The sequence below is a fragment of the Chitinophaga deserti genome, assembly GCF_003149455.1.
Classification (GTDB): domain Bacteria; phylum Bacteroidota; class Bacteroidia; order Chitinophagales; family Chitinophagaceae; genus Chitinophaga; species Chitinophaga deserti.
This window is the reverse complement of the sequence record NZ_QFFK01000001.1, coordinates 230,687-288,357: the sequence shown is the minus strand read 5'-3', so window position 1 is coordinate 288,357 and position 57,671 is coordinate 230,687. Positions and strand designations below refer to the sequence as shown.

The window sequence follows — 57,671 nt, the reverse complement described above, 5'->3', positions numbered from 1 at the left end:
GGTTGGCATTTTCCAGGATGATAAGGAAGTGCCTGAGCCGCAGTTTAAAACCGGCGTACGCGCAGGTGATGTGCATTACGACGATATCAATGGCGATGGAGTGATCGATATTAACGACCGCCAGGTGGTAGGCAGTTCCAATCCCGACTTCTTCGGCGGCTGGAACAATACTTTCCGCTACCGCAATTTCGACCTCACCATTTTCCTCAATTACAGCTACGGTGCCGATGTATATGCCACCTCGCGGATTATGGTGGAGAGACTGGGGCAGAACGGTACCAACAACTTCAAACGGATCGCAGAGCAGCGCTGGACCGGTCCTGGTACGAGCAACACCGTTCCCCGTGCAATCTATAATCAGGCACATAACCTGGCTAATTCTTCCCGCTGGCTGGAAGACGGGTCTTTCCTCCGGGTAAGAACTTTGTCTCTCGGCTACGAGTTGCCAAACTCCTGGCTGCAGCGCGCACATGTGAAGCGTTTACGGGTATATGCGCAGGCCGATAACCTGGCTTTATGGACCCGATATTCCGGGCTTGATCCGGAAGTGTCTTCCGATCTGGACCCGCGTTTCCTTGGCGAAGATAATCTCGTACTGCCGCAGCCGCGTTCATTCAATTTCGGGATCAACCTGCATTTTTAAACCGAAGCAAACATTGTCATGAAAAGAATATTGATACCAGCACTGATTTCGGGTAGCCTGTTGGCCGCATCCTGCAGCAAAATGCTGGACGTGAAATCGCATTCGGCCGTAGCCACCAATACCCTGTCTGAATCTGATGTGGAAGCATTCCTGGTAGGAACTTATAACAGGATGCAAAACTCACCCGGCTCAGAGGCATATATTTCGTTCGACATAGTAGGGGGGAACCTCATTAACGCCGGCGCTACCAGCGATGGCGGGCTAAATACATTCATCAGCGGAGTGCTCCGGCCGGAAAACGGTCTTATGGCAAACGCATGGAATGGTTACTACTCCGCATTGTATCAGGTAAATAACCTGCTCGAAACCCTTGGCCGTTTACCGGAAACTGCCCGTAACAGGGAAATCGCGGGTATCGCGCATTTCTTCCGTGGCCTCATTTATTACAACCTTGTTACACGCTGGGGTGGTGTGCCGGTATTGGAGAAAAATACCAATGCCAAAGTACCGCGCGATTCTGAAGCGGCAACATGGGCTTTTGTGGAAAAAGAACTGGAATTAGCCATGGATCAGGCGCCGGCTTATGCATCCGGGCAATACTACCAGGTATCTTCTATTGCTGCCAAAGCCCTCATGGCCCGTACCAAGCTTGCACAGGGGAAGAAGGCAGAAGCAGCTGCGCTGGCTGAAGAAGTGATCGGAAGCGGCTCGTTCCAGCTGGATGATTTTGAAAAGATCTTCCGCGCACAACAGAACACCGAAGAGATTTTCTCATTCAAAAACCTGACGATAGAATCCTCCATCCGCGTAAGCACCCTGTTTTATACTTACGCCCACGCAGTGAAGGGGAGCTATGTATACCGTCCTACCCAGGAAACCATGGATATGTTCACGGCCGACGACAAGCGTACCGCCATGTCTGTAGAAACCTTCCAGGGCCTGCGTGTCATCAACAAATATCCCAGTGGCCAATCCGGTACCGATCCCATTGTAGTAGTGCGATTGGGTGAGATGTACCTCATAGCGGCGGAAGGCCGTGGTCTTGCAGGGCTTACCCGCCTCAATGAGCTGCGTGCCCGCAGAGGATTGGGCCCCGTGAATCCATCCGGAGAAGCAGCCTACCTCGATGCTGTGCTGCTGGAAAGAAGGAAGGAACTTTTGGGTGAAGGCTTCCGCTGGCATGATCTGGTGCGCACCGGTAAAGCCGTAAGCACCCTGGGCCTGCTGGACCGCGAAGTGAAATACCCGCTGCCCATGAACGAACTGGCACTGAACAGAAACCTGGAACAAAACGACGATTACTAATCCACTTGAAACAATAATTTTATGCTTCATAAATACAAACTGGTGTGGGGTTTAACGCTGGCATATGCGCTGCTGATTGGATGCAGTAAAGATGATGCCGCAGCTCAGGCACCTGTAGTTATTAAAAGTCCGCTTACCCAACGCATCCTCGACAGTGCCGGCGTAATGGCGCAGGTATTCAGTGATACGCTGTTTGAAGTGAGTCCGGGTATTAAAGAAACCGATATTCATTATCTCAGCCGCGAAGGTTATTCCATGCGTGCCTTCATCCTGGAGGTAGATGCAAACCACCCCGGTATTCTCCTGCAGGCAGGTACGCCATACAATGCTGCTGCTTACGCCATGCAAACAGTACCTGAAATGGCTAAGTACATGGAGAAGCCCGATTACAAAGTAATGGCCGCAGTGAATGCAGACTTCTTCAATACCACCACCGGTGAGCCCCGTGGAATATATGTGAAAGACGGAACGGTACTCAAAACCACCTGGGCCAATGCACGCAGCGCCACCTTTATGGGCGTGCTGAAGAATGGCAAGCCTTATATCGGGGACAGGGCCGATTTCCTGGCCGTCCAGAATGATCTGGAAGATGCGCTTGGCGGAGGACCCATGCTGGTGCGCAATAACCAGATACTCACGCAAACCGATCTGTCGGTAGAGCCGCGCACCGGCATCGGCATGAACGAAAACGGGAAGATGTACTTCATTGTAGTGGATGGCCGCAGTTTCTATTATTCGAATGGTGTTACCATCACGCAGCTGGGGCATATGCTCAAAGCCTGCGGTTCTACTATCGCTATTAATGTAGACGGTGGCGGCAGCAGCACTTTCATGATCAAACATCCGCTGGCCAATGTGTGGCAGGTACGTAACCGTCCCAGCGATGGTACCAACCGCCCCGTAGGCAACGCCTGGATGATCATTTCACGCTAACCGTTTCAAATTCTGCCAGACATGAAAAAAATCCTTTTATACTTATTGATGCCCGCATTGGTTTTTGTGGCGGGTTGTGATAAAGATGATGAAGAACGCCCGGTAACGCCTGCAATTTCTGCCGTATATCCGTCCTCCGGTCATCCCAATATGATCATCCGGATCAAGGGTAAAAACTTCAGCAGCACGCGTGAAGAGAATAAAGTTCAGTTTAATGGAAAGGCCGGTATCGTGATTGAAGCATCGGAAACGGAGCTGCAGGTGGTATCTCCCGAAGCGGGCACTACAGGCCCTGTTACCCTTTCTACTCCTAAAGGAGCCGCAACAGGCGGGGTGTTTACCTATCTGCCTCCTGTGGAAGAATACCAGGTTACCACACTGGCCGGTACTGGAACGGCAGGATCTATAGACGGCCCCGTTGCCACTGCGCTCTTCCGCACCGTACAGGGTGTAGCTATAGGGGCAGATGGCTCGGTGATTGTTACCGACCGTGGCAATAACCGCATCCGCCGTATTACCCCTGCCGGCGAAGTAATACCCGTTGCCGGTGCCAATAGTGCCGGGTATACAGAAGGTACCGGTGCCGCAGCCAGGTTCCGCCTGCCATGGCGCGCGGTGGAAGATGCTCAGGGAAACATCTTTGTAGCAGACCGGGATAACCATGCCATCCGGAAGATAACCCCGGCCGGAGTTGTGACCACCATTGCAGGAACAGGAACTGCAGGATATGCAGACGGGCCTGCTGCTGCCGCACAGTTTAACCAGCCGCTTGATATAGTGGCAGACGCTGCCGGGAACCTTTTTGTGGCAGATAACCTGAACCACCGCATTCGTAGAATATCTGTAGACGGACAGGTTACTACCATTGCCGGTAACGGTACTGCCGGTTTTGCCAACGGTACGGGTACTGCTGCGCAGTTCCGCAACCCCAGCGGCCTGGAGATCGATAAAGACGGGAACCTGCTCATTGCAGACAGGCTCAACCACCGTGTCCGCAAAGTAACGCAGGCAGGTGTTACCACATCACTCGCAGGCGATGGTACCTCCGGATACCTCGACGGCGATGCAGCCGCAGCCCGGTTCGCTGACCCATACGGTATTACGGCAGATGCCAGCGGGAATATCTTTATTGCAGACCTGAATAACCATAAGGTCCGTAAGATTTCCACGGAGGGCAAAGTGACTTCCATTGCCGGAGGGGCTAAAGGCTTTACCGATGGCCTTGGCGCCGGGGCACAGCTGAATACGCCTACAGATGTGTGTATAGACCGTAATGGTAACTTATACGTGGCCGACCAGGCCAACCATGCCATCCGTAAGCTTTCCCGGAAATAATATTCCCCATATCCTATGTGCCAGCCGCGCAGGTCATATGATCTGCGCGGTTTTATTTTCAAACATCTTTGCTTCTTTGTCATTGTAGTGTAAGGCTGTAAATGCGTCTTTCCCAGCATTGAATGATGCGCACGGCAGTAGTGGGGCAGTGGGGTATGAGTGTTTGCACATATATCCTACAGGATTGACATACTTTTGTCAACTTTGATTTACCATACAATTTATCCCGCATCTTATTATCTATTTTTCTTCCACCACGATAGATGCTACGCAATGAAAAACCAGAATCCGTGTCATTAGCCCAAAACCGTAGTTGACCCGAGGTAAGCAAATCAGTCATTCCTTTATTTAACCAAAATCGAACGAAGATGAAGAAACATGTACTCTTCATGACCATCCTGTGCGCATGGATGAATGGAGGGGCGTGGGCCCAGTCGGCACCTTCCCGGCAGGATTACGGTATCCTGCATGTGAATGGCAGAAAGGCCCCACCCGACATTGCCAAAGCGGCATCGGCAAGAACAGCCCCATGGTCTGGCCAGAACTATTACCTCCTTCAGTTTTATGACATCCCCTCGCCGGCAGAGCAGCAACTGCTGAAGGCAAAGGGTATTGAGCTGCAGGGGTATTTACCTAACTATGCGTATTACGCCTGGTTCGGGAAAGATGTAACACCATCATCCCTGCAGTCTCTCAAAGTAAGGGCGGTGATGGTGATTGATGCGCAGTTTAAACTGTCGCCCGAGTTATTCAGTAACCAGATCCCTGCCACTGCATGGGAAAACAGTTTGCTCAGGCTGGATGTTACAGCCTACGAACGTACCAACATTTCTGCCCTGCGCGACCGGCTGATAGCATCCGGTGCCCAGGTACAGCCCTTAATCCCCGGCAGCAGGCTGCTGCATGTGAAAGCACCGTTACTGCTCCTGCAGGCTCTTGTGGCGGAGAAGGAAATCCAGTTCATCAGTACCAATGCGGGAGATCCGCAACCGGAGTTTGATCAGAATAACTTCGGCCGGTCTAACGTCATCAACAGTGGCGTAGGAGGTGTGCTCTACAATGGTAAGGGCATTACTACCATGGTGAAGGAGGGCGATGCGGTGAACGATAATATCGATTTCGCAGGCAGGCTCGATATCAGGAACCTTGGTCCGGAAGGGCCTGGCAGCCATGCCACGGGTTGCGCCAACCGCCTGGGGCATGCGGGTAATACCGATCCTTCCCTGCGTTCCAATGCATGGGGCGCCAGGATCATTTCTACCGGCGGGCTGGATTACTACACCGCCTACGCAGATTCTGCCACCAAACTGCGCATAGTGAACATGTCGTACGGTTGGGGGACAGACGCAGGCTATAATGGTGAAGCGGCAAACCACGACCGAACCATCCGCCAGCTGCAGGAATTCATGCTCGTTTATTCTTCAGGCAACTCAGGTGGCAATGTTACCAATGGCGGAAAATACAACGGCATAGCAGGATGGGGCAACCTCACCGGGCATGCGAAGCACGCCAAGAACCTCCTGGTGGTAAGCGGCACCAACTACGAAGATGTGTTCTACGACTGGACCTGTAAAGGCCCGGCTTTCGACGGGAGGGTGAAGCCCGAACTGTCTATCGAAGGCTCGGAAGGAACTTCCTTTGCTGCTCCTAAAGTAGCGGGTATGATGGCGATTTTGTATGACGCGTTTAAAGGCGAGACGGGTGAAACATCTCTCAAATCGGCACTCATTAAAGCGATCATGCTTAATACGGCAGACGATATCCACAATCCCGGTATCGACTTTAAAACCGGATATGGAAGGCCCAATATGAGAAGGGCTTATGAAGTGATAAAACAACGCGGTTTCATTACCGACAGCATGCAGCAGGGCGGGCAAAAGAGCTTTGCCATCCAGGTACCTGCAGGTACGAAGCAGGTGCGGGTAATGCTGCACTGGGCGGATTATGAAGCCACGGCAGGCACGGCTAAGGCATTGGTGAACGATCTCGATCTTACCCTTGCATCTCCCGGTGGCGGCATCACACTGCCCTGGGTGCTGGATACCACGGCCAACCCGGTTAACCTCAACCTGCCGCCCACACGCAATACGGACCACCTGAACAACACGGAACAAATAACCATCGACGATCCTGCAGCAGGTGAATACACCGTGCAGATCTCCGGTTACCAGGTACCGCAGGGTGTGCAGGAATACCATATTACTTATGAATTCGTGCGCGATGAAGTGAACATGTCGTTCCCCATCGGCGGCGAATCCCTCATCCCCGGTAACGAGATTTATGTTCGCTGGGATGCTCATGCATCTGCCACCCCATTTGATCTGCATTACTCTGCAGATAATGGCGCCAGCTGGTCATCTGTCGCCACGGGCATTACCGGCAGCGCAAGAGCCTATAAATGGAAGATACCTTCCGCAGCAGGGAAATACATGGTGCGTGTAACACGCGGAAGCCTGGTTGACACTTCGGCTGCTTTCAGCATATTCCCCGTTCCGGCCAACTTTAAAATAGACTGGGTATGCGATACCTCCATGCAGCTCCGCTGGAACAGCACGCCCGGTACTTCGGGATACGAAGTGTTCCGGCTTGGCCAGCAATACATGGAACCCATCCTGCAAACTGCAGATACCGTGATTACCCTGCATGCAGACAGTGCGCGGGCAGAATGGTTTGCCGTTAGAGCTATTGGCGCCAATGGTGAACAGGGCCTGCGCAGTATGGCCATAGAAAAAAAGGCAGGTACGTTCCGCTGTGAATACCTCCATACTTCTGCGGCTTTACGTGTGCGGAAAGACAGTGTGGTGCTGGCAGGCACCGTTAACCCTCACCGACTCACGATCACGGACATGGTATTTGAATACGGTCCTACCACGGCCTATGGCCAGCAGGTGGCAGTGCCGGGTACCTTTACCGGGGCAGATGATATTCCGGTGCGGGAGCTGGCATCCGTAGCACTTACCGGCGGAGAGGCGTGGCACTTCAGGTTGCGGGCTACCGTGAACGGACAAACCGTTTACAGCAGCGATGCACAGTTCCTGCCTTCGCCCGGTTTGGCCGGAGATTTCAATGGTGAGCAATCCATCACCTTCGGAACCAACAGTGCTATCGACGGTGCCAAGCCCCGCACGGTAGCCATGTGGGCCAAAGCGGATGTGTTTGATGAAGGCGGACTGTTCATGTCCGGCTCCACAGGCGCCACGTACTCCGAATTCTCTTTCAAAACCCTCACGGCAGATAATACCTGGAGAGCGCAGTTCTGGAACAATAACCGCGACTTTACCCTGCCAGACAGTAAAGGCGAATGGCACCATTACGCACTTACCTATAACGGTACGCAGCTGGCCTTCTACTACGATGGTACGCTGATGGCTACCTGGAACGCAGCACTGGTAACTACCACCAATACCTTCCAGCTGGGTGTATGGAACGGGAAACGACTCAAGGGCTCGCTCGATGAGGTGAGTGTATGGAGTACCGCTCTTACGGCAGACCAGGTGCGTAAAATGATGCACCATCCGCTGAATGGAAACGAAGCGGGGCTGTTATATTACGCCAACTTCGACAATCCGGAAAGCGAAAGTTATGAACTGGTGAAGCAGCAGCCTTTGGCGGTGAGCGTTCCCAAATCACCGGCAGTGTATCCTTTCGGGGAAGGCATTACGGCTACGGGTACAGAACTGGCAGGTACCCTCGACTTTGCAGGAGCCGGTGCAAAAGCAGTGTATACGCAACAGAACGCTGCGCCTGCTTCCTTCAGTAAAATTGTACTGGCGAATTATGACACCAAAGGCCTGCCGGCAGACTTTACGGCATATACTTCCGGTTACTGGATAGGGCACCGTTATGGTACAGGTAACCTCAGCTTCCAACCTGTGCTGCAGGCCGATAAAGCCATGACTCCGGTAGATACTGTTCCGGGTCATATCCTGCTCATGGGCCGCAACCAGCTGTCTACGGGTAAATGGAATTTTGCAGGTACCACTACCAGCGCAGACCTCACGGGAGAACTGCGGTTTAGCAACGTTACCGCCTACGAACAGTTCCTCCCCATTCATACCACCAGCTCATTCGTATCAGTTAACTACGATACGCTGCGGTTGTATGATGTACGCCCCGGAGCAAATACCATTGGCATTCCCATGACCGTTTCCGGTGTTAACCTCAGCGATACCGTGAAGGTGCTGGCGCCGGAAGGTTATGAAGTATCGCGGTTTGCAGATAGTGCTTACTCCTCCGGACTGGGGCTGGTGCCACAGAACGGTTTCCTTTCCAAGGTTACGGTGTATGCCCGCTTTAAGCCGCAGGCAGCCGGTATCTTCTCAGGCACATTCCGTTTCCTGAAAGGAGACAGTATTGCCGCGCAGGTTTGGGCCATGCAGGAAGGCGTAGCGGTTGAAACCGCTGCGGGCAAAGCCATGAACTTCGATGGTACAGGCGATAACCTCAACATCGAAAACCTTAACTGGCAACCCACTGAGTTTACCATCGAATGGTGGGCGAAATACCGTTCCACTAAAAACTATAATCAATCCATCGGCAATGGATGGGGATCATTCCTCGTGCATGCCGACGGTGATAAGAATCTCAATATCGGCGTAGCCAACAATACCGCCAGCCGTATGAAGATCACGGCGGGACTGGCAGAGCTGAACATCTGGCACCACTATGCTTACACCTTCAGGAACGGAGAAGCGAAACTTTACCGTGATGGTGTGCTGGAAGACAGTAAAACAGCATCCTCCTATCCCCCCAAATGGGCCTCCTTCCGTATCGGTTCCGGTGATGGTAATACGATAGACGGAGAGATGGATGAATTCCGCATGTGGAGCGTAGCCCGTACACAAACACAGATCCGTGAGCATATGCACCATACATTGACTGGCGCGGAAGCCGGATTGAAAGTGTACCTCCAGTTCCAGGATAACCAGAACGGCGTGGCAGACCTTTCTGCCAATGCATATCCCGTGAAGCTGGCAGGTAATCCTGTACGCAGCAGATCTGGTGTTCCCGCCGCACAGGGTGTGAGTGAAACGAAGCAGATTACCGCAAGCGGTAACCATGCATTTGTTCAACCCGGAGTGGAGCTCCAATTCGGAACAGGTACGGTACCCAATGGCGAAGTAGTGATCTCCCGCCTGAAGGCAGTGCCCGATACCAGTGTGCGGCCTGCTACCGTGGGCGGTTATTACTATGTACTGAACAATTACGGTACGGAGAAAAACTACACAGGCCTTACCGCAGTGGTGATCGATAGTGTTGCAGCAGGCGATTATCACAAAGCCTATGGCCGTAAGTTCAATGACTTTGGCAGTACATGGGCGTTGAAGACTACAAACATTTCCGTTCAGAACGGCAGGATGCATATCCTACCAGATTCTGCTACACCATGGAACGCTTCCGGACAGTTCGCTGTATCCATACAGAAAGGCCTGCAGGCCGATACCCTGGCCGGTAAAGCATTCCGCTTCAATGGCAGCAATGGTTTCCTCGAAGTGGAAGATCTGAACTGGAAACCTACGGAGTTTACTGTGGAGTGGTGGATCAAAGCCAACTCTGCCCGTAACTACAACCAGTATGTAGGTAATGGCTGGGGCCGCTTCCTTGCGCATGCGAACAGCGACAGCTCTATGTATGTAGGCATCAGTGCCTCCAGTGCATCGCGCATCCTTGTACCGGGCGCATTTACCAACCCGGGCCAATGGCATCACTATGCATATACTTTCAAAAACGGTGCTTCCAGGATATACAGGGATGGTATTTTGATGGGTACTAACACAGCATCCGCATTACCGCAAACCTGGAGTACTTTCCGCATCGGTTCGCCGGATGGCAATACCATCGATGGGGATTTGGATGAGTTCCGTATCTGGACTGTTGCCCGTACCGATCAGGAAGTGCGCGAAAACATGCACCATACCCTCACCGGTCAGGAAGCCGGACTGAAAGTATACATCCAGGGCCATGGTGCAGAAAATGGTTCCCTCACCGATCTTAGCCCCAATCACTACAACGTGAGCATTGTGGGCGGGGTAGATGCGGTAGCCTCTTCGGCTCCTGTTGCCAAAGGTATCAGCCAAACGCTGCCCGCCGCCGCAGTAACCGACTTCGGCAGCATTACACTGGGCCTCGACAGTGCGGCAGGTACCATTACAGCCAGCAGGCTCAATACTATTCCTGACAGTGTGCCTGGTACTGTAACTGGTAGCGCTTACTGGATCCTTCACCAATACGGTGCTGCACAGCAGCTGGAAGGCCTCCGCACTATCATGCTTCCCGGAGCAGATAGTACCCGGAGCTTCACCGGCCAAACCCGCGCCTTTAATGGAAGTGGCAGCTGGAGCAGTGGCATCGGAGCCACACAGCAAAACGGCGGTATTATTTTCTCCGGCATCAACGGAGCCGGCAGCCGTCAGTGGCTGGTTACAGAAGCACCCAACAGTGCGCCTCTGGCCAGCATTACAAGTCCTGTAGCCTACGCTTACCTCGATAGCGGAGCTATCACAGTAACGGTAGCCGCGCAGGATGCAGATGGCCTTGTCCGTAATGTATCGCTCTATGCAGGCAGCGTGAAAGTAGGGGAAACGGCCACGTATCCTTATCAGTTTACATGGAGCCCTGCGGCTATTGGTACGCACACGCTTACTGCCGTAGCAACGGATAACAACGGCCTCACCGGTACTTCTCTGCCGGTAACCGTTACCATACGCAGGAAAGGCCTGGCTACGGATGTACATAACGGTGTCGAAGCTGCTCGCAATGGTATTATCGTGTACCCGAACCCCACGGCCGGTGTACTCTTTACGACCTTGCCGAAGCTAACCGCCAACGCTACCCTCCGTGTTATTACGCCAACTGGCGCAGTGATCTGGCAGGAGATTGTTGCCGCAAACCCGGCACCGTCAGTTAAACGCATCGATATCACCGGGCGCCCGTCCGGCATATACTATGTGCAGGTAATCATCGGCGTTAAAGTCTACACCATTACCGTGGTGAAGATATAGCCTCTTTTATCTGGTAAAATAAACAGCCCCCGGTGCTTCCTTGCGCCGGGGGCTGTTTTGTATTGAAGGATCAGAAGTGATCGGGAAGATGATCGTCGTTCAGGATCTTACGTTCTACCAGCGATTTATGGTACACCGAATACTTGACGTATTTCCGGGTGATGAAGTAAGAGATGGCTGTTACAATCATGAGCGGTACAAACAATTTATACCCGCCGGAGATTTCCGCCAGCAGGAATATAGCAGTAAGCGGTGCATGCATCACCCCGGCCAGTACACCCGCCATGGCGGTAATGATGAAGTTGGGGGTGTTGAGATGGTATATACCGGTTTCGTTGACGATAAAGGAAAACAGAAAGCCTGTAAGGCCACCGGTGATCATGGATGGGGCGAATACCCCGCCGTTGCCTCCTGCACAAATGGTGAGCACGGCGCACACTACTTTAAAAAGTATCATCAGCAGGGTTATGAAAACTACGGCCCATAATTCATCACTGTACGATGCCAGCAGGGAGTGGGAAGTGATCGCGGTATAATTACCGGCCAGTAGCTGGGTAATGGTGGAATATCCTTCGCCATACAACCCAGGCAGGAGGAAGATGATGCCGCATAAGGGAATGCCGGCCAGCAACCAGGTTTTCCAGGTGGTGGCCCGCTTATGAAAGTATCCTTCGATCCACTCCACCATATTTGTCACATATACGGATACCATGCCGCAGGCAATACCAAGTGCTATATAGAATGGAATGGCCTGCACGTTCCAGCTTTCACTGGCAGTAAAGATGAATTTGCCCGGATATATGAGCTGCGATACCACAGTAGCCGTGGCGGTGGAAATAAGGAGCGGGATGAAAAAAGGGATGCTGAAATCGAGGAGGAAGATTTCGAGAACGAAAATGATGCCTGCAAACGGACTGTTAAACACCGCTGCAATCCCACTGGCTGTACCACATGCCAGCAGCAGCACGGTGTCTTTAGACGATAGCCTCAGGTCGCGCCCGGTATTGGAACCTATTGCCGCCCCGGTTGCCACAATGGGAGCTTCCAGTCCCACGCTGCCGCCAAAGCCGGTAGTGAGGGCCGCTGTGAGGATGTGGCCGTAGGTATGACGCTTCTCGATCCTGCCTTTATTGACTACAATGTTCTGAATAATAAACCCTATTCCCCGGCTTAAGCGCCCCTTGAAGAAGCGGGTAAGTACTAAAAGTGACAGGCCTGTACCTATGAGGGGGAAGATGGCCGACAGCCAGTTGCTCCCCATCCAGTTATTCATAGCCTCGGCCCTGTGCTCGAAAAATGAAACGGACACTTTCAGGGCAACTGCTGCCAGGGCAGCCATCACGCCTACAATGAAACTGATAAGTATGAGAAAGTTACGGTGGGATGTATATCTGATACGGAGCTTCCCCAGGTTTACGAGAAACCTGTAAAACTTGTTTCCTATGCCTTCCATGCGGCTAAATTACGGAAACAGGATTTAATGGGTCAGGGCTGGGTCCGGAACTCGATCTTTTCCACCACTACACCCAGCTTCTTAACGGATGCAGCGTCTGACCGGAACGACTTATCGCCGGTGAACTGGTCATATAACTTCGGATCGCCGGTATTCTGTGCCCTGAAGAGGATGTGTACGCCTTTTTTGTCAAGCGCTCCGCCATCCCAGCTCGCTACGGTACCGCCGTTGGTCCATTCGAACCCGTTGATACGGAAGCCGCGGGTATTTACTTTCTGCACTTTCTCCAGCGGATCGCCGGGTTTTATGCCGAAGGGGGATTTCCATTTGGTATTTTCCTGTCCGAAGGTGATGGACTTGGTAGAGTCTGCATAGAAGATGACAGACATTTCATTTTCCGTATCCGGATACACCACCCAGGCTTTGCCTACATCGTTCCCGTCGAAGTCAGTAGCATCGCGCAGCTCCACGTTCTCTTTGCCATACAGGGCCTGTAGCTGGTCGGGCTTCACCATGCCGAAAACAAGGCGTACATCCCAATTGCGGGTGTCTGCCGGTTCTGTTACACCAGCGGCAGATACATTGGCAGGGCCGGCAGGCTTAGCAGGAGTGCCGGCTGCAGTTTGTGTATTGGCAGGGGCGGCAGAAGCCGGGAGGTTGGTAGTGGTAACAGCATCGAGGTTAGCCGGCGGGGCTACCATCAGCGTAATGGCTTTAGGAATGGCACCGATGCGGTACAGCTCCTTCTTCTCGTCGGTTAATGCCTTGGCTTCGTCTTTATACTTATTCACCGTGTAGGTAGCTACGGGAAACACGTTGCCGGAACTGAGGTTCATGGCGCGGAGGTTGGCAATGAAGGTTTGCCGGTTACAGTCGCTGTACTGAAAAAGATATTTCAGGGCGGCATCCATGGCGGCGGGCTCCTTTTTAAGGTCCTGCATGGTTTTATCCACTTCCAGTCCGCCGGCGCCCGACCTGCTCATTTGTTCCGTCACAAATACCAGCGCGGGATCGTTCAGTTTCAGGAATTGGGCGGCCATTTTGGTAGAAATATCTTCTATGGCTGATTCCGTCAGCTTCTGGGCGGAGGCGGCAAAGGGGAGGGCAAATACGAGCAGTAAGAAAATCCGTTTCATGCGGGTGTTTTTAGGAGCTATGTGCGTATAACGCATATCATTGTCACTAAATTATGGAAATATCCCTTATTACGGCGCAAATTACATGCCCGCGATTTTTCCCGGATGTATAATTCAAATTCCCGATCCGATCATCTCCCCAAATTTGCCAGCCATACTTTTACACCTTCAAAACAAGAAGCTTATGTTATCACGTTTTACATCTATGCTGGCCCTCGCGATCTTCGCCGCCATCAACTCCTTCGGCCATGCACTCTGGATCGAGACCAGCCCCGTTGGCAAAAAAGGTCAGGCCCAGGAAGTACGCGTTTTCTGGGGAGAATTCGCCGATAAAGACATTTCTCCGCTGGATAAATGGTTTTCAGATACCAAATCATACACCCTGTCCGTAATTACCCCCGATGGTAAAGTGGTGCCCCTGCAGAGCGCACCCGGTAAGGACCACTACAAAGCGTTCTTCACTCCTGATCAGGACGGTGCCTATACCGTAGTGATGAAACATGTGGTGAAAGACGTCTACCATGGTTCCCGCCTGGATTACCATTCCAGCGCCGTGGTGCGTGTAGGTGCTGCCAGCCAGCTGGACGCTACCGCCAATAAAAATACCCTGAGCGTGTACACTGCTCCCAATACCACCCTTAAAGTGGGACAAAAGATTGATTTCTATTCACTTGTGAATCAGAAGCCCGCAGATGGACAGGAGATCGAGGTATTTGCTCCCAATGGCTGGGGTAAGAAAATGTGGGCCGACAGCACCGGTAAAGCATCCTTTACCCCCCTCTGGCCCGGCCGCTACATGGTAGAAATAGCCGGAAACGCTGAAGAAAAAGGCGACCATAATGGTAAGGCTTACGAAAAGATCTGGCGCTGTGCAACCTATTGCATTGAAGTGAAATAATTAAAATCCGTCGTACAGATTCCTTGTTTGTGCCCCAACCTCCCGGACTAACCCTCCGGGAGGTTTTTTTATGTCCTGCAGACTTATTTGTGCTATTTCTAACTAACGAAGGTTTCTCTCGGATTGCAGCCGGTTCAGACAGGTAGCTAAGTATAGGTTCAGCCTCTCAGGATTGTCGGTTGATTGTCATGTGAGCCACCTTTGAGTTACCTTTGAGATACCTTTGAGCCACCTTTGAGATACCCTATATAAGGGTGGCTTATAGGTAGCTTATAGTATGCTTCAAGGTGACTCAAAGGTGCCTTACATTAAATTTTACCGGAATGTAAATCTGGGTTACTATGGGGTTTAATGTGAGTTAAGGTCTTAACAGGGCCGTTGCACACCAGAGGAGGGGGGCCTGGCCGTGGAGGTCGCCGGTGAGGCGCTTACGGTCCAGGTAATACTGGTGGTCGTTTTTCATGTTGGTTCCTTCACAAACGTTCCGGATATCCGCATTTTCATCGAGGTAGGTGATGAGGGTAAGCCATGCTTTACGGGCGGCGGGCCCATAAGTTTTGGCATCCAGCCAGCCGTTTTTAACCCCGGAAATCATGGCAAAGGCAAACATGCCTGTGCAGGAAGTCTCTTTCCAGGAATTGGGATCGTCGATCAGCTGGTGCCACATCCCGTCGGCCGACTGGTGTTTGAGCAAAGAGGCCATCATGGTGCGGTAGGCAGCCAGTATACGGGGGCGGTTGGGATTGTCTTTGGGAACGGAGCGCAGCAGCTCGGCCATGCCTGCTGCCATCCATCCATTGCCACGGCCCCAGAAGAAGGGAGCGTTGGGCGCATGGTAAAAGAGCCCGTTGGGTTGCTGGAGGGAATCGAGGTAGAGGATCATCTCATTGGCCGCTTTGTCGATATAGGTGCGGTCGCCGGTGGCGCGGGTAGCCTGCGACTGTACGGTGGTGATCATAAACATATCATCGATCCAGAGGCGGGTTTGCCAGGTATACCCCTGGCTGTAGAACCGGTGGCTGGCGGGAACCACGCGCTTCCCTTCGGGAGGGCCCCATTGCTTGTCTGCAATATGTTTCCCGAGTTTGAGGTAGCGTTCATCTTTTGTCTGGAGGTACAGCTCGAGGGGAACGGAGCCGAAAACGGTATAATCCACATGGTCGGGCACGGGGATGAGGGTATCGCGGGCACCGAGCAGCGGCTCGAAGCGGGCAGCCAGCTGATCGCGGAGGGCGTTGTTACCCGTTACTTTAGCGAAGGTAAGGGCGCCGTACCAGGTACATGTTTCCGGGTAAGTGATAACGCGGGGAGGTACCGGCCTGCCGAAATTGGTATGCGGAGTAGCCACAAAACGTGCGGCTACTTTCTGTCCGATTTCTTCAGGAGTGGAGCCGGCAGGGAAGTTGCGCAGGGCATTTTTACCCGACTGGGCGGAGAGAGCGGAAGGCAGCAGGAGGAGAAGCCCTGCAAAGCCTTTCAGGATTATCGTTTTCATAACATGCGGAATTTGAGCAATTCCCAAGTTATGCAAACGTTTGCAAATTTGCAATATCCCGGTGCGTAGAACTACGCTTTTTCCCGAATCAGCAGTTTCACTCGTGTTTTTACAGTTGGCGGAGACTACTTTTGTAATCGCTAGTCTGATAACTACTGTTTGTTTTTCCCCAAACCCCTCTGCGAAAGCGCATCTCCCCCGGATGTGCTTTCTTTTTAAAAATATATTTGACCATATGGTACAAAATAGTATCTTTGGGTCATCAAAGCATAGATACAATGGCAGGACGGCATAAGGAATTTGATGAAGAAACCGCGCTCAGCGCGGCCACGGAAGTGTTCTGGACACAGGGGTACGATGCTGCTTCCATGGAAGATCTGCTCACCGCCATGAATATCAACAAGGGCAGCATGTACAACACCTTCGGCAGCAAGCGCGACCTCTTCGTGCGTGTGCTGGACCGGTTCTTCAAATACGCACAGCACGATATGACGGCGAAGTTCGAAGCATTTGATAACCCGTTAGACGGTGTCCGTGAAATCTTCCGGCAGGTAACCCGCCCGGCCGATCCGAAAGATCATGCGAAAGGATGCTTTCTCGTCAATACCCTCGGCGAAATGTGCGGCATGGACGAAGAGCTGGCTACAATGGCCCGCAACAAATTGCTCGACGTGGAAGGGATATATCTTAAATACCTTCGCAAAGGAGTGAAAAACGGACAGATCCGTAAAGAAGCCTCGCCTGAACTCATGGCTAAATTCCTGCTCAATATGTGGAACGGTATGAGCATTTCCCGGAGGATGTACAGCCGCAAAGCGCTGGAAGAACTGGTGGAAATGCAGCTACAGCTCCTGAAACCGTAACTTCTTTTTTGTACGGCAGCTCATCTGCCGTCTTTTTAACACCAATATTTGACCAAATAGTACAAAATTAAAAAACCAATTTTATGACACATCATCGCACCGTTTCAGTGAACGGACTGGATATCTTTTACCGCGAAGCCGGCAATCCGCAAAACCCTTCCATCCTGCTTCTGCATGGTTTTCCCACTTCATCGTTCATGTTCCGCAATCTTATTCCCGCACTGGCGGAGAAATATCATCTCGTTGCGCCTGACTTTCCCGGGTTCGGGCAGAGCAGCATGCCGGGTGTGGAAGATTATACCTATACATTCGACCAGTTGTCCGAAACTATTGACGGTTTCATTGATGCCATCGGGCTGGAAAAATACACGTTGTATGTAATGGATTACGGCGCGCCGGTGGGCTACCGTATTGCAACGCGGCGGCCTGAGAAAGTGGAAGGGCTGATCGTGCAGAACGGGAATGCGTATAAACAGGGGATGGAAGATAACTTCTGGGCGCCCATCAAAACCTTCTGGGCCAACCGGAACGATGCTGCAGCCATTGAAGGGGCCGCAGTAATGGTGCGCCCCGAAAGCACCCGGTGGCAATACCAGGATGGCGTAAAAGATCTCACGCTGGTGAGCCCGGATACCTGGACGCATGACCAGGCGCTGCTGGACAGGCCCGGTAACCGCGATATTCAGCTGGCGCTTTTCTATGATTACCAGAACAATCCTCCCCTGTATCCGCAATGGCAGGAGTACTTCCGTACCTATCAGCCTCCAGCACTGGTAGTATGGGGCAAGAACGATCAGATTTTTGTGGAAGCAGGCGCGCATCCCTACAAGCGCGACCTTAAAAATGTGGATTTCCACCTGCTGGACACCGGGCACTTTGCGCTGGAAACACACGGGGCGGAGATCGCTTCCCTGATCGACGGGTTCCTTACCCGGGAAGTAGCCCCGAAATATAATAGGGCCTGAATTTGAGGATCGTGTTGCGTATATTTATCGGCACAACCCTTTTTTACGACCATGCGCACACGATTCCTTCTTCTTTTCCTGCTGGTATTCCAGGCAGCATCCGCACAGTATTTCAAATCGGGAGACCGGGTGGTGTTTTCCGGTAACAGTATCACCCACAACGGCGATTACTGGCACAACGTGGCCTTGTATTACGCCACCCGGTATCCTTCGCTGAACGTTCAGTTCTTTAACGGCGGCATCAGCGGAGATGTGGCTTCTGGCATGATACGCCGCCTGAACAGCGATATTCTTGCCCACCGCCCCACTCACGTGGTGGTAATGATCGGGATGAACGATGTGGGCCGCCCCCTGTACGATGCCCGCCGCGCAAACGAGCCTGGTATCCGTGATAAACAACAGAACGCTATCCGTGATTATAAAAGGAACGTAGACAGTCTCGTTACTTTACTGCTGGCTGCGAAAGTGAAGGTAATTCTGCAGACCCCTTCCATTTATGACCAGACATCGAAAATGACCAGTAATAACCAGGTAGGGGCGAACGATGCATTGAAAGAGTGCGGTGAATTCGTGAAGTCGCTCACCCGCAAGTATAAGCTTCCGCTGGTGGATTACTGGCAAATGATGGTGGAAAAGAATAAGCTGGCACAATCAACGGACTCAACGGCTACCATCGTGAGTAAAGACAGGGTTCATCCTGCAGGTCCGGGGCACTTGCTCATGGGCTGGGAGTGGCTGAAAACGATGAAGGCTGAGCCTTTTGTATCGTACATGGTAATAGGAAAAAATACCGCCACCAGCCAGGGGAAAAGCAAGTTTTGTAAGATCAGCGACCTGAAAAGGAGTGATAAAGAAATTACGTTCACCATGCTGGAAAGTGCCCTGCCGTTCCCGTTGCGTAATGATCAGTTGCCTGCATTGCAACTGGCTCCTGTAGTGAACGACATCAGCCGCGAAATGCTTTTCGTGCAATACATCCAGCCGGGTAATTACACGCTCTACATCGATGATGAAAAGATAGGATCTTACTTCTCCGGTGTATTGGAAAGAGGATTGAATCTCTCTGAACTTACACAAACACCGCAATACCGCCAGGCAATGGAGGTGCAGAAACATATGGCCGAAGCCTGGAAGCTGGAAAAACTCCTGCGCGATATAAAGCTGGTTGAACACCGCTTCGCGAAAGAGCTGGATGCATTTACTGCCAACCCTGGCCAGTCGGGACTGGATTCCACCAATATCAAACGCGTAATTGCATATAAACAAAACAAGCCCCGCGAGCAGGAAATTATCCGGGAATTTGAGGCAGCATCGGTGATACCGGCAGCACTACGTACTCCGGTTACACACCGTTTTAAGATCGTGAAAGAGTAGGGGGCTTCCCTTACTCTTTTGCATCATTTACTTCTACCCAGTATCCATCGGGATCCTGCAGGTAAATCTGCTTAACACCGTCTACCCTTTGGGTAACCTTCCGGGCTTCTCCGGCCCAGTTAATGAAAGAGATTCCGGCTTTATCCAGCCGTTCGATGAATTGCTCCACCGAGGGCACACTAAAGCATATATGAGAGTTACGGTCGCCCGTGTGCGGCCCTTTCGCACCTGCGATGAGGTGGAGGTGGCTTTTAGGACCTACGGAAAACCAGGTGTGCTTACCATCGTGAAAAGGTTCGGGAATGGTGTCCAGTCCCACGAGATCGCGGTAAAAGACCGTCGACTTTTCGAGGTTTTGCACATAAAGGGCCAGGTGGTTGAGGGTGGCCCGGGTTTTTTGCTGGGCAGAAACTGCTGTAGCAGCAGCGGCCAGCAGGCATGTCAGGAGCGCTTTTTTCATAACGGGAAACAAGATAATCAATTCTGCGGCACGGGAGTTGCAATGGTAATTTGTCCGTTTACCCATATCCATTCTTCACTCAAAATTACATGGTTATGAGAAACCTGCTGGCATTCTGCTCTTTCCTCTTCCTTTTTGCATCCTGCAGCAACAACGACGATGATGATAACCCCCTGCCGGTAGCTGCGGCAATGGTATATCAGGCATCCGCACGCACTACAGGAGCTGATATGTACCTGGAACCCAATAAATTAAATAATCAGGCTATGCCTTATGGTTCCACGGTAGGGTATTTTGATGCTATACCCGGCACGCGGCAATTCAGGGTAAACCGCAGCGGAACCGGGGAAACGCTCCTCCGCGAAGCTATTCAGTTTGGTGTGAACCGCCGGTATAGTATTCTGTTCGCTGACCAGTCGTCCAGCTTCGTGAAATTCGTGGTGGAAGATGATTTCCCCAATGCGCAGGCCGGGAAGGCCTTCGTCCGATTCTTCCATCTGGCTAACGGATTAGCGGCTGTGGATGTGAATTACCTCGTAAATGCGGTTTATCAGCCCCTTTTCCCCAACCGGCCATTTGAAACGCAGGCCAGTGCGGAAAATAACGACAACTTTATTCCCATAGACGCAGGTACGCATTCTTTCGAAGTGCGTTTGAACCCCGGCGGTGTGGTACAGGTAACGCAGGCCAATGTACAACTGGCGGAAGGCCGAGTTTACACCATCTTTATTTCAGGAGATGTGCCCACGCACGCGGTAACCCTGAAAGTGGTGACCAACAAGTAAAGATTTTCTGATCCAATAAAACCCCACAACCGGTTGTCGGCTCGTCTGGCAGCCGGTTTCAGCATTTTATACTACCCTCCCGGGTGTTTTTCCCTTTTCCTGATGCTTTTTTGTACCTATTTTTGCCGCGTTGATGTTCGAACTGCAAATCTCATGAGTACCAACGTACATATTGCGGGCCTGTCCGGTAGTCTCCGGAAAGGTTCCTACAACACGGCGCTTTTACACGCCGCCCTGGCCAATCTTCCGGCAGGGATGACTTCCGAAATTGTCACATTTGATGAAGTTCCGTTATATAATTCTGACCTTGATACGGGCGAGCGGCCGGCACCGGTGCGCACCATGCGGGAGCAACTGGCGAAGGCCGATGCTTTCCTGATCGTATCTCCGGAGTATAACTATTCCATCCCCGGGGGATTGAAGAACGCCATTGACTGGGCCAGCCGGGGAACCGATGCTCCTTTAATGCATAAGCCGGTTGCACTGATGGGGGCTACGCCGGGTATGTGGGGAACGGTACGGATGCAGCTGGCATTCAAACCGGTATTCCAGTTTCTGGACATGAAGCAGATAGCCAAACCGGAAGTGCTGGTAGCCCAGGCTCCATCGAAGTTCGATGATAACGGCAACCTGACTGACGAAAAGATTAAAGAGCTGGTGTACCGCTCGCTGGAAGCACTCCGCGACCTTACGCTGCAACTCCGCAAATAATTAATGGGGGCAAATGGCTAAATTCGCCCCTTCAATACAGATAACATAATATATGTCAAACAGCTTGTATGAATTCGGCATGATTGGTCTGGGGGTAATGGGTCGCAACCTGTTACTCAATATGGCGGATCATGGATTTGCCGTAATCGGCTTCGACAAGGATACCGAAAAGGCGAAAGCCCTGGAAACTTCCGCTACCGCTGGCACCCGTGTAAAAGGTGTGGTATCATTGGAAGAAATGGTAGGACAGCTTCAGCGCCCCCGCAGGATCATGATGCTCGTGCCGGCAGGTAAGCCTGTAGACGATGTACTTGCATCGCTGCGGCCATTGCTGGAAGAAGGCGATATCGTGATTGACGGCGGTAACTCCCATTTCACCGATACCCTTCGCCGGGTAGAGGGGATGAAAGGTTCCGGGTTCCATTTTATGGGCGTGGGTGTTTCCGGCGGAGAGCAGGGCGCACGCACCGGTCCCAGCATTATGCCCGGTGGCGACCAGGAAGCATATCAGCATGTAAAACCCATGCTGGAAGCTATTGCAGCTAAAGTGAACGGGGAGCCCTGCGTGGCTTACCTCGGCAAAGGCGCTGCAGGCCATTATGTGAAAATGGTTCACAACGGCATCGAATACGCCATCATGCAGCTTATCAGCGAAAGCTACCGCCTGCTGAAATCTGCCGGCCTCAACAACGATCAGCTCCACCAGGTATATAAAGAATGGAACGCCGGCGAAATGCAATCGTTCCTCATCGAAATTACTGCCGACATCTTCCTGCAGCCCGACGATAAATCCGGCCAGCGACTCATCGATGTAATCCTCGATAAGGCAGGCTCCAAAGGCACCGGTAAATGGACTTCCCAGGAAGCGATGGACCTTGGCGTACCCGCTACCATTATCGATACTGCAGTATCCATGCGCAGCATTTCGGCTTATAAAGACGAAAGAGTGCAGGCAGCAAAAGTATATGCTGAGCCTAACATCCCCGTACCGGCAGAAAAGCAGCTGTTCATCAACCAGGTGAAGGATGCCCTGCAGTTTGCCACCATCATGTGTTATGCACAGGGTATGGCCATGCTGCGCACCGCATCGGAAGCACACGATATGCAGATTCCCCTGCCAGAAGCTGTAAAAGTATGGCGTGGCGGTTGCATCATCCGCTCCTTACTGCTGGGTACATTCTACACGGCGCTGAAAGAAGCCCCGGAAGTTCCCAACCTGTTACTGAACAAAGCAGTGGCTGAAATTGTCAAATCTAAAGAACATAACATGCGCGCCGTGATCGTGCAGGCCGCTCAGGCGGGACTGCCTGCTGCGGGCTTCATGGCGGCGCTGTCGTACTTCGACGCTTACCGCTGCGGAGTAATGCCCACTAACCTGGTGCAGGCGCAACGCGATTATTTTGGCGCACATACTTATCAGCGAATAGACATGCCAGGCAGTTTTCACACCAACTGGCAACACCATTAATCTTTTACGTTTTTTATGCAACAACATAAGCGCCCCCCTGCTTCCATCCTCTTTATTTTTGGCGGCAGCGGCGACCTGAACTACCGGAAACTTACACCCGCGCTGTACAACCTCTTCCTCGATGAGTGGATGCCGGACCGGTTTGCCATCGTAGGTATCGGCCGCACGGAGTACTCCGATGAGAAATACCGTGGCCACCTGCAGGAAGGGCTGGACAAGTTTTCCCGCCGCAAAGCGGAAGACAGTCACTACGGTGAATTTTTCCAGCACGTTAACTACCTCCAGCTCGACGCGGGCGATATCGCTTCTTACCAGCGTATCGCAGACTACGTGTGCAAGAAGGAAGAGGAGTGGGGTGTGCATCCCAACGTGATCTTTTACCTCGCCGTAGCGCCACAGCTGGTGCCGTCTATCGCGCAGGAACTGGGCACGCTCAACCTCTGCAAAGAGAAGAATACCACCCGCATTGTGATCGAAAAGCCCTTCGGGCATGACCTGGAGAGCGCGCATGAGCTGAACGATCTGCTGACAGGGCTGTTTGCAGAAGAGCAGATCTTCCGTATCGACCACTACCTCGGTAAAGAAACCGTACAGAACATCCTCGCACTCCGCTTTGCCAACGCATTGTTTGAGCCGGTATGGAACCGTCATTACATCGATCACATCCAGATCACCGCCGCAGAAAGCGTAGGGCTGGAAGGGCGTGGCGGATATTACGAGCATTCCGGCGCCCTGCGCGACATGGTGCAGAACCACATCCTGCAGCTCATGTGCATGGTTGCCATGGAAGCGCCGGTTTCCTTCGAGGCCAATGAAATCCGTAATAAGAAAGTAGACGTGCTCAACGCTATCCGTCCCCTGAAAAAGGAAGACGTGCATGAGTATGCCGTACGCGGACAATACGGAGCCGGCTGGATGAAAGGCAAGCAGGTAACGGGCTACCGTGAAGAGAAGGGGGTGAATCCCCAATCCAACACGGAAACATACGCAGCCGTTAAATTCTTTGTTGACAACTGGCGCTGGCAGGGCGTACCTTTCTACGTGCGCACCGGCAAATTCATGCACCAGAAATCGACCCATATCACCATTCAGTTTAAGGAGGCTCCTACCTTTGCATTCCCTGCTGAAGCGGCAGAGTCCTGGCGCAATAACAGGCTTACCATCAGCATTCAGCCTGAAATGGATATCCGTATCCGCTTCCAGGCCAAGCGCCCGGGACAAACGATGAGCCTCGATCCGGTAAATATGACCTTTACCTACGAGAACAGCGACGATCATACGCCTGAAGCTTATGAAACACTGCTGCTCGATGTAATGGAAGGAGATGCCACGCTCTTCATGCGTGCCGATCAGGTAGAATCTGCCTGGAAGGTGATCATGCCCATCCTCGAAACATGGGAAAACCGCCAACCTGTTGATTTCCCGAACTATGTTCCGGACTCTTGGGGGCCTGAAGATGCTGACGCACTCATTGCCCGCGACGGGCATTCCTGGATCAATCTGCCACCGGAAAAAAAGTAAAGCATGGAATTACACATCGCCAATAATACCCAGCAGCTGAGTGAAAACCTGGCCGCGTTCATCACGCAGTATATCCAGGAAAAGCTGCAGCAGCAGGAACAATTCACCTTCGCCCTTTCTGGTGGTAACACGCCCAAAGCGCTTTATAACCTGCTGGCAAAAGAGCCGTACGTTAATATGATCGAATGGCGCCGTGTTCACTTCTTCTGGGGAGATGAGCGTGCCGTTCCTTTCGAAGACGCACGGAACAATGCCCGCATGGCTTACGATGTACTCCTTGATAAAGTAGGCGCACTGCCTGAAAACATCCATGTGATGCGGACGGACATTGAACCTGAAGCTTCCGCGAAGGAATACGAAAAAACATTGCACAAATATTTCGACGGAAAGGAAAATACCTTTGATCTGGTACTGCTCGGTATGGGCGACGACGGGCATACCCTGTCCCTCTTCCCCGGCCTTCCCATCGTCCATGAAAAGAAAGCATGGGTGAAAGCCTTCTGGCTCGAAGCACAGGACATGTACCGTATCACCCTCACAGCGCCCGTTACCAACCTCGCCTCCTGTGTCATATTTATGGCTACCGGCGACGGGAAAGCGCTGACGCTGAAGAGCGTGATTTCAGGGGAGCCTGATCCCGACAAATATCCTTCCCAGCTCATCCGTCCTGAAAACGGCCAGCTTCACTGGTTTGTGGACGAAGCGGCGGCAGGAGCCTTACAACTATAAGGATACCTTACTATTGCGAATGTGCATTGGAGTAGAATAAAATCTTAACTTCAGTGCACATTTGTAATTTATACCCGGTTGAAAATACTCATACTCTTCGCCCATCCGGCATTTGAGCGGTCGCGCGTGCATGCACGGCTTCTGAAGGCGGTACGTACACTGCCCGGCATTACCATTCGTGATCTGTACGAAACCTATCCCGACTTCGATGTGTTCCCTAAAGTGGAGCAGCCCATCCTCGAGCAGCATGATCTGATTATTTTACAGCATCCTTTTTACTGGTACAGCGGTCCCGCTTTGCTGAAGCAGTGGATGGACCTGGTGCTGGAGCATGGCTGGGCGTACGGCAAGGATGGTACCGCGCTGCAGGGGAAGTACCTCATGCAGGTGATATCCACCGGTGGCAATGCACATGCATATTCCGCCGAAGGGCATCATGGTCACGCTGTATATGATTTCCTGTTACCTTTCCGGCAAACGGCCGCCCTTTGCCATATGGAATACCTCCCGCCTTATGTGGTACCCGGCTCGGCACATATCGAAGAGGCGGACCTGGCGCGATATGCAGACAGCTACGTACAGCTCCTGCAGGGCCTCGCCTCCAAAACTACTGATCTCAAAGCGTTACAGCAGATGCCGGAAGCGAATATGCTTCTCAACATGCCCGGCCTGCTGTCTGCACCATCCCGCTGAACCCTGTAAATCCAAAATATGTCGAACGAATCCTTCTTTTATCAGGCGCTTGTGTATCTGGCAACCATGGTGGTGTTTGTACCGCTGGCCAAGAAGCTGAACCTCGGCTCCGTGCTGGGATATTTACTCGGGGGTATTATAATCGGTCCGGCCCTGCTGGGGCTGATCGGGCAAAGCGGGCAGGACCTTATGCACTTTGCAGAGTTTGGCGTAGTGATGATGCTGTTCCTCATCGGCATGGAGCTGGAACCTTCATTGCTCTGGAAGCTGCGTGCCCCCATCCTCGGACTGGGCGGACTGCAGGTGGTGATAACAGCCGTGGTGCTGGGAGGGCTGGCCATTGCCTTCGGGTTACCCTGGAACCAGGGGCTCGTAATCGGTATGATCCTCTCACTGTCATCGACAGCTATAGTATTACAGATACTGACCGAAAAAGGGCAGATGGGTTCCGGTGCGGGGCAGAGTGCCTTTTCCGTATTACTCTTCCAGGATATCGCCGTAATACCCATGCTGGCCATTTTCCCCTTGCTGGCACCGGCAGGAGCAACGGTAGCAGCTGAAGAAAGCGGTTCGCTCATCGCACATCAGCCTGCATGGGCTAAAACACTGATCGTATTAGGAGCTGTTGCCGGGCTGGTAGTAGGAGGGCGGTATGTGGTGAAGCCCGTGTTGCATATTGTAGCGCGCACCCGGCTCAGGGAGCTGTTTACGGCCTCTGCGTTGCTCCTTGTAGTAGGGATTGCCGTGCTAATGACGCTGGTAGGGCTTAGTCCGGCGCTGGGGGCTTTCCTTGGGGGAGTCCTCCTTGCCAACAGCGAATACCGGCACGAACTGGAAAGTGATATAGAGCCGTTTAAAGGTCTCCTTCTGGGATTGTTCTTTATCGGTGTTGGGGCTACCATCAATTTTCAACTCATCATACACTCGCCCTGGATCATCGCCGGACTGGTTTTCGGGATCATGATCGTGAAGTTCCTCGTGCTGCTGGGGCTGGGTAAACTGTTCAAACTCGGGAAGGAGCAAAATCTGCTCTTCTCTTTCGCACTGCCACAGGTAGGTGAATTTGCGTTTGTATTGTTCTCCTTCTCAGCCGGGGCGAAACTGTTGCCGCAGGAGTTGGTGGATATGATGATGGCCGTGGTAGCCATTACCATGGCGCTTACCCCGCTGATAATGCTGGCTTACGAGAAATGGATACAACCACGGTTTGAAGGGGCTGGAAAGCAACAGGATGAGCGCGAACCGGATGAGATAGATGAACGGAATGCGGTGATCATCGCCGGGTTCGATCATTTCGGTACCGTAGTGGGCCGTTTCCTCCGCGCCAGTGGCGTCCCTTCCACCGTACTCGACCTCGATTCCGACCGGGTAGATCTCCTGCGCCGTATGGGGCTTAAAGTGCATTATGGAGATGCTGCACGGTTTGACCTCCTGAAATCTGCCGGAGCAGAACAGGCCTCCATCATTGTAATTGCCATGGCCACACCCGAGAAGAACCTGGAAGTGGTAGAAGCGGTGAAGAAGCATTTTCCGCACCTGCGGATGATGGTACGCGCAGTGGATAATGCCGATGCGTTCGACCTGATGAACGCCGGCGTACTGCATATTTACCGAGAAACCATCGATACATCCCTGCGGATGGGGACGGATGTGCTGGAACAGTTGGGGAGAAGGGCTTATCAATCCCAGCGTGCCGCGCGGATGTTCCGCCGGTTCGATGAGAAATCGCTTAAAGGTCTTTCCGCCTTCCGTGATGATAAGCAATACGTGAATGCTGCGAAAGAGAGAATAGAGGAATTGCAGAAGCTGATACAGGCAGATGCCTATACCAATATGATGATTCGGGATACCGGGTGGGAGCGCGATAATGCGGAAGAGCGTAATTAATGTTCCTGCTCTTCCGACCTGTTCTTACCTTCTGTTTCCAGCTCAGCCAGTTTCTTTTTACCATACGCCCAGCGTGTGATAAGCACATACAATACCGGTACGGTAAAAATCCCCAGCAGTGTTGCAGCCAGCATACCGCCTACTACGGTAAACCCGATGTTTACCCGCGAAGCGGCACCCGCACCTTGTGAGAACACGAGTGGCATCACGCCGAGGATGAAGGCGAAGGAAGTCATAAGGATGGGGCGGAAACGGAGGGACACTGCTTCCAGGGTGGCCTGGATCAGAGGCATCCCCCTGTCTACCCGCTCTTTACAGAACTCCACAATCAGAATGGCATTCTTGGCGGACAAGCCAATCAGCGTAATCAGCCCGATCTGGGAGTATACACTGTTGGCTTGCCCGGTAAGCCATATCGCAAGAATGCTTCCGAATAAGGCTACAGGGACAGCCAGAAGTACAGAGAATGGGACAGACCAACTTTCATATAATGCAGTTAACAGCAGAAACACGAAGAGAATAGACAACATGAAAATGAGAAAACTCTTGTTGCCCGCTTCGATTTCCTGCCGTGAGATATTTGACCAATCGTATCCGAAATTAGAAGGCAGCACTTCGGCAGACACTTCTTCCATAGCCTTGATGGCATCTCCTGAGGAATAGCCCGCCTTGCTGGTACCACTGATCTCCGCCGAACGGTAGAGGTTGAAGTGGTTGATAACCGGCGCACCGGCACCCATATTGTATTTAATGAGGGTACTGAGGGGGACCATGGTGCCCGAAGCATTCCGCACGTAGTAATATTGCAGCTGGCTGATGTTTTTCCTGTATGTGGTATCAGCCTGCAATACAACACGGAAGCTCCTGCCAAACCGCGTGAAATCATTCACATACATTCCTCCGAGGAATGTTTGCAGTGCACTGAACACATCGTTGACGGCTACGCCCATCTGCTTACACCGTTCCCTGTCTACCTCCACATTATACTCCGGAGTGGAAGCGCTGAAGAATGCGTATGCCATGGCTATTTCCGGACGCTTGTTTGCTGCAATCAGCACATTCTGCAATACCCTCGCGAATTCCGTGATATCATTACCAGTTCGTTGTTCCAATACATAGGAGAAGCCGGAGGAGGTACCAAGCCCGCGCAGTGTAGGGGCAGGTATGGCAAGTGCCGTAGCTCCGTTGAGTTGTGCGAGTTTACCCTGTATCCTGCCTATAACAACGTTCATGTTTTGCCCGTTGGCATACCGCTCTTCCCAGGGCTTTAGATTTACGAACCAGGTAGCGGAACTGGGTTTTACAGCGCCACCGCCTATAAAGTTCATACCGGTTACTGCCATATAGTGCTGTACGGCGGGGTCTTCGGATAGCATTTTATTTACCTGCTCCGCCATTTCACGCGTTCGCATGGAAGAGGATGCATCCGGCAGATCAAGCGCCAGGAACATGGCTCCCATATCTTCCTGCGGTACGAAAGTGGAAGGCACTTTCTTAAACAGCAGGTAGGCCGCGCCAAACAGGATGCCCATGAGGATTAATACAAAAGCAGTTTGCTTGATGGCCCTCCGCACCCCATTGGTATAACGGTGGGTGAATTTCTCAAACCATGTATTGAATTTGTAATGCAGTTTACCAAGGCCTTTTGATTTGTTGTCCAGCTTTGAGGGGCGCATCATTACTGCGCACAGGGCAGGTGTGAGGCTCAGCGCAAGGAAGGCGGAAAGGATTACTGAGAATGCAATTGTTAGTGCGAATTGCTGGTAGAGCTTACCGCTCACTCCGGGTATGAAGGCCACAGGTACGAACACCGCAGCCAGAATAAGGCCGATGGCGATTACCGGGGCCGACACTTCTTCCATCGCTTTGAATGTAGCATCCCGGGGAGACATACCATTGGCATCAATATGATGCTGGACCGCCTCCACCACCACAATGGCATCATCCACCACAATCCCGATTGCCAGTACGAAGCCGAACAGCGTAAGGGTATTGATGGAGAAGCCCAGCAGCATGAAGAAGATAAATGTGCCGATCAATGATACAGGGATAACGAGGATGGGGATGAGGGTGGCCCTCCAGCTTTGGAGGAAGATGTAAACTACAATCACCACGAGCGCCAGCGCTTCCATGAATGTCTGAATCACTTCGCTGATAGAGATCCGAACGAACGAAACTGTTTCGAACGGTACCATCCACCCAATATCTGTAGGGAATGTTTTTTCCAGTTCTTTCATGCGGGCTTCCACACGGTCGGCCACATCAAGGGCATTGGCGCCGGGGGTTAGGTAAATACCCATCCCGGTACCGGTTTTGCCATCAGCCTTTACATCAATCGCATAACTGAAAGATCCCAGCTCCTGCCGGGATATGTCTGACAGGCGCACAAGCGATCCTGTATTGGGATTGGAAGCCACGATAATATCGCCGAACTCCTCTGAAGTGAGGAGGCGGCCCCGCACCTTAACGGTGTATTCGAATGCCTGATCCTTATTGGCGGGAGGTGCACCTATGATACCGGCGGGCGCCTGTGTATTCTGTTCCTGTATGGCGCGTGCTACATCTGCCGGACTGAGCCCCAGGTTGGCCATCTTGTTTGGGTCAAGCCAGATGCGCATGGAGTAGTCGTTGGAGAATGCCTGCACGTCGCCCACACCGTTTACGCGGGATATTTCCGGTTTGAGGTAGATGTTCAGGTAGTTGTCGAGGAAAGCTTTACTGTGTGTGCCGTTGGGGGAAAGGAGAGCCACAACCATCAGCATATCGTTCGAACGCTTCTTAGTGGTAATACCTACGCGGCGCACATCATCGGGCACGCTGGGAGAGGCGATACTAACGCGGTTCTGTACATCGAGGGTAGAAATATCGGGATTGGTGCCAATCTCAAAAGTAACCGTAATACTCATGGAGCCGTCGTTGGCACTGGCCGACTGGATATACATGGCACCGGGAGTACCGTTCACCTGGTTCTCTATTGGGGTGGTCACGGTTTCTTCCACTGTGGTGGAGTTGGCACCGATGTAGCTGGCGCTTACAGAAACCGTAGGCGGCGCAATGTCGGGTAACTGAGCTACCGGCAGGTTGATCATGCAGATGAGGCCAACGATCACCATTATGATGGCGATCACGATCGTTGTGTTTTTCCTTTCTATGAACGTTTTCGCAATCATGGTGCCTTTTATTTAACATTCACGGTATCGCCTGGGCGTATCTTCTGAAGGCCGTCCGTGATCACTTTGTCGCCGGCTTTCAGGCCCTGATTGATGATCTGCAGACTGTCTAAGATGGATCCTTTCTGAACGGGTTTCACTTCCACTACATTTCCCTGTCCCAGTGTATATACTTTTACTTCGCTCAGCAATTCAATAATGGCCTTGGCGGGGATGGCCACCTGCTGCTCGCCGGTTTTGTAATGCATCTGAAGGGAAGCGGTCATTCCTGATTTGAGCTGCCCGCCTTTATTTGGAAAAGATAGCCGCACGCGGATGGTTCCTGTGCGGGGATCAACGGCATTGTTCACCAGAAGAATCTTTCCCGGCTCAGGATATAGCTCCCCATTGGGGAAAGTGATATAGTACTGATTGCCGCCTTCACGGTCGCTTACATCTTTTCTGAACTCACTATAGCGTGTTTGCGGAATATCGATATCCGCGAAGATGGGGTCTTCATTCACGAGCGTGTTAACAACTGTAGATCCTGCAGTTACCAGATCGCCTATACGCAGCTGGGCAATTCCTATTTTTCCATTGACAGGGGCGCGGAGTACGGCATGGCTGATATCAGTTCCTGTGCGGGCACGGGTAGCACGGGCTGCGGCTAACATGGCTTCGGAGGTTTTAACGGCAGTAGCTGCCTGATCTACCGTTTGTTTGGATATGGCATCCTGCTTCAGGAGGTTGGCATATCGTTCGTAGTCGCGTTTCTTCTGTGCGAGGTCTGCTTCCGCCTGAATTACCGAGGCATTGGCTTCTTCGTAAACAGCCTGACTGCGGCTTTTGTCTACTTCATAAAGCGCCTGGCCTTTGGAAACAGTGCTGCCATCTTTGGCATGGATCTTTTGCAGAAAACCGGTCACGTCCGACCGGATATCCACGATCACATTACCGGTGAGCACGGCCGGGAAGCTTTCGGTGATGGTATAATTACCAGCCTTGACTTCGTACACTGATACGGTAGTTTTAGGCATTCCGCCTGCCATCTGCTGCTGGGGCTGTTTTCCTTTGCAGGCTATTGCCAGCACAGGTATCAGCATGATATAAAGATTCCGGTAAAGTTGCATAACAATGAGTTTATTCCGCTTTTATTTTGCCCATTGCCTGATCCAGTTTCACTTTGCTGATGAGGGTATTGATCAGTGCATTGATGTAGTCGTTTTGCGCCTGCTTCAGCTCGCTGTCTGCCGAAAGCACGTCGAGGCTGGTGGCTACGCCTTCTTCATATTTCAGTACCACCCTGTCGTACACCCCCTGTGTAAGGGCCATGTTCTTTTCCTGGGTGTTGAGTGAAGCAAGGTTGCTGCGGTACTGCGTCCAGCCATTGCGCACTTCCAGCTGGATCTGCTGGCTCAGGTAGTTGAGATTATTCTGGCTTTGCTGTAACGTTATGGCCAGCTGCCGGGCCTGGTAAAGCCTTTCCGTGCCATTGAAGATGGGCCATGATAGTCTTACACCGACGGCAGAGGTACCAAAGCCTGTTTTATACAGATCACCGAAACGTTCGGAGAAATAATTAAAGCCGTAATTGACGAATGCGTTGAGGGTGGGGATGATTTGTAGTTTTTTGCTGCGGAGGTTCAGCCTGTCCAGCTCAACCTGCACGCGCTGCATGGCGTATTCAGGGCGGTCTATGAAACGGTAGTTGAGACTGTCGGGCATATCGTCGGTAAACTCGCGGATGTTCTCTTTTACTTCAATAGCAGAATCTAGCGGCATGCCCATCTGGAATTTCAGTACATCATAAGTGTATTCCAGCTGGCGCTGGAGGTTGGCGCGCTGAGTTTCCACGCTGTTGAATGATGTTTGTATACGGTCCACATCAATTCTTTCTGCCACACCCTGATCGTAACGGGCACGGGTATCTTTCAGTGTTTTGCCGAATTGTGCGAGGTTGGCATCTAATAACCGGATGCTTTCCATGCTGACGAGTACATTGAAGTAGGCTACGCTTACCTGTACGCGCGTGTCTATGGCAGTGCGTTCATAATCGCGGATGGAGAGCTCATCGTATACTTTGGCGGCTTTGAGGCCCAGGAAATAATCGCTGTTGATGAGGGTTTGGGTAACTTCTCCCGTTACGGCGGAAGAGTATTTGGTGCCGAACTGCACCGGGATTTTATTATTGGGGTCACCGGTGAAATCGGGGATGAGCGAGGTTTGCAGTTTCAGGTTGTCGGTAAAGTTACCGGTGATGTTGGCATGGGGGAAGAGGCGACCGCGGGTTTCACGGATCTTCTCCACCGACATTTGCCGGTTCAGCCGGGCGTTTACGACATTGTTCTGATTGCGGAGGGCGTACTGTACGCATTCTTCCAGCGTGTATGCGGTGCCGGCCGTGGTGCCTTGCTGGGCAAAGGAGGTCCCGGCAATGGCTGTCAGCATAGTGGTCAAACAGACCATCCGCCTTATTATGTTCGGGAAACAGCTACTCATACAGGGTATGTATCCGTTTAACAGCAGCGGGTACGTTTGTAGAACAATCGTAACTTGAAAAGGTTCAATATGTTAATAGGGGGCTTATGGAAAAATTTAAAGGCGGCATCTTCCTTCTAAACACAATCGCCATGAATACCTCCCAAATGCCTAAACCAGACTTCCTCGACATCCTCTTCGATTCCCGTAACAAAGCATACGGTGCCTACGACCTCCGGCGTAAATACGATCGCCGGGTACGTAATGCTGTGGCCGGTATGGCCGGGATCGTTTTACTCTCCATCGGCGCTTATGCCTGGGCTTCTAATTCGAAAGCCTCGGATATTGAAAAGCCATATGTGAAACCAATCGAGTTGGATAATGTTAAGCTTCCTCCCGCAGAGGAAAAGGTAATTCCGCCGCCGACGCGTAAAGTGGAGCCTCCGCCAGCTGCCAGAACAATGGTAAAGCATACTATTTTTAAAGTGGTGGAGAACGATAAGGTAAAACCGGAAGATGAGGTGAAGAAAATGGACGAACTGAAAGACGTGAGCATAGGGCATGACAATATTAAAGGCTCGCCCGACGGTCCGGAAACCTTCTTTGACGGGCCAACAGGGCCGGGAGGCGGAGTGGTGGAAGCCCCGAAAGTGGAGAAAGAAGAAGGCCCTCTCAGCTTTGTAGAGATCAATCCTGAGTACCCCGGCGGACAGGAGGCTTTGTACAAGTTCCTGAACAACAATATGCATTATCCTGCCATGGCATCCGAGAATGGAATTGAAGGCACCGTGTTCGTGAAATTTGTGGTGAATGCAGACGGTTCCATTACTGATGTGGCAGCTACCGGCAATAAGCTGGGCGCAGGTTGTGAAGAAGAAGCCATCCGTGTGATACGTAAAATGCCTAAATGGAAGCCAGGCCGCCAGAACGGACGTAACGTAGCCGTTTGGTTCAACGTTCCCATCCGTTTCAAACTCAACCAGTAGTCCTTTGATTGTTACCAGGGTTCCCCTGCGCAGCGGTTTCCCGCGGCACAGGGGAAAACCTTTTTCAGGAATAACCGTATATTTGGCCCGGAAATTCATCCCCTATGCGTTACATCCCTTTCATAGCCATTCTTTTCGCCGCTGCTGCCTGTCAGCAGGGTAAGGATAAGGCCGGTACATCCAACAACAACGCTTACACGCTTACCGAAGGCTACCACCTCGATGCAGACAGTGTACTCCATTTCGCTGCACGTAAAGATCTCCCGGAAGATGAGGCCGACCGCCTCTTCCGCCAGGCTATCGATAAATACCGCAACGATAAAGATCCCAAAGCAGCATTACCACTCTTCCGCCAGTCCATTCTCAAAGCTCCCCGCGCTGCGGCCTTCTTTGAATATGGCAACGCATTATCCGAAATGCGGTCAGGGGATAAGACCCTCCAGTCAGATCTTAGTACAGAACAGGCACTGAAAGCCTATCACATTGCTGACCTGCTCGGGTATAAACCGGTATCGAAACTGCTGTATAATTCGGCCTGTGTGTATGCCAAACAGGATAATGTAGACAGTGCTTTCCATTATCTCGTTTCTGCAATTGAGTTCGGATATACCAATACCGATCAGATTTATAAAGATGAGGACCTGGCAAAGCTCCGTGCTGTCCGTTACCGGTTCGATAGTGAGGTAGGCAACGCCCTCGCCGGAGCAAGCGACCCTGACCGCCTGTTATGGAAACTTTTCTCCCACGAGTTTCAGCCTATTGACCTGCCTGTAGTGTTTGATCTGAAGTACGGGGAAGAAAAGGAATTTGGCAGTGTTACCTACGATTTCGAGAAATTCATCCCGGAAATGCGTGATGGTAAGTTCTCCCGTGATGTAGGCAGTGAGTTTTACTACATTGGCAGCGTACAAACTACACCGTTGTATACTGTGGTAACCTACGCAGTAAAAGATGTAATGATTGATTCGGATGCACCTTATTGCTATTACCTCGCCAGCTTCGATCCATCGGGAAAGCTGCTGGATAAACTGATCGTAGGCGGCCACCGCATCCTGGAAGAGCCTTTCCGTGTGGGAAAGATCACTGCAAACGGGGATGTGGAAGTGAAGAAGTTCGCCATCCGTTATGAGAAGGACCCGGCGAAGGAGGGATATCGTGAAAATGAAATGGCAGAAATGAATGAAGTGGGTGTGGAATATTTCGCGATTACGCCTGAAGGGCGCATCACCCCGAAATCCGCTCCCCTCGCCATGAAGTAAATACCCGCCGGCGGATGAGATACTCCGCCAGCAACAGGTTCAGCGTCCAGCTCAGCCATGCCAGCCAGATATAGGCTGTGCGGGGAGGTATATGAAGACCGATAACATCGATCATATAGGCGTAGAACCGTAACGTAACTGCCGACAGGGTGAGCGCATAACTCCGCGTCATCATGTCGGCATGTTTTTTCCAGTCTTTTCTGTAGATGTAATACATCGCCAAGGCCGTATATCCGATCCACAATATGGCTAACAGTACAAAACTCATCCTTGCCCAAACACCCCCGTTGGCATAATACCCCATGATCAGCCCGCTAGGGCCACTCAGTGCAATTACCGTAACCGCATATACGTACCCCGCCCCCCTGTGTACTTTCGGGAGCCTCTGCAGCACATACCTGCTGAACTGAAGCAAACCCGCTACCAGTACCGCAGTACTCACGAATACATGTACATAAAAGCTCCAGCGCCAATGGTGGATCTTATACACAAGTTGTTTGGTGAAGAGGAAATCGATATGTGGTTCAAACGCGGTATAGGGCAGGCTCAGCAGCACCATGAGCCATGATGCGTAGAGGATAGCCGCAACCGTCATCAGCTGAAAGGTTAGCCTCATGGCATGCTGTAAAAAGTGAATCCTTCTCCGGTAAGGCTATCCGGGTAAATTTCACCTTCATTATTCGTAAAGTGAATCACGAAGCGACTATTGCTTTTGCCAAACTGGGCGTTTGCCTTCCAGTTAACGTCGAAGGTGTCCTTCGTGCGTAACCATGTTCCGCGCACAATTTCAATCTGACCGGAAGAAATACTGTCTTTCGGATAGTACTCCAGCTTACATGAGCCGTCTTCCAGAAACGAAATACTGCTCTCTTCGTTGGCCATCCAGAATTCGCCCTGATTATTGTCTATTTTTTTCAGTTCGAATTTTTTAGGGGAAGCGGAATCCTTGTGAAGGGGTTCCCAGGTTCCTTTCATGGTTTTCAGGTCTTCGGAAAGGCGAACACTGAATACGCCATCATAAGGGTGGTCTCCCGGCTCTTCGAGGCGGATCTTCCAGCCGCTGCCATCGGGAACTATTTCCCCATGGAGATTGCGGCGGAGGCCTTTATGGGTGTTGTATCCGGCAATATTTTTGCCCCGGGCGAAGTTGATGCTGATATAAATGGGGGTACCGCCAAAATCGCCGGTGTAAATACCGGTTGGGCTGGCAGCCAGTGATTTAGGTGCTTCGGTTTTAGCTGCACCGGTATCGGCGACAGGTATTTTTCCGCCGGAGTTACAGGCGGATGCCGCGATGCTCAATGCGAGCAGGGAGCAGATGTATTTCACAGGGTTGAATTTAGGCCGTAAATATACTATTTTTAAATATGCCTCTCTTGTCCAATCCCCTCCGCGCCGCAATTCCGGCGCTCTTCGCCCTTGCAGGCGCTGCCGGTTTACTGGCTTCCAAACAGGCTCCGCAGCCTAAACCAGTTGTGATCGCCTATGTAGGCGGCTTCCGTGGCCTCGTAAAAGACCCCGATGCCATCGCCGTAGAAAAGCTCACGCACATCAATTATGCGTTTGTGGATGTGCAGCACGGCCGGGCATGGCTTACCAACGAAGCTACCGATACCATCAATTTCCGGAAACTCAATTCTCTCAAAACCCGCAATCCTGATCTTAAAATACTCATCTCCATCGGCGGATGGGCATGGAGTGAGAATTTCTCTGATGCCGTACTCACCGAAGCCGGAAGGAAGCTTTTCGCCCATACATCGGTAGATATTATCCGCAAGCATAAACTTGACGGCGTGGATATCGACTGGGAATACCCCGGAATCCCGGGAGAAGATGGTAATGTGTATCGTCCTGAAGACAAACAAAACTATACACTTATGTTCCAGGCGCTCCGTGCTTCTCTCGATTCCCTCGAAAAAGAAACCGGAGGCAAATACCTGCTCACTACTGCTGTGGGCGGTGGCCGCAATTTTATTGAACATACCGAAATGGCGAAAGCGCAGCAATACCTGGATTACGTCAATATCATGTCGTACGACTATAAAACCAACCCCAAAGGTATTTCAGGCCATCACACCAACCTCTTCGGCTCAACGGAAGACCCGGAAGAAGCATCCACTCACCGGTCCATAGAAATGTTTAAAGCAGCCGGTGTACCTGAGGAGAAGATTGTAATGGGAATTGCCTTTTATGGCCGGGGCTGGACCGTTGGCAGTGATACGGCCCGTGGGTTGAACAGGCAGGCTACCGGTGGCGCAAGAGGAGGTGGGTATTCCTATATCAAGGATAGTTTGCCTGCGAAAGGTTTTGAGCGCCATTGGGATAAACGGGCCAAAGCACCTTATCTTTGGCACCCGGGGCAGCGGATCTTCATATCGTACGATGATGAGGAATCTGTAAAAGAAAAATGCCACTACGTTAACAAGCACAAGCTCGGCGGCGTAATGTTCTGGGAATATTCCAGCGATCCGAAAGGCTACCTGCTGGATGCGATCGATAAAAATCTATAACCAATAAGACAGCCGCGCGGCTCAATGCAGCACCCGCGGGTAATCCTGATTGTATGCAATACAGACTAACTATTTTATGCCTCTTATTATCCTTCTTCGCTATGGCACAGTCTCCGGCACTACCCGCAAAGGGTTTGCAGCTGCGCTGGGAAGTGGTGGAGAACGGTTATCAGGGCAAAGCTCAGACATTATCCACTTTTACACTGGTAAACCGCACAAAGGCAACACTCCCTGCCAGCGGATGGACTATCTACTACAATTTCATCCGTTTCGTGACGCCCGGTGAAGTAGCGCCGGGGATCGTGGCGGGGCATATCAATGGAGATCTGTTCTGGTTTAAACCTACGGGTGGCTTTAATGGGCTGAAATCCGGCGATTCCCTGAAGCTGAACATCATTTCATCGGCCTGGGTAACCCATTTCACAGATGCACCTACCGGGCCTTACATAGTTTGGGATACTGAACCATCCAAAGGGCATTCTATTACAGATTTTACCGTGGTGCCCTCCAAAGAAGTGAAGCAACTCCGCCGTACTGCGAACGATACCAAGGTACAATCCACTCCGGAAGATGTTTACCGCCGTAACGAATCTATCCGTCTGTTGCCATTGTCCGAAGTGCCTAAAATAATACCGACGCCATTGAGTGTCCGTGAAGCAGAAGGCACATTTGTACTGGATCCGAAAAGCGGTATCGTATATGAGGCTGAGTTCCGAGCAGAAGCTGATTACCTGGCAAAGATGATGGGAAAAGTGTTCGGAAAGGAGGTGCTTACTGCACAGGGTACTACCGGTGTAGCCGGAGTACGTCTTTTAAAGGATGCTAGCATTAAGGGTAAGGAAGCTTACCGGCTGCAGATCGACCAGAACGGTGTGGTAATTTCCGCGGGTACAGCTACCGGGATCTTTTACGGCATACAGTCACTTCGCCAGCTGTTGCCCTTAACTGCTAAGGGTACAGCCACACTGCCGGTAATACTGGTATCAGATGAGCCTCGTTTTGCTTTCCGCTCCTTCAGTCTCGACGTGGCCAGAAACTTCCATTCCAAAGCGGAAGTGCTGCGTATGCTGGATGTAATGTCAGTTTACAAAGTAAATACACTGCATCTGCACATGAGCGACGATGAAGGATGGCGTGTAGAGATTGCCGGTTTGCCGGAACTAACGCAGGTAGGTGGCCGCCGTGGCCATACTGTTGACGAGATGGATTTCCTCCGTCCTTCCTATGGCTCGGGCCCTGATGTAAATAACGCTACGGGTACCGGTTGGTATACCCGTGCTGACTATATTGAAATCCTCCGTTACGCGAAGGCGAGGCATATTAAAGTGATTCCCGAAGTGGAAATGCCCGGTCATGGCCGTGCTGCTATTAAAGCAATGGACGCCCGGGCGGCAAAACTCGCAAAAGCGGGTGACCCCAATGCAGGAGAATACCGCCTCAGCGATCCGGAAGATAAAAGCACTTACCGATCTGTGCAGGAATGGAAAGATAATGTGATGAATCCTGCACTGCCTTCCACTTACAAGTTCATTGAAAAAGTGACGGCCGAACTGGCGGCCATGCACCGTGAAGCAGGTACTCCGCTCGATATTATTCATATGGGTGGGGATGAAACGCCCGGTGGGGTATGGGAAAAATCTCCCGCCTGCCAGCAGCTGCTCGCCTCAAGCGAAGAGCTTAACCATGTAGACGACCTTTGGATCTATTTTTATGATAAAGTAGCTCAGATCGTTAATAAACAGGGAATGCAGCTGTATGGATGGGAGGAAGCTGGTATGCGCCGTACCCGTCGCGATGGTCAGGGCCTTATGATTGTAAATCCGGTGTTCGGCAACCGTAATTTCCAGGTAGATGTCTGGAACAACGTAATGGGCGGCGGAATGGAAGATCTCAGCTACCGGTTGGCCAACGGGGGATACAAAGTGGTACTGTCCGGCGTAGCCAACTACTATTTCGATATGGCATACCTCCGCGATTACGATGAACCAGGGTTTTACTGGGGCGGGTATGTGGATATCGATAAGCCGTACTATTTCATTCCCCTCGATCTGTATAAAAACGCCAAAGAAGACGATGCAGGCAATCCTTTACCTGCATCAATTTTTGTTGGAAAAGACAGGCTGACTGAATACGGTGCTTCCAATATTGCGGGTATTCAGTCTGCGCTCTGGAGTGAAACGGTAAAATCACCTGAGCGTCTGGAGTATATGGTGCTTCCCAAGCTATTGGGCATGGCGGAACGTGCCTGGGCGCCCGACCCCTCCTGGACGGGCGACCTCAATCTGTACAACGAAGCGTGGAATAAATTCGCCAATGTGGTGGGCCAGCGTGAGCTGCCCCGCCTCGCCAGTCTCAACGGCGGTTATAATTACCGGATTCCTACCGCTGGAGTGAAACAGGAGAACGGAAAAGTTTTGGCCAACGTACAACTTCCCGGACTGATCATTCGTTATACAACCGATGGGAAGGAGCCCAATGCTAAAAGTCCCGCCTGGAGCGGCCCGCTTGATGCGAAAGGTACCTTCCGTTTGAGAGTTTTCGACCAATCTGGCAGAGGCGGGAGAACCGTGACGGTACAATATTGATAATCAAGCATATGCTTTGTATAAGGAAGGGTACTGGACGGAACAGTGCCCTTCCTTTTTTTGTATCCGTCCCTACATATTGGTTAAAAATTTGTATTGTTGTTCCGGATCAATTGCAATCATTGAAGCGGTTGGGAAAAATAAACCTATTAGCTGTACTTACCTGTTGCCTGTTATTGTGTAGCATTCCGGAGTGCGCCCTTGCGCAGTCGGATACAATCCCGGCCGCCCATAAGAAACGCTGGTTTTCGAAGTTCAACAACTATGTGGACTCATTGAAAAGCAGGCGTTTCCGGGATTCTGTACTTAAGGAAATTTCCCGGCATAACGATCCTCCGCCTGTGGAGGATGATGGCCGGATGATCAGGTCTGAACAGGGATTTTTGCCGCATTCCGGCAAAACGGTTCGCCGTATCCATTTCCGAAAAGTAAAAGTATTCGGTCCGAGAAACATCAACGATACTGCTTTCTCCACCAGTATGAAGCTGATCCACCTGGTGAACAGACTCCATTTCGATTCGCAGGAATGGGCCATCCGGCAGATGTTGTTTTTCAGGGAGAATGATACGGTAAATGCTTATGCTTTTGCTGATAATGAACGTTACCTCCGTAACCGCCCCTTTTTACAGGATGCCCGCCTTATTACCCTCGAAACTGCCAGTCAGGATACGGTAGATGTACTCGTAATCACTAAAGATGTATTCGAGTATGGCTTCGACCTGCGCGAGCTGGCTCCCAGTGGTATAGGAGCGAAGATTTCCAATGACAATTTATTTGGCGCCGCCCAGGGTGTACAGTTTGGTTTCAGGTGGAAGTCAAGTTACTCCAGGCCCTGGGGTACAGAAGCACGGTATACCAAATACAACATCTTCGGTAGTTTTATAGACGCCACCGTGGGGTATACCCATCTCAACACCAATTCCCAGCTGGATACAGGGGTGTATGAAGGCTCATATTACATACGGGTGGAGCGGCCCCTGTTCCGAACGGGTGCAAAGCTGGCCGGTGGTATCTCCCTCGCTAAGAACTTCAGTATCAAGGTGTGGGGCGAGCCAGACTCCCTGTGGCGTGATTATTCCTACAAACTGGTCGATGTCTGGACGGGCTACAACTTCCGGAACCGCTTTGGGTCAGACGGGCATTTTGATAACAAGCCCAACGTGGCGCTGCTCTTCCGATATTCCAATATCGCATTCGACAAACGGCCGCAACTTGAAAAATACATTGACGACCCGCTTTATAACGACCGGCATTATTATCTGGGGCAGATTGCTGTATTCAAACAGGACTTCTTCAAAAGCGAGCGTTTCTTCGGGTTCGGGCGAACGGAGGATATTCCCTATGGTTATTCCGCAGCGCTCACTGTTGGGCGTGAGAACTGGAACGACCGGAGAAGGCTTTATACGGCCATTGAAGGGCAGAAGTACTGGCCTACACTGCATAATGGCCTGCTATGTGTGAACGTTGGTGTGGGAGGCTTCTGGCAGGGTAGTACTTCGGAAGATCTGGTGGTGCATTCGAATGTCAGTTATTTCAGCAGATTGATGCCGATCGGTAAGAAATGGAACTGGCGGGATTTTATCTTTCTCGATTATCTGGGGAGCCCTAATAACTATTTTTATCGCCCGCTCAGCCTCAACCGTGATTTCGGGATTGGATTCTGGGGATGGCGGAGAACGAAGATCAATGGTTACCACCGCCTCCTGATACGCTCGGAGAGTGTAGTGTACAGTCCCTGGAAAGTATATGGTTTTAAATTCAACTTTATTGGTACCATTGAAGCGGGGCAATTGTCGCATAGCAACAATTACCTGTTGAAGAATCCTCTGTATACGGGATTTGGCCTGGCCGTTCGGGTAAAGAACGAGAACCTGTCTTTGAATACATTGCAAATGAGCGCCTCCTATTATCCCCGCAAAACGGAGGGGATCGGTAATCTTTTCTTCGAAATAACGACTGTAGTCGATTTCCGGTTTGATATTTATGGCCTGAAGGCGCCCGCCTTCCTAAGGTTCCAATAGGTTAATATTTGCCGGTTGAATTTTTTTGTATGTTTATCGCAACGAATTACAACAACCGCACTGTGCGGGAATCTAAAATCATACATCATTACAGAGACCATCCATGGGAAAATTCATAGTGTTGAGCCTGGGCCTGCTGATTATGTGCGGAGCCTTTCAGATTGGCGGCAGGGGCCGTCAGCAGGTAATGGCGTCAGTTGCTGGCGGCCAGGAGCAAGCTGTATTGAAGCGGGTTGAAACAGTACAGGAAAGCAGTATATCATGGATGGATATTCCCGGCTGGGCAGGCACTTTCTTTTATGTGCTGGGTTATGTACTGCTGACAATGGGTAAAATAAAGTCTGACCAGAGAATATATCACTGGCTGAATGCACTGGGTGCAGTAGGCCTCATTGCTAATGCCTTATACCTGAGTGATTACCCCAGTTTTGTTGTCAATTTCATATGGCTTGTAATTGCCGTGGGAGCCATAATATGGCTGCTGGTACGCAGGCGGCGGGGAGTTAATTAAGCACCTTCAGCGCATGTTGTTTGTATACGGCCAGCCTCAGGTCGTACTCCGCCTTATCGTCTACTAACGAAAGGTAATAGTAAGCTCCATCTACCAGTACGAAAATAATATCGGCCGCAGCTGCTGGATCTTTCACGGTCAGCTGCTTTGTTTTATTACAAGCCGCGATCATTTCCGCAAGACGCTGCCGTAGTGTATCAAGCAAGTGCTTGTAGCGCTGGCGTATGGTTTTATTCCTGAAGGCGAGGGAGTAAAGGGAATAGGAAGTGCCATCATCGAACAGGGAGTTCCACTTTTTAGAAAATACATTATCTAGTACAGCTCTGAGTTCATCCATAGGATCTTCTGCATCTTTAACATCGAAGATATGGAGCCACCGGTCGAGGATAAATTCTACCAGCCCGTAAACCAGGTGTTCCCGGGATCGGAAATAGTGCATTATGAGGCTGGGATTTATCTGGATGCTTTCCGCGATCTTCTGGATGGAGGCATTTTCCAGTCCTTCCTTTTTAACGATCTTATAGAACGCTTTGATAATCTCTTTCTGCCGAGGCTCTTTTAAACTCTTTCTTCCCATTTGTTCGCAAAAACTGGTGATTAGGTTAATGTAAAACTAGCAGTTAACCGGGAAATTACCGACAAAAGCTGATAATATTCTGTGTTAAATTAACGAACCATCCTCTCTAAGCTGCTGTGGGATTATAAATATATTGAACGTTCATTCAATATATTTTTGTTTTTTCATTTTCAATTTTATATTTGTAGAGAAGTCGCTAATGTTACTTAACCGTTATCAATCAAAATGACTATTTAATTGAATAATCATTCAATCTATATTTGTCCCCCGGGTAATTAGATGAACGAAGAGCGAAGGGTCCGCAGGCAAACAGCCGGGGCTGTGTGAATAAGCAAGCCGAAAGAATAAGAACAACGAATTAATTAAGGAAAACACAACAGTTTTTTCGCCGCGTTTAGCTGCAGTATGCGGCCGGGGAAATTGTTTGCCGGAATATCCGGTCTGCCGGTACACCAGTTGCCGGAAAGGGATTGGTATGTCCGGAAGAAAGCAGGTGCCACTTAATACACGATCTATAGTAATCACATGAAACACAATACGGGAAGGGCTTCCGTCTACGGATGGAGTGGCGTGCGTATGCCTGCACGTTCCAAAAGGCCTGGTCCGGCCACCACGTAATCTTCTTTACTGTAAAACACAAACTATGAAACAAATTGTACGCCGTATGCGCGTCCCGGCCAAACGCTTTGGCAGCCGACTGCTGCTGTGGTGCCTTGCCATCGCCTGGGCTGCCACGGCACAGGCTCAAAACAGGAAAGCATCGCTGAAAGGCGTAGTGCAGGACGGCCAGGGATCTCCAATTCCCGGAGCCACCATCGTCATTTCAGCCGATAAACCGGCATTCAAAACCGGAACGGCTACCGCTTCAGACGGATCTTTCTCCTTCTCCGGCATTGAACCGGGCGACCGTTACACGCTGCGCGTCACTTATATCGGTTACGATCCCGTAACACAGGCGCTTTCGCTTAAAGCAGGCGATAATACACTGTCTGTTCTCCAGCTCCAGCCCTCCAGTTCCAGCATGAACGAAGTGGTAGTAGTAGGATATGGTACACAAAAGAAAATTGATGTAACTGGTGCGGTGGATCAGATTAGTGGTGCCAAACTCGCAGAGCGCCCTATCGCCAACGTATTCCAGGGTCTGCAGGGAGCTTCTCCCGGCCTGAATATCACTTATTCAGGCGGCCGGCCCGGCAGCCTGCCCAACCTCAACATCCGCGGTATGGGCTCTATCAACAGCGGTGGTGGTTCACCTCTCATCCTCATCGACGGGATTGCTTCCACTAACGACGATCTGCTGAGGCTCAATCCTACCGATATTGAATCTATCACCACCCTCCGCGATGGTAGTTCTGCAGCTATCTACGGCGCCCGTGCTGCTTTTGGTGTACTGCTCATCAATACACGCAAAGGAAAAGGAGAAGGAAAGCAATCCATCTCCTACAACAACTATTTCGCAGTATCCAAGCGTACACTTACCCCTGATCCGATCACCGATCCGTTCATTTTTATGAAAGTGATGCAGACTTCGGCCGATAATACGCCGTGGCATTATGCCACCTTCACTTCCTGGCAGTATGAATGGGGAAAACAACGTTCCGAGAACCCTTCCGTACCCGATGTTAAAACCAACCCAGACGATCCCACCAAATGGGCCTATATGGGTAACAAGGACTGGAACGATTACTTCTTCGCGAAATCCAACTTCTCGCAATATCATAACGTCTCGTTGACAGGTGCCACTTCAGGAAAGAACCCGGTGAACTACCTGCTGTCTGCCGATTATACCAAAGAGAATGGCTTGAACAAGCTGGCGAAAGACGACTGGAACCGTTATGGCATGCGTGCCAACATAGGCCTGAAGCCCCTCAAATGGCTGTCTGTCGAAAATAACTTCAACATCTACCAACTGGTGCAGGATCAGCCCACCTTTAACCTCCTGGATGTGTATTACACCCAGCCCATCAACGTGGATAAGAATCCTGATGGTACCTGGGCTAATAATACCGCAGGTATCTTAGCTGCTCAGCTGAAAGACGGTGGCCGTAATAACCAGACACGTTTCGGGTTCCAGAACCTCCTGCGTGGCACAGCATCCATGCTTAACGGCGACCTTACCATCACCGGTTCTGCAAGCATAAAACGTGAGCTCTGGAAGTATCATGTGGAAAGCCTGCCTGTGCAAATTGGCTATGGCCCGGGCGATGTACGCGAGATCAATGGACCGAGTTCCGTAACAGAAACCAATGGCACCGTGAATCAGAACGTGTATGACATCTTCGCTAACTATAGCAAGAAACTCGGTGAACACGATTTCAATGTAACAATTGGCTATAACCAGGAATATTACCAGTGGGCACCGGTAACAGCCAGCAGAAACAATCTGGTATCGGCCCAGTTGCCCCACCTCAGTCTTGCTACCGGAGACATGAGTGTAAGCAATAACGGGTATTATGACTTCGCCATCCGCAGCTACTTCGGCCGTGTAGATTATACCTTCAAAGGGAAATATATGCTGAAGTATACACAACGTGCAGATGGCTCGTCGCGATTCCCGCCGGCAGACCGCTGGGCATCCTACCCGTCTTTCTCCGGTGCGTGGATCGTGAGCCGCGAGAATTTCTGGAAAGGCATTGCTCCACTTGTTTCCACTTTCAAGTTAAGGGCCGGCTTAGGCACGCTCGGCAACCAGTCTGTGGATTATTACGGCTACATCCAGACACTGCCTGTACGTACCAGCGGCTATCTGGTAAATGGCAACTTCCCCATGGTGGCAGGACAGGCGCCTCCGCTGCGTGTTGATCCTAACAACTACACCTGGGAGAACGTGTCGGGCCCCAACTTCGGGGCAGACCTCGGTTTCCTTAATAACCGCATCACCATCAGTGCCGATTATTACATCCGTAATACCACCGGTATGCTGGCGCCTGCATCCGTATTGCCAGGAGTACTGGGTACCGGAGCTCCGCAGCAAAATGCTGCCGATATGCGTACCAAAGGCTGGGAGCTGGGTGTGGAGTACAACAATAATTTCAACGTAGGCGGTAAACCGCTGAGCCTCGCCGTGCGTGGCCGTGTGTGGGACAGCCGAAGCACCATTACCCGCTACGATAATCCGCAGGGCTTCTTTAGCGGATACCGTGTAGGACAGGAGATAGGCGAAATATGGGGCCTCACCAGCGACGGGCTTTTCCAAAATCAGGGAGAGATCGATAAGCTGGATCAGTCTGCAATAATTCCCTGGAGCGCGCTGAAAGTGGTACCGGGATGGCCTAAGTATCTTGACAAAGATGGTAACGGTAAAATCGAAACGGGTAACAGCACTAAAGATGCTAAAGACCTCAGTATTATTGGTAATACCAGTCCGCGTTATCAGTATGGTTTCAATATCGACCTCGGCTGGAATAACATCGACTTTGCCTTGTTCTTCCAGGGTATCGGTAAAATGGATTACTATCCGCAGAACTATCTTTTCTGGGGTCCTTATCAGCAGCCATATGCCAACATCTATCCCTGGAACCTGGACTTCTACCGTGGCAGTGCAGCTACCGAAGCAGAGCGTGCTACTTACCCCAAAGCTTACATCGATGCCGGACTGGCAGAAGCTAATCTGAACCCACGCTATCCTGCATTACAAGCCTGGCTGGCAGACCAGCGTACAGGGCAGGGGCTTGCCATTCCTCAGACCAACTATCTCCAAAGCGCAGCATACCTCCGCCTTAAGAACTTAACCATCGGTTACAGCCTGCCACAGCGCTGGATCGGAAGGGCTGGACTTACCCGTGCCCGAATCTTCTTTACGGGAGAGAACCTGTACGAATTTTCATCCATCAAGCAATATATCGATCCGGAAGCGATCACTTCAGGAAACGGCTGGAACTATCCATTCCAGCGCAAATATTCCATGGGCGTTAACGTGACGCTTTAATCCATTCCAATCCGAAAAAATCTTCCCATGAGAAAAATTATCATCGCTATACTCGCCGCGGGTGCTTTTGCAGGGAGCGCATGTAAAAAGGACTTCCTCAACAGGTACCCCACCACATCGGTATCGCCACAGCTGTTCTTTAAATCGGAAAGTGATCTGAGCATGTACATCTTCGGGCTGCTGAATCATTCCGGCTCGGGCATTTACCTCAGTGAGCAGGGTACCGACAACTGTGCTACCACCGGCAACCAGACGATCATCAACATGATGACGAGTACTCCCAATTCCAGGAATATGCCGAGTGCATGGAGCTGGGGCCGTTTGCGCAACATTAATTACTTCCTCGAGAACTACCAGCAGGCAAAGGTTACTGACGATGTAAAGAACCATTATGCAGGCCTCGCCAGGTATTATCGTGCCATGTTCTACATGGATAAAATCAAAACGTACTCCGATGTGCCCTGGTATGGGAGAACCCTTAATCCTTCCGATACCGCATTGCTCTATGCCCCCCGCACACCACGTGCCCAGGTGATGGACAGTGTGATCGCAGATCTGGTGTTTGCATCGCAGAACGTAAAGGAAAGCGTTCCCTCAGGTACACCGGGCCTCTGGGCGGTAAAAGCAACATATGCAAGGATCGCATTGTATGAAGGTACGTTCAGAAAGTATCACCCTGAGCTGAACCTTGCTGCCACCGCTAACCGTTTCCTCGATTCAGCAAGGAAGCAGGCGCTGGATGTAATGAACTCCGGTAAATTCACACTGGCCGCTAAATTCAGCGATAACTTCAACAGTCTCGACCTCAGCGGCAGCAAGGAAGTAATCCTGAATTGTCCTTATGACGTAACGAAGAAAGGAGGCTCCAGTGCCAATAATAACAGCACAGTGTTCGGGGATTATGAACAATCGCCCTCACGCGATCTGGTGCAGACCTTCCTGATGAAAGACGGTACCCGTTTCACTGATAAGCCGAATTACAACCAGTTTGGCTTCGTGGAGGAATTTACGGACCGTGATCCGCGCCTTGGATTTACCATCGTACCTCCCGGTTTCGTTAGGCTGCCAGCCACGCGTCCTTATGTACAAACGTTCTCCAATAACTTCACCGGCTACCATCAGCTGAAAGGTTACTTCAACTTCAGTACAGACGGTCAGGTGATCGGCAGCACCGATGTGCCTTCTATCCGATACGCAGAGGTATTGCTCACCTATGCTGAAGCGGTCGCGGAAATGGGAACTGCAACACAAACGGATATAGATAATAGCATAGGGCTGCTTCGTGGCCGTGTGAATATGCCCGGCCTGAATATGGCTGCCGCTAATGGAGATCCTGATCCAGTGCTGGCAGCACAATACCCTGCAGTACAGGGGGCTAATAAAGGCCTGATACTGGAAGTGCGCAGGGAAAGAAGGGTGGAGCTGGCTATGGAAGGATACCGGTATGATGATATCATGCGCTGGTATGCCGGAAAACGCCTGCAGATAATTCCCCTCGGTATGTATTTCCCAGGCCTTGGTCAGTACGACCTCACGGGGGATGGTGTTGCAGATGTTATCCTGATTTCGAAAAACACGGCTATCCCCCCCGATAGCGAGAAAATTAAAAACTCTCTCGGTGTAACCCTTATTTATTACAAAACCGGCAACTATGCCGAACCGGGTGTTGCTATTTATCTGGAAAACGGGGAAGCTGGCGGCAGGATCGTAACGGGTACTACTGCCCGGACTTTCGCGGAGCCTAAGTTTTACTACTACCCGGTTCCTTTCTCAGAAACCAGTATGAACCCGAACCTGAAACAGTTGTTCGGTTGGGATTGATCACTATTCACTATCATAAAACCCTCGAATCATGATCCTCAAAATCACAGCAATCGCCGTAATGATGGGCTTTTTCGGAATGACGAATGCCCCGGCCCCTTCAGCAGAAACACCCGCCGCGAAAGAAATCGCGCTCGGCGGAGGTACTATCACTATGGTGGCTGCTCCTGCTCCTCCTTCCCCTTACGTAAAATCTGTACAGTTTAAGTACAACGGAGCTTTCGTAGGTGCGAAGTTTAAAGTGGAAAGCGCAGACGGATGTGCCATTTACACTTATGCAGGAACTTCCGGCCTGGTTCACGAAAACGTAGGCGGTGTAATGTTCAAGGCGGATTGTGGTACTACCCGTTACATCGACGTGTATTACAATGACAATGGTAACTGGGTGGATTACCAGCGTTTCCAGGTAACGCTCTAAGCTACCGTATTTCCCTGGCGCCGGCGGGATAATATCCGCCGGCGCTATTTATTTATAAAATGATAACGTTTGCTATTTGTTTATTCATACTAAACAAATGTATATTTGATAATTCAAACCCAGCATCATGAACAGATTAGACTTTTTATCCAGTATAGGGCTGCTTGCAGGCGCTTCCGTGACCGATGGCCTAACCGGAGGCGGCGAAAGGGAGAAAGCACCGGCAAAGGGCAAGCCCGTGCTTACCGTGGCCCATATTACCGATGTGCATATCCGTGAAGGTGATGATGCGCCCGCACGTTTCAAAAAAGTTCTCGGCAATATCATCAGGGAGCATAAGCCCGACTTCTTCCTCAATACCGGCGATTCCATCCACGATGCATCTTACGACAACGTGGTGCGCGATCAGGTAACTGCCCAGTGGGCAATATGGGATGATTGTATCAAAACCATCGGGAAGTACGAGATCCATTCCTGCCTCGGTAACCACGACATGTGGTGGAAAGCACCCTCCAAAGAGGATGATATGTATGGCAAATCCTATGTGGTAAAGCGCCTCGGCACTCCTAACCGCTATTATACCGTGCAGAAGGGGAACTGGCACTTCTTTATGCTGGATGGCAATAACAAAAACATTTCGCTGGACGAAGAGCAGTTTACCTGGCTGAAAGGGAAACTGGAAGCGCTGCCGGAAGGGGATTTTGCAGTAATGACTTCCCATTACCCCATTTTAGGTACCACACAGGTGCTGGAAGGCGGCGGACATTCCGATTGTAAGGCTTTGAAGAACCTGTTCTACAAAACCAACCGGGTGCGCCTATGCCTCAGTGGTCATAACCACCTGTCAGACAATACGGTGTACAACGGTATTACCTACGCCTGTAACGGGGCCATGAGCGGCTTTTGGTGGGGTAAGGGAGATAAAGACTCCGCAGGACCATACTTTTATCAGGAGACGCCTCCCGGCTACGCCATCCTGAAACTCTATAAAGACGGAACCCTGGAAAACAGGTATTTCCCGCACGGATTGTAACCAATCACGGAATAGGGGAGCATAAATAGCAGGGTTTTACTATTTTAACGGAAAGAAACCTTTTCTATTTATGCTTCGCTATTTTATGATGACCGTTCTGGCCGGTTTCCACGTCGTTGCCAGCGCACAGATCCGCCTGCCGGATGTGCTTTCCGATAATATGGTTCTCCAGCGGAACGATTCTGCCCTGCTTTGGGGCTGGGCTTCGCCGGGAGAAAAGATCCGTATTCAGGCATCCTGGAAATCCACTCCTGACTCAGCCGTTTCTTCCGGCAACTCCGTTTGGAGCGTAAAGATCAAAACTCCCGACGCTGGCGGGCCTTATACCATAAAACTGCGTGGCTGGAATACGATAGAGCTGAAGAACATCCTCATCGGGGAAGTTTGGGTATGCAGCGGCCAGTCGAACATGGAATGGAGCGGTAACCACGGCCTGCCCGATATTAAAGCCGAACTGGCTACCTGTGCAGACGATCAGCTGCGCTTCTTCCAGGTCCCTAAAATCACCTCCAATAGTCCGCAGGACGATGTGCCTGGTAAATGGACATCCTGCGATTCCACTACGCTTAAACCTTTCAGTGCCATAGGCTACTTCTTTGGCAAAGAGCTGCGTAAGAAGCTGGGCGTGCCTGTAGCGCTCATCAATTCCAGCTGGGGAGGTACTCCTGCAGAGGTGTGGACGCCTGCTGAGCTGGTGACCGGCGCCCCTCAACTTGCAGCAGCTGCTGCTAAGCAGGGCGTAAACGGATACCGCCCGCATGTGGCCGGTAAAACCTACAACGCTATGATTGCCCCGCTCACCAACTACCGCATTGCGGGAGCTATCTGGTACCAGGGTGAAAGTAATACGGGTACTGCCGCCACCTACAAGCCGCTGATGGAGACTATGATTGGCTCCTGGCGGAAGGCATGGGGAATAGATTTCCCTTTCTATTATGTGCAAATAGCTCCGTTCACATACGGTGCCGGCACGGTAAAAGGTGCCCTGTTGAGAGAATCCCAGGAGCAAACGCTGTCGTATCCTAAAACGGGTATGGTTGTAATCTCCGATCTGGTAGATGATACCACAAACATCCACCCCATCAATAAACATGATGTAGGCCTGCGACTGGCTAACCTGGCACTGGGTGATCATTACGGAAAGCAGGGTATTGCCTTCAAAAGCCCGCAATTCGACAGGATGGAGAAGAAGAACAACCAGATCATCATCCATTTCAGGCATGCAGACAATGGCCTGATGCTGAAAGGGGCGGCTAAAGAATGGTACATCGCAGGAGCCGATAAGAAATTTGTACCTGCAGATGTGAAGGTAAAAGGCAATACAGTAACGGTGTCCGGTAAAGGAATAACCCAGCCGGAGGCAGTGCGTTTCGCTTTCAGCAACGCTGGAATCGGTAACATCTTCAGTAAAGAAGGCCTGCCGGTTAGTCCGTTCCGGACAGACAACTGGCCGGAACAATAATCAGCCGTAAGGCGGCGGGACTGCACCGCAATGAACAATGCAGAAGTAGCGGCGTTGATTATGCATATCAACGCCGCTTTTTTATGAAATGCATCCTCGCCCTATTGCTGCTGGCAGGCAGCGCGGCTAACGCGCAGCAACAGCGCTTACTGACCTCTCTGATCCAGCGGATGACCCTCGATGAGAAGATCGGTCAGCTGAACCTCCTGACCAGCGATATGGACGTTACTGGTCCGTTTATGAAGGAGAATTACAAACAGGATATCCTCAGTGGTGCCTGCGGTGCCATTTTCAACGCATATACTCCCCAATATACCCGTATGCTGCAGGACATGGCCATGAAAACCCGGCTGAAGATCCCCCTGTTATTCGGGTACGATGTTATCCACGGACATAAAACCATTTTCCCCATCCCTTTAGGTGAAGCCTGTACCTGGGACCTCCCGCTGATGGAGAAAACCGCACGCATTGCAGCAGAAGAAGCGAGTGCCGATGGGCTCCACTGGACTTATTCCCCCATGGTGGATATTGCCCGTGATCCCCGCTGGGGGCGTGTAGCGGAAGGTGTAGGGGAAGATACCTGGCTGGGAGAACAAATTGCCAGGGTAAAGGTACGCGGCTACCAGGGCAACGATCTTGCTGCCACCAATACCATTCTCGCCTGTGTAAAGCACTTTGCCCTGTATGGCGCCATAGAAGCGGGCAGGGATTACAATACTGTAGACATGAGCCGCCGTCAGATGTACCAGTACTACCTCCCGCCTTACAAGGCTGCAGTAGAAGCCGGCGCTGCCACGGCCATGACATCTTTCAACGAAGTCGACGGTATTCCTGCAACCGGTAACCGCTGGCTGCTCACAGAGTTGCTGCGCAAAGAATGGGGCTTTAAAGGGTTTGTGGTAACAGACTACACGTCTATCAACGAAATGATCCCTCATGGAATCGTGAAGAATGAATACGAGGCAGCAGAACTGGCATTGAAGGCCGGGGTAGATATGGATATGCAGGGCAGCGTATATGCCACCCAGCTGAAGAAGCTCGTAACGGATAAGAAAATACCGGTTAAGCTGATCGATGATGCCGTATACCGAGTGCTGGAAGCCAAATACAAACTGGGCCTGTTTCAGGACCCGTACCGGTATTGTGATACCCAGCGCGCTGCAAGTGTTAACATGCGGCCGGAACATTTGCAGGTTGCCCGCGAAACTGCGCAACGGTCTGTCGTTTTATTAAAGAACGAAGGACAGGTATTGCCCCTGAAGCAAAGTGTTAAAGTGGCGCTGATAGGACCACTGGGAGATTCGCAGCGGGATATGATCGGCAACTGGTCTGCCGCGGGGGATTACAAGAAGTCTGTCACTTTACTGCAGGGACTGAAAGAAGCTGGTATAACAGTAACATATGCACAGGGTGCGCAGGTAACCAGCGATGCGCAGTTGATGGGTAAGCTGGGTTTACAGGTAGGAGATGAAGATGCCATGCTGAAGGAAGCACTGGATGTGGTACGGGGTCGGGGTGCAGATGTGGTGGTAATGGCACTGGGAGAGTCGCAGGGTATGAGTGGAGAAGCTGCCAGCAGGTCGGATATAGGAATCCCGGCTTCGCAGAAGCGATTACTGGAAGCGGTGCTGCAAACCGGTAAACCTGTGGTGCTAACCCTCTTCAACGGAAGGCCGCTTACACTGGAATGGGAAAACGCACATGTACCAGCTATTCTCGTTACCTGGTTTGGTGGTACGCAGGCTGGGCATGCCATTGCGGATGTGCTTTTAGGAAAGTTCAATCCATCCGGTAAACTGACGATGACCTTTCCCAGGAATGTAGGGCAGATACCCATCTACTACAACCGGAAAAATACCGGCCGCCCCTTGGATGCCAATAATAAATACACCTCCAAATACCTCGATGTTGCCAACGATCCATTGTTCCCCTTTGGCTTTGGTCTCAGCTATACTACATTCGAATATGGACCACTGCAGCTAAGTGCAAATACTATGGCCATGAACGGTAGCCTCCGCGCTTCAATAACTGTTACCAATACCGGCGGGTACGATGGGTATGAAACGGTGCAACTGTACCTGCGCGATGTTACGGCCAGCGTAAACCGGCCACTGCAGGAGTTGCGCGGCTTCAAAAAGATATTCCTCAAAAAGGGAGAAAAGCAGGAGGTACGCTTCGAGATTACTGCTGCAGACCTCAAATTCTATGACCGTAACATGCGTTATGTAGCGGAACCTGGTGAATTTCGCTTACAGGCAGGCCCCAACAGCCGCGATGTGCAGGAAGTAAAATTTGAGCTGAAACCCTGATTAATACAGGAGCTTACGCAGCAGGTCGGGCTGTACGATACGGATTCGGGTGCCCTGCATCTCTATCAGCTTTTCCGATTTGAAATCACTGAGCGTGCGGATGAGAGATTCGGTTGCCGTACCTACAAAGCGTGCAATGTCATCACGGGACAATTCTATGAGGGCATCGGGCTGCTGTTCCAGATGCAGCTTGTCGTGGATGGCAAGGAGGCCGTTTGCCACGCGCTTCCTTAAAGAGTCATACGCGAGCTGGAGTAAACGGTCTTCTTTTTCCTTCACTTCCATGGCGATACGCTTGATGAAAGTGCGCGCCACGCTGATATCGTTCATCAGTTGTTCGAGGAACACTTCTTTGGGAATCTGTACCAGCTCCGTCTGGTCGAGGGCTTCGGCGTTTTCTTCATACACATGATCTTCCAGCAGGGGCACATAGCCGAAGTAATCCCCGGTTCCGAAGAGGTTGGTGATGTATTCCTTGCCATCATCATTCAGGCGGAAGGCTTTCACCTTACCGCTTTTCACGTAGTATAAGAATTGCGGGTGCTTGCCTTCGCGGTATACGGATTGCTTCTTTGCATAAGGCGCTACGTCGTAACTGTCAAGATCGAGCTGCAGGAGGCCGGAGGCCTGCCAGTCCTGGAGCATAGTGCCGATAGATTGTGTTCTGGCAGCAGCAAACTTCTCCTGGAGGAACTGTTGCTTTTTCAGCCGTGTTTCAATGGCCGTGAGCAGCTCCACATCTTCGAACGGTTTGGTGATATAGTCGTCGGCTCCCATTTCCATGCCTTTACGCCAGTCGCTCCTGTCTGTTTTGGCAGTTACGAAGATGAAAGGGATATGTTCTGTTTCGGGATATTTACGGAGCATATGCAGTACACCGTAGCCGTCCAGCTCAGGCATCATGATGTCGCAGATAATGAGGTCGGGGCGATGTTCGCGTGCCATTTCAACAGCCTGTTTGCCGTTTTCGGCTTCGAGTGCCCTGTATCCTGCAAGCGTGAGAATTTCCGCTACGTTTTCCCGGATGCCGGGGTGATCGTCTACTACCAGTATCGTCGCTATCATGTGGAAGGAAGGTTTGGAAAATTGATGGAAATGGTGGTGCCTTTGTTAAGTTCGCTCGCTACGCCTATTTCGCCATGCAGCATGTCTACATACCTTTTTACGATATGCAGGCCCAGACCGGTTCCCTGGATGTTGGTCACGTTACGGGCGCGGAAGAAACTGCTGAACAGATACGCTTTATCTTCTTCCGGGATACCCATTCCCTGATCTGCTACTTCAGCCCATATCTGTCCGTTCTGTTCCCACAGTTTCCAGCCGATGGAGGTGCCGGCGGGGGAGAACTTAATGGCGTTGGTGAGGAGGTTTACGAAAATATGTTTGAGCAATCGCTTGTCGGATATCACCTGTAGGTTGGCCTGCACATCGGGTTGCAGTATCTGTCCAGGTTTTAGTAGGCCCTGAACTTCTTCAGCAGTTTCCTGCGCGAAGGCTGAGAGGGAAATCACTTCAGGATGAACATGCACTTTGCCTTCTTCAATACGGCCCAGTGAAAGGGTGTCTTCCAGCAGCTCGTTGAGGTGTATCACGGATTCCCTGATCTTACCCACATGCTTTTCACGGCGGGGCTGTTCATCTGTATTGGGATATTTGGCAATGAGGGCTGCGGAAGAAAGGATGGCGCTCAAAGGAGTGCGGAACTCATGAGAGGCCATGGATACAAAGCGGGATTTGATCTCGTTTAGTTCTTTTTCCTTTTCCAGTGCGTCTTTCAGTTCAGCCTGTGAAGAGGCCAGGTGTGAAAGGGCCAGTTCCAGATTGGCGGTTCTTTTCTCTACTTCCTTTTCCAGCGCCTGGTTCAGTTCCTGCATGGTGCGGTACAGCCGTTTCAGGAACAGCACCAGCATGGTGGAGCTGATAACGAGGATGAGGGAGAAGAAGTGCTCGATAAACACTTCCGCAAGGTTGGGGTTCTTATGCGGGAGGCACGCGATCACTACTACCAGTACGGTACAGGCGATGCCCATAAACCGGGTAGGTGCGTCTTTTTTGATGAAGATGGTGAGCAGGATGGCGGTGATAAGCCCTCCGTCGAAGAAGTTGTAATCGGGCCGCCAAACCAGCAGGCATGCGGTCACCAGCATGATGAAGATCGAGATGATGAGCGTCTGCCGTTGGCCGAAGTGAAACATGTGGATTACTTACGTTAACTGCAAAGATAACATTTAAGGGCCTATTGTCTGACCGGCATGACGAAAGTCACTATTTTTCGTCCGATTTCGGAATTGCAGGCGTATTGCCATCCCGGTAGGCCTGATACGCGGGCGACATAATCTCCTGCCCTGCATTATGGAATGTGTCCAATATGTTCTTATACAGCTCGGAATACAGCACTGCCATCCGCTCCGGCGTCTTCGTATACACGTTGATTTCGTAATTGACATAGTAATCGCTCAGGGCCGTTTGCAGCACAAAAGGCTTAGGCTCCTGCAGCAGGCCTTCCGTTTTGGACGCCGCTTCCAGCAATAGAGCATGCACTTTAGGCCAGGGAGTATCATAACCAATCGTTACTTCCACATGAAGGATCAGCCCGGGTTCCTGGGCACAGGAGGAGTAATTGATGGTTCTGCCGCCGAGAATTACGGCATTGGGGATGGTTACATCTTCGTTTTTGATAGTGCGGATGCGCGTTACCAGCAGGGTTTTCTCAATCACATCACCCGTTACATCACCCACCTGTATCCTTTCCCCGATCTTAAATGGCCGCATATAGGTGATCACTACGCCCGCCACCATATTGGCGATGGCCGACGATGAGCCGATGGAGATCAGCAATCCCAGAAATACCGACACACCCTGGAATACCCTTGACCCAGATCCCGGCAAATACGGATAAATAGCCACAAACATGAAGATATACAACAGCACCTTTACGATGTTATAGGTAGGCTTCGCCCAATCCGGAT

41 protein-coding genes (2 of these 41 running past the window's edge) are annotated in these 57,671 nt (G+C 51.3%); 28 read left to right on the top strand and 13 right to left on the bottom strand.

The window, feature by feature from the left end; genetic code table 11:
- The 5 genes from DEV76_RS01085 to DEV76_RS01065 all read left to right on the top strand — a co-directional run.
- A protein-coding gene (locus DEV76_RS01085; RefSeq protein WP_198651901.1) for a TonB-dependent receptor crosses the window boundary here: on the top strand, positions 1–643 show its 3' end. Its footprint begins 2,723 nt before the window's first position; 643 of the gene's 3,366 nt are visible here — the last part of the coding sequence; the start codon falls outside the window, past its left edge; the stop codon is at positions 641–643.
- An 18-nt stretch (positions 644–661) separates the two neighbouring features.
- On the top strand, positions 662–1,948 hold the full coding sequence (locus tag DEV76_RS01080) for a RagB/SusD family nutrient uptake outer membrane protein (protein ID WP_109694228.1): 1,287 nt from the start codon (positions 662–664) through the stop codon (positions 1,946–1,948).
- A 21-nt stretch (positions 1,949–1,969) separates the two neighbouring features.
- Positions 1,970–2,881 carry a phosphodiester glycosidase family protein gene (locus DEV76_RS01075; RefSeq protein ID WP_109694226.1) on the top strand — a complete coding sequence of 304 codons (912 nt, stop codon included), beginning with the start codon at positions 1,970–1,972 and terminating at the stop codon, positions 2,879–2,881.
- 21 nt (positions 2,882–2,902) lie between these two features.
- Positions 2,903–4,216: an NHL domain-containing protein gene (locus DEV76_RS01070; protein ID WP_109694224.1), complete on the top strand. Its 1,314-nt coding sequence runs from the start codon at positions 2,903–2,905 to the stop codon at positions 4,214–4,216.
- A gap of 368 nt (positions 4,217–4,584) precedes the next feature.
- Positions 4,585–11,217, top strand: a complete 6,633-nt coding sequence (locus DEV76_RS01065; RefSeq protein WP_109694222.1) for a LamG-like jellyroll fold domain-containing protein — start codon at positions 4,585–4,587, stop codon at positions 11,215–11,217.
- Between the two features lie 70 nt (positions 11,218–11,287).
- On the opposite strand, the gene DEV76_RS01060 is transcribed toward DEV76_RS01065, so the two are convergent.
- A complete protein-coding gene (locus tag DEV76_RS01060; RefSeq protein WP_109694220.1) occupies positions 11,288–12,670 on the bottom strand; it encodes a chloride channel protein in 1,383 nt (460 codons plus the stop codon).
- Between the two features lie 32 nt (positions 12,671–12,702).
- Positions 12,703–13,806 carry a type IV pilus assembly protein FimV gene (locus DEV76_RS01055; protein WP_157962647.1) on the bottom strand — a complete coding sequence of 368 codons (1,104 nt, stop codon included), beginning with the start codon at positions 13,804–13,806 and terminating at the stop codon, positions 12,703–12,705.
- A gap of 184 nt (positions 13,807–13,990) precedes the next feature.
- Between DEV76_RS01055 and DEV76_RS01050 the strand changes: the two genes are divergently transcribed.
- The gene (locus DEV76_RS01050; RefSeq protein ID WP_157962646.1) at positions 13,991–14,704 is read left to right on the top strand and encodes a DUF4198 domain-containing protein; all 714 of its coding nucleotides are present in this window, start codon (positions 13,991–13,993) and stop codon (positions 14,702–14,704) included.
- A 358-nt stretch (positions 14,705–15,062) separates the two neighbouring features.
- Here DEV76_RS01050 and DEV76_RS01045 read toward each other — a convergent pair whose 3' ends face one another.
- The gene (locus DEV76_RS01045; protein ID WP_109694213.1) at positions 15,063–16,199 is read right to left on the bottom strand and encodes a glycoside hydrolase family 88/105 protein; all 1,137 of its coding nucleotides are present in this window, start codon (positions 16,197–16,199) and stop codon (positions 15,063–15,065) included.
- A 278-nt stretch (positions 16,200–16,477) separates the two neighbouring features.
- Here DEV76_RS01045 and DEV76_RS01040 point away from each other — a divergent pair, with 278 nt between their 5' ends.
- From DEV76_RS01040 to DEV76_RS01030, 3 genes are all read left to right on the top strand, one after another.
- A complete protein-coding gene (locus tag DEV76_RS01040; protein WP_109694211.1) occupies positions 16,478–17,062 on the top strand; it encodes a TetR/AcrR family transcriptional regulator in 585 nt (194 codons plus the stop codon).
- Positions 17,063–17,145: 83 nt separating this feature from the next.
- Positions 17,146–18,027, top strand: coding sequence for an alpha/beta fold hydrolase (locus DEV76_RS01035; RefSeq protein WP_109694209.1), 882 nt, complete (start codon positions 17,146–17,148; stop codon positions 18,025–18,027).
- 51 nt (positions 18,028–18,078) lie between these two features.
- Entirely contained in the window at positions 18,079–19,401 is a 1,323-nt protein-coding gene (locus tag DEV76_RS01030; protein WP_109694207.1) for an SGNH/GDSL hydrolase family protein, read from the top strand.
- 10 nt (positions 19,402–19,411) lie between these two features.
- Here DEV76_RS01030 and DEV76_RS01025 read toward each other — a convergent pair whose 3' ends face one another.
- A complete protein-coding gene (locus tag DEV76_RS01025; protein ID WP_109695335.1) occupies positions 19,412–19,861 on the bottom strand; it encodes a VOC family protein in 450 nt (149 codons plus the stop codon).
- Positions 19,862–19,956: 95 nt separating this feature from the next.
- On the opposite strand from DEV76_RS01025, the gene DEV76_RS01020 reads away from it, so the two are divergent.
- The 7 genes from DEV76_RS01020 (at position 19,957) to DEV76_RS00990 (ending at position 27,655) form a co-directional block, all read left to right on the top strand.
- Entirely contained in the window at positions 19,957–20,646 is a 690-nt protein-coding gene (locus DEV76_RS01020) for a DUF4397 domain-containing protein (protein WP_157962645.1), read from the top strand.
- 153 nt (positions 20,647–20,799) lie between these two features.
- The gene (locus DEV76_RS01015; protein ID WP_109694203.1) at positions 20,800–21,357 is read left to right on the top strand and encodes an NADPH-dependent FMN reductase; all 558 of its coding nucleotides are present in this window, start codon (positions 20,800–20,802) and stop codon (positions 21,355–21,357) included.
- A gap of 52 nt (positions 21,358–21,409) precedes the next feature.
- Positions 21,410–22,825: an NADP-dependent phosphogluconate dehydrogenase gene (gene gndA / locus DEV76_RS01010; RefSeq protein ID WP_109694201.1), complete on the top strand. Its 1,416-nt coding sequence runs from the start codon at positions 21,410–21,412 to the stop codon at positions 22,823–22,825.
- Between the two features lie 15 nt (positions 22,826–22,840).
- Entirely contained in the window at positions 22,841–24,346 is a 1,506-nt protein-coding gene (gene zwf, locus DEV76_RS01005) for a glucose-6-phosphate dehydrogenase (RefSeq protein ID WP_109694199.1), read from the top strand.
- 3 nt (positions 24,347–24,349) lie between these two features.
- Entirely contained in the window at positions 24,350–25,075 is a 726-nt protein-coding gene (gene pgl, locus DEV76_RS01000) for a 6-phosphogluconolactonase (protein WP_109694197.1), read from the top strand.
- 78 nt (positions 25,076–25,153) lie between these two features.
- Entirely contained in the window at positions 25,154–25,768 is a 615-nt protein-coding gene (gene kefF / locus DEV76_RS00995; RefSeq protein ID WP_109694195.1) for a glutathione-regulated potassium-efflux system oxidoreductase KefF, read from the top strand.
- Between the two features lie 18 nt (positions 25,769–25,786).
- The gene (locus tag DEV76_RS00990; RefSeq protein WP_109694193.1) at positions 25,787–27,655 is read left to right on the top strand and encodes a monovalent cation:proton antiporter-2 (CPA2) family protein; all 1,869 of its coding nucleotides are present in this window, start codon (positions 25,787–25,789) and stop codon (positions 27,653–27,655) included.
- On the opposite strand, the gene DEV76_RS00985 is transcribed toward DEV76_RS00990, so the two are convergent.
- The 3 genes from DEV76_RS00985 to DEV76_RS00975 are packed head-to-tail and all read right to left on the bottom strand — an operon-like array spanning position 27,652 to position 33,252.
- A complete protein-coding gene (locus tag DEV76_RS00985) occupies positions 27,652–30,825 on the bottom strand; it encodes an efflux RND transporter permease subunit (protein WP_109694191.1) in 3,174 nt (1,057 codons plus the stop codon). The genes DEV76_RS00990 and DEV76_RS00985 overlap by 4 nt on opposite strands.
- An 8-nt stretch (positions 30,826–30,833) precedes the next feature.
- Positions 30,834–31,934 carry an efflux RND transporter periplasmic adaptor subunit gene (locus DEV76_RS00980; RefSeq protein ID WP_109694189.1) on the bottom strand — a complete coding sequence of 367 codons (1,101 nt, stop codon included), beginning with the start codon at positions 31,932–31,934 and terminating at the stop codon, positions 30,834–30,836.
- Positions 31,935–31,944: 10 nt separating this feature from the next.
- A complete protein-coding gene (locus DEV76_RS00975) occupies positions 31,945–33,252 on the bottom strand; it encodes a TolC family protein (protein ID WP_232826868.1) in 1,308 nt (435 codons plus the stop codon).
- 137 nt (positions 33,253–33,389) lie between these two features.
- On the opposite strand from DEV76_RS00975, the gene DEV76_RS00970 reads away from it, so the two are divergent.
- Both DEV76_RS00970 and DEV76_RS00965 read left to right on the top strand, forming a co-directional pair.
- Entirely contained in the window at positions 33,390–34,268 is an 879-nt protein-coding gene (locus DEV76_RS00970) for an energy transducer TonB (protein ID WP_109694185.1), read from the top strand.
- A gap of 104 nt (positions 34,269–34,372) precedes the next feature.
- Complete coding sequence (locus DEV76_RS00965; protein ID WP_109694183.1) at positions 34,373–35,527, top strand: TPR end-of-group domain-containing protein; 1,155 nt, start codon at positions 34,373–34,375, stop codon at positions 35,525–35,527.
- Here the strand turns inward: DEV76_RS00965 and DEV76_RS00960 are convergent.
- Together DEV76_RS00960 and DEV76_RS00955 are read right to left on the bottom strand one after the other, a co-directional pair.
- Positions 35,493–36,143, bottom strand: a complete 651-nt coding sequence (locus DEV76_RS00960) for a DUF2306 domain-containing protein (protein WP_109694181.1) — start codon at positions 36,141–36,143, stop codon at positions 35,493–35,495. The genes DEV76_RS00965 and DEV76_RS00960 overlap by 35 nt on opposite strands.
- Positions 36,140–36,856 carry a hypothetical protein gene (locus DEV76_RS00955; protein ID WP_109694179.1) on the bottom strand — a complete coding sequence of 239 codons (717 nt, stop codon included), beginning with the start codon at positions 36,854–36,856 and terminating at the stop codon, positions 36,140–36,142. Before DEV76_RS00955 ends, DEV76_RS00960 begins: the two co-directional genes overlap by 4 nt.
- 47 nt (positions 36,857–36,903) lie before the next feature.
- Here DEV76_RS00955 and DEV76_RS00950 point away from each other — a divergent pair, with 47 nt between their 5' ends.
- The 4 genes from DEV76_RS00950 (at position 36,904) to DEV76_RS26060 (ending at position 43,154) form a co-directional block, all read left to right on the top strand.
- Complete coding sequence (locus DEV76_RS00950; protein WP_198651899.1) at positions 36,904–38,037, top strand: glycoside hydrolase family 18 protein; 1,134 nt, start codon at positions 36,904–36,906, stop codon at positions 38,035–38,037.
- A gap of 53 nt (positions 38,038–38,090) precedes the next feature.
- Positions 38,091–40,622, top strand: coding sequence for a family 20 glycosylhydrolase (locus tag DEV76_RS00945; protein ID WP_109694175.1), 2,532 nt, complete (start codon positions 38,091–38,093; stop codon positions 40,620–40,622).
- 266 nt (positions 40,623–40,888) lie between these two features.
- Positions 40,889–42,643, top strand: coding sequence for a BamA/TamA family outer membrane protein (locus DEV76_RS00940; protein WP_198651898.1), 1,755 nt, complete (start codon positions 40,889–40,891; stop codon positions 42,641–42,643).
- A 103-nt stretch (positions 42,644–42,746) separates the two neighbouring features.
- A complete protein-coding gene (locus DEV76_RS26060; RefSeq protein WP_198651897.1) occupies positions 42,747–43,154 on the top strand; it encodes a CBU_0592 family membrane protein in 408 nt (135 codons plus the stop codon).
- Here the strand turns inward: DEV76_RS26060 and DEV76_RS00930 are convergent.
- On the bottom strand, positions 43,147–43,731 hold the full coding sequence (locus DEV76_RS00930; RefSeq protein ID WP_109694171.1) for a TetR family transcriptional regulator: 585 nt from the start codon (positions 43,729–43,731) through the stop codon (positions 43,147–43,149). The genes DEV76_RS26060 and DEV76_RS00930 overlap by 8 nt on opposite strands.
- Positions 43,732–44,374: 643 nt before the next feature.
- Between DEV76_RS00930 and DEV76_RS00925 the strand changes: the two genes are divergently transcribed.
- The 6 genes from DEV76_RS00925 to bglX all read left to right on the top strand — a co-directional run bounded on the left by DEV76_RS00925 (position 44,375) and on the right by bglX (position 54,702).
- The gene (locus tag DEV76_RS00925; RefSeq protein ID WP_232826841.1) at positions 44,375–47,659 is read left to right on the top strand and encodes a SusC/RagA family TonB-linked outer membrane protein; all 3,285 of its coding nucleotides are present in this window, start codon (positions 44,375–44,377) and stop codon (positions 47,657–47,659) included.
- 27 nt (positions 47,660–47,686) lie between these two features.
- Positions 47,687–49,480 carry a RagB/SusD family nutrient uptake outer membrane protein gene (locus tag DEV76_RS00920; RefSeq protein ID WP_109694169.1) on the top strand — a complete coding sequence of 598 codons (1,794 nt, stop codon included), beginning with the start codon at positions 47,687–47,689 and terminating at the stop codon, positions 49,478–49,480.
- A gap of 31 nt (positions 49,481–49,511) precedes the next feature.
- The gene (locus DEV76_RS00915) at positions 49,512–49,898 is read left to right on the top strand and encodes a hypothetical protein (protein WP_109694166.1); all 387 of its coding nucleotides are present in this window, start codon (positions 49,512–49,514) and stop codon (positions 49,896–49,898) included.
- Between the two features lie 127 nt (positions 49,899–50,025).
- Complete coding sequence (locus tag DEV76_RS00910) at positions 50,026–50,931, top strand: metallophosphoesterase family protein (RefSeq protein WP_109694164.1); 906 nt, start codon at positions 50,026–50,028, stop codon at positions 50,929–50,931.
- A 70-nt stretch (positions 50,932–51,001) separates the two neighbouring features.
- On the top strand, positions 51,002–52,393 hold the full coding sequence (locus tag DEV76_RS00905; protein ID WP_109694162.1) for a sialate O-acetylesterase: 1,392 nt from the start codon (positions 51,002–51,004) through the stop codon (positions 52,391–52,393).
- Between the two features lie 83 nt (positions 52,394–52,476).
- Positions 52,477–54,702, top strand: coding sequence for a beta-glucosidase BglX (gene bglX, locus DEV76_RS00900; protein ID WP_109694160.1), 2,226 nt, complete (start codon positions 52,477–52,479; stop codon positions 54,700–54,702).
- On the opposite strand, the gene DEV76_RS00895 is transcribed toward bglX, so the two are convergent.
- The 3 genes from DEV76_RS00895 to DEV76_RS00885 all read right to left on the bottom strand — a co-directional run.
- A complete protein-coding gene (locus DEV76_RS00895; protein ID WP_232826840.1) occupies positions 54,703–55,767 on the bottom strand; it encodes a response regulator in 1,065 nt (354 codons plus the stop codon).
- Positions 55,764–56,897 carry a sensor histidine kinase gene (locus DEV76_RS00890; RefSeq protein ID WP_109694158.1) on the bottom strand — a complete coding sequence of 378 codons (1,134 nt, stop codon included), beginning with the start codon at positions 56,895–56,897 and terminating at the stop codon, positions 55,764–55,766. The genes DEV76_RS00895 and DEV76_RS00890 overlap by 4 nt, the downstream gene beginning before the upstream one ends.
- A gap of 70 nt (positions 56,898–56,967) precedes the next feature.
- Positions 56,968–57,671: the 3' end of a mechanosensitive ion channel family protein gene (locus tag DEV76_RS00885; protein ID WP_109694155.1), read on the bottom strand. It continues 853 nt past the right edge of the window; 704 of the gene's 1,557 nt are visible here — the last part of the coding sequence; the start codon falls outside the window, past its right edge; its stop codon occupies positions 56,968–56,970.

Bases quoted from the DNA above. Each gene is read 5' to 3' on its own strand.
- DEV76_RS01080 (WP_109694228.1), top strand. From the start codon at position 662: ATGAAAAGAATATTGATACCAGCACTGATTTCGGGTAGCCTGTTGGCC.
- DEV76_RS01075 (WP_109694226.1), top strand. From the start codon at position 1,970: ATGCTTCATAAATACAAACTGGTGTGGGGTTTAACGCTGGCATATGCG.
- DEV76_RS01070 (WP_109694224.1), top strand. From the start codon at position 2,903: ATGAAAAAAATCCTTTTATACTTATTGATGCCCGCATTGGTTTTTGTG.
- DEV76_RS01065 (WP_109694222.1), top strand. From the start codon at position 4,585: ATGAAGAAACATGTACTCTTCATGACCATCCTGTGCGCATGGATGAAT.
- DEV76_RS01060 (WP_109694220.1), bottom strand. From the start codon at position 12,670: ATGGAAGGCATAGGAAACAAGTTTTACAGGTTTCTCGTAAACCTGGGG.
- DEV76_RS01055 (WP_157962647.1), bottom strand. From the start codon at position 13,806: ATGAAACGGATTTTCTTACTGCTCGTATTTGCCCTCCCCTTTGCCGCC.
- DEV76_RS01050 (WP_157962646.1), top strand. From the start codon at position 13,991: ATGTTATCACGTTTTACATCTATGCTGGCCCTCGCGATCTTCGCCGCC.
- DEV76_RS01045 (WP_109694213.1), bottom strand. From the start codon at position 16,199: ATGAAAACGATAATCCTGAAAGGCTTTGCAGGGCTTCTCCTCCTGCTG.
- DEV76_RS01040 (WP_109694211.1), top strand. From the start codon at position 16,478: ATGGCAGGACGGCATAAGGAATTTGATGAAGAAACCGCGCTCAGCGCG.
- DEV76_RS01035 (WP_109694209.1), top strand. From the start codon at position 17,146: ATGACACATCATCGCACCGTTTCAGTGAACGGACTGGATATCTTTTAC.
- DEV76_RS01030 (WP_109694207.1), top strand. From the start codon at position 18,079: ATGCGCACACGATTCCTTCTTCTTTTCCTGCTGGTATTCCAGGCAGCA.
- DEV76_RS01025 (WP_109695335.1), bottom strand. From the start codon at position 19,861: ATGAAAAAAGCGCTCCTGACATGCCTGCTGGCCGCTGCTGCTACAGCA.
- DEV76_RS01020 (WP_157962645.1), top strand. From the start codon at position 19,957: ATGAGAAACCTGCTGGCATTCTGCTCTTTCCTCTTCCTTTTTGCATCC.
- DEV76_RS01015 (WP_109694203.1), top strand. From the start codon at position 20,800: ATGAGTACCAACGTACATATTGCGGGCCTGTCCGGTAGTCTCCGGAAA.
- gndA (WP_109694201.1), top strand. From the start codon at position 21,410: ATGTCAAACAGCTTGTATGAATTCGGCATGATTGGTCTGGGGGTAATG.
- zwf (WP_109694199.1), top strand. From the start codon at position 22,841: ATGCAACAACATAAGCGCCCCCCTGCTTCCATCCTCTTTATTTTTGGC.
- pgl (WP_109694197.1), top strand. From the start codon at position 24,350: ATGGAATTACACATCGCCAATAATACCCAGCAGCTGAGTGAAAACCTG.
- DEV76_RS00990 (WP_109694193.1), top strand. From the start codon at position 25,787: ATGTCGAACGAATCCTTCTTTTATCAGGCGCTTGTGTATCTGGCAACC.
- DEV76_RS00985 (WP_109694191.1), bottom strand. From the start codon at position 30,825: ATGATTGCGAAAACGTTCATAGAAAGGAAAAACACAACGATCGTGATC.
- DEV76_RS00980 (WP_109694189.1), bottom strand. From the start codon at position 31,934: ATGCAACTTTACCGGAATCTTTATATCATGCTGATACCTGTGCTGGCA.
- DEV76_RS00975 (WP_232826868.1), bottom strand. From the start codon at position 33,252: ATGCTGACAGCCATTGCCGGGACCTCCTTTGCCCAGCAAGGCACCACG.
- DEV76_RS00970 (WP_109694185.1), top strand. From the start codon at position 33,390: ATGGAAAAATTTAAAGGCGGCATCTTCCTTCTAAACACAATCGCCATG.
- DEV76_RS00965 (WP_109694183.1), top strand. From the start codon at position 34,373: ATGCGTTACATCCCTTTCATAGCCATTCTTTTCGCCGCTGCTGCCTGT.
- DEV76_RS00960 (WP_109694181.1), bottom strand. From the start codon at position 36,143: ATGAGGCTAACCTTTCAGCTGATGACGGTTGCGGCTATCCTCTACGCA.
- DEV76_RS00945 (WP_109694175.1), top strand. From the start codon at position 38,091: ATGCAATACAGACTAACTATTTTATGCCTCTTATTATCCTTCTTCGCT.
- DEV76_RS26060 (WP_198651897.1), top strand. From the start codon at position 42,747: ATGGGAAAATTCATAGTGTTGAGCCTGGGCCTGCTGATTATGTGCGGA.
- DEV76_RS00930 (WP_109694171.1), bottom strand. From the start codon at position 43,731: ATGGGAAGAAAGAGTTTAAAAGAGCCTCGGCAGAAAGAGATTATCAAA.
- DEV76_RS00925 (WP_232826841.1), top strand. From the start codon at position 44,375: ATGAAACAAATTGTACGCCGTATGCGCGTCCCGGCCAAACGCTTTGGC.
- DEV76_RS00920 (WP_109694169.1), top strand. From the start codon at position 47,687: ATGAGAAAAATTATCATCGCTATACTCGCCGCGGGTGCTTTTGCAGGG.
- DEV76_RS00915 (WP_109694166.1), top strand. From the start codon at position 49,512: ATGATCCTCAAAATCACAGCAATCGCCGTAATGATGGGCTTTTTCGGA.
- DEV76_RS00910 (WP_109694164.1), top strand. From the start codon at position 50,026: ATGAACAGATTAGACTTTTTATCCAGTATAGGGCTGCTTGCAGGCGCT.
- DEV76_RS00905 (WP_109694162.1), top strand. From the start codon at position 51,002: ATGCTTCGCTATTTTATGATGACCGTTCTGGCCGGTTTCCACGTCGTT.
- bglX (WP_109694160.1), top strand. From the start codon at position 52,477: ATGAAATGCATCCTCGCCCTATTGCTGCTGGCAGGCAGCGCGGCTAAC.
- DEV76_RS00895 (WP_232826840.1), bottom strand. From the start codon at position 55,767: ATGATAGCGACGATACTGGTAGTAGACGATCACCCCGGCATCCGGGAA.
- DEV76_RS00890 (WP_109694158.1), bottom strand. From the start codon at position 56,897: ATGTTTCACTTCGGCCAACGGCAGACGCTCATCATCTCGATCTTCATC.